Raw genomic sequence first — 56,742 nt, forward strand, 5'->3', positions numbered from 1 at the left:
GGCGGCAGGAAGGCAAACGGGCCCAAACTTGCCGGCGACGGCTCGCGCCGGCGAAGCTGGGTTCAGCTCAATGCCCAGCCCATGACCGAAGCCCCGACGAACAGGATGAGCACCCCAAAAAGTATGACGGGCCAAAGACCTTTCGGCATGGGCGAACTCCCTTTAGGCGTTTTCGATCGCCGCTTCGCTTGCGGCTTGCTTATACAATATAAGCGCGAAGCCGGCCATCGCCACAGAGGGCGGTTATCGCCCCGCATCGTTCAAATTACGGCACGACTCGATAGCGAGCCCTCTCGTCGGAAGCCGATCGACGTTTGCGCTGCGATATCTTGCTTGACAAATGAGTTTGCTGGGCGATATGCGCGGGTTGTACAAGATCCGTCCTCGTCTGAGACGTGATCAACCAACGAAAGAAACATGGGCAGTAGCAGCTTCGGCATCGCGTTCGCAGCATGGGTTGCGCAAGCGGCGTCGGTCGACATCGATAGCATCCGCGGTCACGGAGACCGCGTGAGAGGCGTCGCTCGAGCCTAGCGCTCCTGCCTGCCGCTCATGCTCCGGGCCGTGGAACGAAACGGCAAGGAGATGAGCGATGAACACGCTCACCAACATCCATGCGACTCGCCGGTGTTCACCCGGCGTTGCTCGCGTTTCCGCCCTAGCCGGGCTCGTCGCCGTGCGCAGCCGCGTTCGGCGCACGCTCATTTGCGCGTGGTCGGTGGATCCCGCCACCGGGCGCCTCGTCTGCACCTGGACGCGAGCTGCTCAAGGCGACCCGCTATGCCTGGAAGACGCCCAGCATCCTCCTCCCTTCGCCATTTCCCTCGCCGCCTGAGGAGACAGTCATGAACGACGGCCCGAGTAGGCCCACTGCCTGTCTTTTCGACGGAGCGGTGGGCGCAAGTCCCAAACACCTTTCAACCGATCCTGCGAAGCGGGGTGGAGCGCAGTAGAGGCCCAAAGCGCCTCTGGCGGCGGCTCACTCCTGCGGAAAGGAGATGAGCCATGACCATCCACCTCGATCCAGAAAAGGTCCGGCGCGGCGCCGTCCCGAGCACTTTTCGGGGCCGTCCCAGCGTCGGCGTTGTTCTCTACGTCCATCATGTCCCGGAACGGTTGAGGGTGCGCCTCTCGATATTGGCGCGCAACGAGCCGGCGGCAAAATTGCTCAACTCTGAATTGCTTGCGGTCGCTGGCGTGACGTCCGTGTCGATCAATTCATCGACTGGGAGCCTATTGGTCCACTACGACCGAGGCTGCTTCGAGCCCGAGGCATTTTGGATGGTTTTGCGGCGGCTCGGATACGCCGACCCGCCGCAGCCTGCGCCCTTCAAAGCCCCTAAAACAAGCCCGTCAGCTTCTCCGGAGCTGGCGAATGTTGTCACCGAGGCTCTCGTCAAAGCCATGCTCGAGCAATGGCTCGGACGGTCAGCGGCCGCGCTGATCGGCCTTCTCCTCTGAGTTCCGACCCCTTCGCTTCGCCTCGGCGAACAGCCTTCCTCAAATGACAGAAGACCTGGCCATGACCATCTCCAATCTAACAGAGGCCCCCCGCAGCGCCGTCCTCGACGAGGCCCACAGCGGGCATATCCGTGGCGCCCTGGGCACGATTCAACATGGCGACCATGGGCCGCGCACGACTTGGAAGCACCGGCTGCAGACCCTCCTTGCCATCATTGGCCCCGGTCTTATTGTTATGGTCGGCGACAATGATGCCGGCGCCTTTGGCACCTATACGCAGGCGGGACAAAACTACGGAACCACGCTGCTTTGGACGCTGCTGCTGCTGGTCCCGGTCCTCTACGTCAATCAGGAAATGGTCCTGCGCCTCGGAGCCGTCACCGGCGTCGGCCATGCGCGCTTGATCCTGGAACGGTTCGGCAAATTTTGGGGCGCTTTCAGCGTCATCGACCTCTTCTTGTTGAATGCGCTCACGATCGTCACCGAATTCATCGGCATCGCTTTGGCGCTTTCCTATCTCGGCGTCTCAAGGGAGCTCGGCGTCGCGCTATCGGCGGTCGTGATCATGCTGGCGGTCAGCACGGGCGACTTCCGCCGTTTCGAGCGCTTCGCTCTGGCGCTGTGCGCAGGCAGCCTGTTGCTGGTCCCTGTCTTCGTCATGATTCATCCGCCGCTGGGCCAGCTCGTTCGCGACATGGTGCTCGTGCGGCTTCCGGCGGACGCCAAGCTGAGCGAGGTCATGCTGCTGATCATCGCGATCGTCGGCACGACGATCGCGCCCTGGCAGCTCTTCTTTCAGCAGAGCTATGTCATCGACAAGAGGATCACGCCGCGCTTTATCAAATATCAGCGGGTCGACCTCTGGCTCGGCATCGTCATCGTCATTATCGGCGCGGCGGCGATGATGGCCTTTACATCGGCCGCATTTGCGGGCCGTCCGGAGTTCGGCAACTTCGTCGACGCCGGCGCTGTCGCGAAGGGTCTCGATCAATATGCGGGCCGCCTGCCGGGCGTGCTGTTCGCCTTAGCCTTGATCGATGCAAGCATCATCGGGGCCGCGGCGGTCTCGCTTTCGACCGCCTACGCCATTGGCGACGTGATGTCGCTGAAGCACTCCCTGCATCGCAAGCCCGCCGACGCCAAGGGCTTCTACGGCATCTATTTCGCTCTGATTGCGGTCTCAGCGGGTCTGGTCCTGACGCCCGGCGCGCCGCTCGGACTGTTGACCAACGCCGTGCAAACCCTCGCAGGCGTGCTTTTGCCGAGCGCTACGGTCTTCCTGCTGCTGCTGTGCAACGATAGGGCGGTGCTCGGTCCCTGGGTCAACTCGCGCAGCATGAACCTCTTCACTGGCGCTGTAATCGCCGTTCTTGTGATGTTGTCGATCATCCTAACGGCCTCGGTGCTCTTTCCGGAAGCAACGAATGAAACCGTGATTCTTTCGATCCTCGGGGGAGGGACGGCGGCGTCGCTCATAATCGCCCTCGCGAGCGGCGTGTTTCGCAAGAGTGGGGATGTCCAGACTAAGCGCCCCGTCAAGCCCCATACATTGGACTCCTGGCGGATGCCGCCGCTCGCTCAACTGCCGCCGACACCGCTTTCGCCCGCGAGCCGAGTCTGGATGGGCGTGTTGCGTCTCTATCTCGTCGTCGCGGGAGGCTTAGTCCTCATCAGAATCATCGGCCTCGCCATCTCGCGCTGACGGCGTGGCTCGGTCTTAAGTTCTCCCAGCTAACATTGGCGGCCTTCTTCGATGGCTCGAGTTCGAAAATATGTCGATCTAGGATAGAAGAAGGTACGGCCCAAGGCTCTCGAAGCCAGAGGAAATTCGTCATGCGTAGGCTTGCAATCATAGCGTCTATGTTTGCTTTGCACGCCGCCGTTGGCGTCGCGAAGGCCGAGGACGCCGCCTCGAGCAAGACGGCGGGGCCGCCGAAGGCCGAGGACGCACCCGCCACGCCGGCGCCGCGCGGGCGCGATTGGCGCGGACTTTATCTCGGCGGCTTATTGGGCGGCTCCATCCCGCTCGACCGCAGCGAAACTCTGCAGCCGGTGGGGGGGCTCATCGGGCCGTTCTATGATCTGCATCCGCCGTCGCAGGAGCGGGGCGGGATCGTGTTCGGCGGTCTGGCCGGCTATAATTTCCAGGCAGGCCATGTCGTGCTGGGCGCCGAGACCGAGCTCAACCTTCTCGAGGGGCGCCGCGGTCCGTCGGGAACCTTCCTCGCGCCGCCGGCCTATGCGGCGCTCGGCGTGGCGTATTATTCGCTCGCGCGGCCCTATTCGGACGGCAATTATTTCGCGAGCTTCCGCGGCCGCGTCGGCTACGCGATCGACAACGCCTTGCTCTACGCAACCTTCGGTGTCGCGACCGGCGGCTGGCGATCCGCCTCCGGCTTGATGCTGAACAATTTCGCGCCGGGAAATCTCTTCACGAGCGGCGAGACCGCCTCCTCGCGCATGAAATATGTCGCCGGCGGCGGCCTCGAATGGGGCCTCGACGACCATTGGTCGGCCCGCGTCGAATATTTGTTCCTCGACCAATCTTACGGAACGCAGCTTTTCGACAACGGCGCTTCTTACGACTTCGTGTCGAAGACGCGCACGCAGAGCCACATCTTCCGGCTAGGCCTCCTCTACAACCTCGGCGCCGACAATCTGCTGCCCAAAGCGGACAGGAAGAAGGAGGGAGCGGAAGGCGGCGGCGAGACGCAGGAAAGCAAGCAGACTGCCTGGCCGAACGTCGCCAGACCGACGGAAGGCGAAAGAACCTCCACGGCGAGCGACTCCGCGAGGATCAATCCGACGACGCCGCAGGACACGCCGCAGGAGGAACGTTACAGCTTTCATGCCCAATCGACTGAGCTCGCGCAGGGCTATCCCAAGCTCTTTGCGCTCTACAGCGGGCAAAACAGCTTGCCGCCGTCAGGGCAAGTCCGGGCGACCAATTCAACCACGGGCTATTTCGGCATGCGCCTGTGGGAGGGCGGGGAGGCCTATGTCAATCCTGAGATCGACCAGGGCTACGGGATCGCGAACACTGTGGGCGTCGCAGGCTATCCGAGCGCCGAGGCCTATAAGGTCGGCCACGCTCGGCCCTATCTTCGCTTGCCGCGTTATTTCGTGCGGCAAACCTTCGGGCTTGGCGGCGAAGGGGAGACCATCGATCCAGGACAGAATCTGCTCGGCGGCTCGGTCGACGCCAATCGGTTGACTTTCACCATCGGCAAATATTCGGTCGCCGACATCTTCGACGACAATCGCTACGCACATGACGGTCGCAACGGCTTCATAAACTGGTCGGTCATCGACATGGGCGCCTTCGACTATCCCGCCGACGCCTACGGCTATACGGAGGGCGTGTCAGCCGAGTGGAAGCAGAATTGGTGGACCGTGCGGACGGGGGCCTTTCAGCTCTCCAACGTTCCGAACAGCGAATACATCGAGCCCGTGCTCTTACGCCAATATGGGGTGGTCGGCGAAATCGAGGCGCGTCATGAGCTCTTCTTCGACCAGCCGGGCAAGGTGAAGCTTCTGGCCTTCGCCGACACTGGCTATATGGGAAAATATGACGATGCGGTTTATCTCGGCCTCATGACGAGCACGACGCCCGATGTGTCTATGAACCGCATCAGGCGCACCAAGGTCGGCGGCGGCATCAACATCGAGCAGCCCTATTCCAAGGACCTCGGTTTCTTCCTGCGCGCGAGCCTGCTCAATGGCCGCTACGAGAGTTACGAATTTTCCGATATCCAGCGCTCGCTCTCGGGAGGATTCGTGCTGAAGGGAGACTCGTGGCAGCGTCCTCGGGACGCGATCGGCGTCGCCGGGGTCGTCAACGGCCTTTCGGGGAGCCAAGTCAGATATTTTGCCGCCGGCGGCCTCGGCATCATGATCGGCGACGGCGCGCTCAACTATAACGGCGAGCACATTCTCGAGACTTATTACCGCTACAGCCTGGGCGATGGCGTCCATCTCACCGGCGACTATCAGCTCATCCAAAATCCCGCCTACAACAAGGATCGTGGGCCGGCCAACATCTTCGCCTTGCGGCTGCACGGGGAGTTTTGAGGGCGCGGCCTCGGGCGAAGCCGCCTCTCAGCATGTTCGCGGTCCTTTCATGGTATCTTGCGTTAATGGACGTCGAGGAAGCCATAAGCCGCCTGAGGGCGCATGAAGCCGAGTTGAAAAGGCTCGGCGTCGAGCATCTTTACTTGTTTGGCTCCACGGCGCGGGGGTCGGCGGGCGCGGATTCCGACGTCGATCTGTTTTTCGATCACCAAAAGGGCAAGCTCGGCCTGTACGAGCTTATGGACGTGAAAGAACGGGCGGCGGAGATCCTTGGCCGCAAGGCCGATGTGATGACGCGCGCGAGCCTGCATCCGGCGTTGAAACAGAGAATCGAAGAATCTGCTGTTCTGGTTTTTTGATGACGGCGCGGATCGTCTCGCCAAGGCCGGCGGATATCATCGAAGCGGCAGAGCACGTTCGCAGCGTGCTCGCAGGGGCGTCGCTCGCGGCCTTCGAGCAGGATTGGCAAAAGCGCTGGCTTGTCGAGCGCGGCATTGAAATGATCTCAGAGGCTAGCCGTCATCTGCCCGACGACGTGAAAGACCGGCGGTCAGAAATTCCGTGGCGCAAGGTTGCAGGTATCGGCAATGTGATCCGGCACGATTACGAGCGGGTCGCTCCCGACGTCCTATGGAAGTTGGCGCGGGACGATCTCCCGCTGCTCGAAAAGGTCTGTCGCGAGGAATTGGCCAAGGCTCTGGCGCGGGAAGGAATGACGCGAAACTGAGGGGCCACCCCCCGCTGGCGACCCCGAAACGTCGACATATAAAGACTTGCACATATCTTTATTGCATTGGGATGCGCCTTGCGCTATAGGCCGGGCGCGCTCCCAGCAGTGGGAGGGCTCGCCGATCCGGCCTCGCCAATTCCGAGGGAACACATGACCACGCATTTCCAATTCAACGACTACGCCGTCGCCGACATCGGCCTCGCCGAATGGGGCCGTAAGGAACTCGCCATCGCCGAGACGGAGATGCCCGGCCTGATGGCGACGCGGGCGGAATTTGGCGCGGCGAAGCCCTTGAAAGGCGCGCGCGTCGCGGGCTCCTTGCACATGACGATCCAGACCGCCGTGCTCATCGAGACGCTGAAGGCGCTCGGCGCGGACGTGCGCTGGGCCTCCTGCAACATTTATTCGACGCAGGATCACGCCGCGGCGGCGATCGCCGCCACCGGCACCCCGGTCTTCGCGATAAAGGGCGAGAGCCTCGTGGATTACTGGGACTACACGCACAAGATCTTCGAATGGGGCGACGGCGGCTGCCCGAACATGATTCTCGACGACGGCGGCGACGCGACGCTGCTCATTCACTTGGGCCTGCGCGCGGAGCAGGGAGATGTCGCCTTCCTCGACAAGGCGACGAATGAGGAAGAAGAGGTGCTCTTCGCCTCGATCAAGAAGCGGCTCAAGTCCAATCCCGGCTGGTATGGGCGCAACGCCACGGCGATCAAGGGCGTCACCGAGGAGACGACGACCGGCGTCCATCGCCTCTACACCATGCACAAGGAGGGCAAGCTCCTGTGGCCGGCGATCAACGTCAACGACTCGGTGACGAAGTCGAAGTTCGACAATCTTTACGGCTGCCGCGAGTCGCTCGTCGACGGCATCCGCCGCGCGACCGACGTCATGATGGCGGGCAAGGTCGCCTGCATCGCGGGCTTCGGCGACGTGGGCAAGGGCTCGGCCGCTTCGCTGCGCAACGCCGGCTGCCGCGTGCTCGTGACCGAGATCGACCCGATCTGCGCGCTGCAGGCCGCCATGGAAGGCTATGAGGTGACGACGATGGAGGACGCGGCGACGCGCGCCGACATCTTCTGCACGGCGACGGGCAATGTGGACGTCATCACGATCGACCACATGCGCGCGATGAAGGACCGCGCCATCGTCTGCAACATCGGCCATTTCGACTCGGAGATCCAGGTCGCGGGGCTGCGCAATCTCAAATGGCATAATGTGAAACCGCAGGTCGACGAGGTCGAGTTTTCGGACGGCAAGCGCGTCATTCTTCTCGCGGAAGGCCGTCTCGTGAATCTGGGCTGCGCGACGGGCCATCCCTCCTTCGTGATGTCGGCGTCCTTCACCAATCAGACGCTGGCGCAGATCGAGCTCTGGACGAAGCAGGGCCAGTATCCGACAGGCGTCTACACGCTGCCCAAGCACCTCGACGAAAAGGTCGCGGCGCTGCATCTCGACAAGATCGGCGTGAAGCTCACGAAGATGACGGACGCGCAGGCGGCCTATCTGAACCTGCCGGTCAGCGGCCCGTTCAAGTCGGACCACTATCGCTACTGAAACGTCGCGACCGACCCCGCTCGATGGAGCGGGGTCGGCGCCAGGCTAAACGTGAGCGTTGGAGCGAGAAAAGTTCTAGCGCGAGGACCACCAGTAATCATAGGTGCTTCGCGCGGGAGCGGTATGCAGGATTGTCCAGCCTGCGCCCGTCCAAACCCTTTCCTCGCAATTCGTGCAGCGGAAGGGGTCACCCATCTCCGGTCGGAAGCAAGGCGAGCACGCTTGCGCCAAAGCTGCAGTGCTCAGGCCCACGCTCGCGAGCAGCGTAGCCGCTACAATGATGATCTCCCTAGCGCGCTTTGACATGGTGGCGCCCTCCTTCGGGAGTGGCAACTAAGCTTGCCAGCCAAAATTAGAAGTCGACTTCGTGTTTTTAGTCTGTTAATCTTGAACTTAATAATCTCATTAAATTACGGTCGCCGCGATGGTCGGACGCATTTTGAGATTGGTTAATAATGCCGCAGCGCTCGCCTGCTGCATAGCGGCGCTCTCGGCAGCGGTCGCGATGGCGCAGCAAGTGGTTTCAGGTGATGCGCTCGTGCGGGCCTATCCGGATTATCTCAAAACCAGCGATGAGAAGCAGATCGTCTGGAACGACGGAACGAGAATGCCGTTGTCTGATGGCAAACCCGACAAGAGTTTCGACGAAAAGCTGAAGAACGCCTCTCTGCTCGATCAATTGAGCCTGCCCTATCCGATCGGCAAGCCGGACCATGTGCCCGGCGCGGATGAGGATCCTGGGCGTTTTCGCAATCAGGCGTTCTTTGACAAGATGTATGGCGACTGTGACAAGCACGAGACTCAAAAGCGACTCGTGAAGGTGCCCTGGTTCGGCGGCTTCGTGGAGGTCACGACGATCAACGGGGTCGCGGATAAATTGCGCGCCGTCGCCGCCGAAATAGACCGGCTGCCCGCGGCTCTGAAGCGTTACGCCTATCCGAGCGCCGGCGCCTTCGCCTGCCGCACGGTCAAGGACACCGGCAAGCGCAGCATGCACGCTTATGGCGCCGCGCTCGACATCAACACCAAATATTCCGACTACTGGCTGTGGGGCAAAGGCGCTTACCACAACCGCATTCCCTGGGAGATCGTCGAGATCTTCGAGCGCCACGGTTTCATTTGGGGCGGCAAATGGGGCCATTTCGACACCATGCACTTCGAATATCGGCCTGAGTATTTCGACGCGCGCCAATGAGGCGAAAGGTGGCGCGTTGGAACCTTACGTCGAGGGAAGCAAGCCGTTTGACAGAGGAGGAAAAAATGAAATCTTTAGCAAAATTCAGCGCGGCGCTCGCCGCTCTCCTGGGGGTGGTTGTCGTTTCCATCCCCGAGTCCGCCCTCGCGCAAGATGCTGCGGGGATGTCCTGCGGCGCCCTTTGGTACGCGCGCAACGCCATCTATGCGCGGCGCGGTTACTGCTTCAACACGGCGCGGGCCCGCGCCGTGTTCGGCGCCGGCTGCTTCCCGCCCTATGGCCATTTGAGCGGATGGGAAGCAAGCCGCGTGAACGAGCTCCAGATGTGGGAGCGCCGCAAGGGCTGCTGAGCCCCAGGGCTACAGCCCCAGGGCTACGCGCGGCGCGGCGCTTCCTGGAACCTTGCGCTCGCCGGGGAGAGTTCTCGCGCGAAGCCGGGGCGCCGGGAGGCTCGCGGTCCGTCGTGCTCTCGTTCAACGTCCGAAAAACATTGCCATCCGCGCCCCGATCAATTTCGCGAAGAGTTTCGGCGGGAAGCTTAGATAGCAGGGCGCGTCGTCGGGCATGGGCGACTGGGTCTGGCGACGCCGAACATTCGTGCGCATGTCGATGGGCGGAAGTTCGCCCTCGTAGCGATGGCGATAGCTCGAGACCCAGAACCCTGGGTCGAACTTGAGAAACATGCCTGAGTTGCAGCAACCCGCCACAACGCGTCGCGTCGGTGAGTTGGGTTTCAACCGACGGTCGACGAGAAGCTCTTCGCCGGACACGCAGCGAAAGCGATCGTCGCGGTAGATCAGATAAGGGGCGCCGCCGTCGTCATCGAGCACGCGCGGCGCCTCCGGCAGCGCTTCGATGCGTCGGCCGCCTTCCTGACAGTCGAGACAGTAGCAGACAGCGGAGAGAAGGGTCTCGCCGCTCCCTTCGCAGCGAACGCGTCCGCAGACGCATGAGGAAGTCCTGACCTTCAAGGGCGGCCCCGTCTGTTGTGTGGGATTTTGCTAGAGTAGCAGCTTGACGCCGATTGCGCTCGCGCTCTTGCGAAGGGAGGCGTCTTGGCTATTCTCTTGCAACGCCCAAGCACAGAGAGGGAGTAAAAGATGGAGTCGCCCGATCCACCCTTGGCCGTGGAGGCGGCCCTCGCCGCGCCGCGCGCGAAGAGATCGAATCTTCCTGAGCCCTTTTTCACCCGAATGGCGGGCCGCGAGCGACGTCCTCTCGGCGAGCTCTTCGGCCTCAAGAATTTTGGGGTCAATTTGACGAGCATCGCGCCGGGAGGAGAAACCTCGCTCTTGCATCGCCACGGGCGGCAGGACGAATTCGTCTTTATCCTGGAGGGAGAGCCGACGCTCGTCACCGAGCGCGGCGAGGTCCTGCTGCGCCCCGGCATGTGCGCCGGTTTTGCTGCGGGCGGCGCCGCGCATCATCTGGTCAATCGCAGCGAATCCGTCGTCGTTTATCTCGAGATCGGCGACCGCACCCCAGGAGATTGGGCGGAATATCCGAACGACGACCTCGCCGGCAGACTCGACGAAAGCGGGCAGTGGACCTTCAGCCACAAGGACGGACGGCCCTATTGACGCGGCTGGTGGGGCGCCCTTTCGCGCCCGCCTTAATCTCCCCGCGCAGGAATGGCGATGCGCGGCGGATTGCCGAGGCGCTTGTCGAGATAGTTGGAGACCTCGATGATCAGCGGGTCGATCTTGTTCTCGAAAAAGTGGTTCGCGCCCTTCACGACCGCATGCTCGATCGTGATGCCCTTCTGCGTCTTCAGCTTCTCGATCAAGCCGGTCACCTCCTTCAATGGCGCGACGCGATCGATGTCTCCATGGACGAAGAGGCCCGAAGAAGGGCAGGGGGCGAGGAAGGAGTAGTCGAAGCGGTTCGCGGGCGGAGCCACCGACACGAAGCCCTCGATCTCGGGGCGACGCATGAGGAGCTGCATGCCAATCCAGGAGCCAAAGGAAACCCCGGCGATCCAACAGGCGCGCGCTTCCGGATTGACGGCCTGCGCCCAGTCGAGCGCCGCGGCCGCGTCGGAGAGCTCGCCCGCGCCATGGTCGAACATCCCCTGGCTGCGCCCCACGCCGCGAAAATTGAAGCGAAGGACGGAAAAGCCGCGTTCCGCGAAGGCATAGTAGAGGTGATAGACGATCTGATTATTCATCGTTCCGCCGAACTGCGGATGCGGATGCAGCACGATCGCGATCGGCGCGCCGCGCGTCGCAGATTGGTGAAACCGGCCCTCGAGCCTGCCGCCCGGGCCGCTGAAGATTACTTCGGGCATTTTTTCCTCAGGGATGAAAAGTCCTTCGCCGCCGGCGCGAGCCGTGAGCTCGACCTCGACTTTGCGCGTTCCATCCTGGCAAAGCAGGCTGGCGCAGCGCGCGATGAGCGTTCTTAGCATCAGAGTCCTCGGCGATTGCAAGGATTTTCGTGCGCGGTCGGCGCATTTAGCCTCATCGAGCGCTACGAGGCGCCTTCCCTGGAAACGCAAGGTCTGCAATGTTGCTCGTGCGAGGCCGGCTCAACATTCGCCGTCGAAAGAAGCTGCGCCCTTCCTGATGCGGGAGAAGAAGCAAATGTCTGCTCGATATTCAGACCGATTGCGGTGGCCTTTCGCCTCCGCCTGCTTGGCGTTCCTTGTCGGCGCCGCCCCTTTCGCTGCGCATGCGCAAGCCGGGCAAGGCTGGGCGGCTTGCAGCGGCCAGGCTCCGGACGCCGCGATCGACGCCTGCTCGAAGCTCATCGCGAGCTTCGGTCCCAAAGAGACGGCCCACAACAAGGCGGCGGCCTTCTACAACCGCGCCAACGCCTATGTGGCGAAGGGCGACTATGAGCGCGCCTTCCCGGATTTCGCCAAGGCGTTGGAGCTCGAGCCGAAGTCGGCGAGCATGCTTTCCGCGCGCGCGGCGGCCTACCGCGGCCAGGGCGATTACAAGTCGGCCGTGAAGGATCTAGACGCCGCGATCAAGCGCGACCCCAAGAACGCCGACATCTTTATCAGCCGCGGCGCCGCGCGATACGGTCTGCACGACTTCGACGGCGCCATCGCCGACTTTGGCGAGGCCTTGAAGTTCAATCCGACTTACGGTCCCGCCTTCACCGCCCGCGCCAAAGTTTACATGCAGGAGCGCAAAGAGGAGAAGGCGCTGGCCGATTTCGCAGAGGCCGTAAAATACGACAAGACCGCGGCGCCTTATCTCTCGCGCGGCGACCTCTACCTCGAGATCAAGGACGCGGATCGCGCGATCGCCGACTTCACGGAAGGCCTGAAGCGCGAACCGAACTCTGTCGTGGCCTTCGTCGACCGCGGCTCCGCTTGGCGTAGCAAGGGCGAGCTCGACAAGGCGATCGCCGACTATGACGCGGCGCTCAAGATCGACCCGAAGCTCGTCCCGGCGCTCTACAACCGCGCGAGCATCTGGCGCATGAAAAAGGAATTTCCGCGCGCCAAGGAGGATTACGAGGCGATCCTGAAGTTGAGGCCCGATTTTCCAGAAGCCAAGAAGGGGCTGGAGGAAGTGGATCGCCTGATCTCCTGGCAGGCCAAGAACGCCGCGAAAGCGGCGGCGCCCACTGCAAAGCCCTAGATGTGGAGCACAACAGGCGGCGACCCGCCCTTAGGAGGGAGGGGCCGCCTTTTGTGGGAGACGCCGAAAAAGCTTGAGCTTGTCATGGAGGAGTCCTTCGGGCGCGACAAAGAGTTAGGCGCGAAGGCAGTCGTGACGGAGGAGTTTCGCGGAACGATGCGCCGGTGTTGACGCCGTTGCGGAAGACGCGCGCAGCGCGTGGCGGAGACCGCGCATCTCCGGTTCCCCGGTCCATTTTTTAGGTTTCCGCCTTTCTGGTTTCGCAGGCGAATTCATCTGGATCTTTACTGCTACGTGGATTGGTTCCAAGCGCTCGCGCATTGTCAGCAGTAAAAATATCCGATATGAGACAGATATGTCGCAAAAGGCCGGAATGAGTGCGCGTGTTCGGGCGTTCGTCGTCTTCGGCGCGATTTGCGCCGTGACGATCGGACTGCTCGCGCCAGCGTTTCTCCGGCCCGTGTTGCAGACGGCGAGCGGCTCCGCCGTGGAATGCCCCCACCATCTCCTCGCCAAAGGCGTGATGAGCGCGGCAGAAGACGGCGCAGCTTCGCACGCGCCACGCCCGTCTGGTTTCCCCGGTTGTCCCGATTGCTGTTTGGCCGCCGCCCATTTGGGGAAGGCGGTTCTGGCGTTCCGCAATTCTTATTTCTCGCGGCTTGAAGGGCGCGTCGCCTCGCGCATACGCTACGCCGATTACACGGCGAGCGCTGTCAAGCCCGTGGCGGCCGAGCCCGCCAATGGCGCGCGCGCCCCGCCCGCAGCCTAAGCCCCTTTCCCACTCTTCCCACACCCGCGCTCGCTCACGCGAGAGGGCTCGCGCCGCGCGGCCAATAAGCAAAAAGCCCGACGTCCGCTTGGAGCGGCGGCGCAAGGGCTATAGAGGGAACAACAAGCCATGGACTATTCATCGATAAACCCGCTTACGATGTTCTATGCCGCGGGACTCGTCGGCAAGTCGGTCATCCTCCTTCTTCTCGCCGCCTCGATCTACACCTGGGTGCTCATTCTGATCGGCGCCTATTCCATCGTGAAGATCGGCCGTTCGGCGCAGGAAGCGCGTTCGGGCGGCGACGTCGGCGTGTTGGCGCCGGTCGACGCTGTCGGCAAAGCGGCTGCGGCGCTCGTAGTGGAGGGCGAGTCGGCCAACGAGCGGCGCGAGAGAATCGCCGAGCAGATGAGCCGAGCCGCGCGCGAGATGCTGGCGCGAGAAGAAGGCGGCCTGCCCAATCTTGCGATCATCTCGTCGACGGCGCCCTTTATCGGCCTCTTCGGCACGGTCTGGGGGATCATGTCGAGCTTCGCGAGCATCGCGCAGGCGCAGGACACGAGCCTCGCGGTCGTCGCGCCGGGTATCGCGGAAGCGCTGGCGACGACCGCCTATGGACTCTTCGCGGCCATTCCCGCGGCGGTCGCCTATAACCGCATCGGCGCGAACTTCGGGCGCCTCGGCCAGCAGGTCGCCCATTGGATCGAGGACGTGGCGCTCTCGCATGTTTCGGATCGCCCCGTCCTGCCGCGTAAGAAGGAGGCCGCGTAATGGCTTTCTCCACGCGCTCCAACGCCAGCAAAGATCTTTATCAGCCGCTGGCTGAAATCAACGTTACGCCGCTCGTCGACGTGATGCTGGTGCTTCTGATCATTTTCATGATCACCGCGCCGCTGCTCGCCAAGGGCGTCAAGGTCAACCTGCCGCAGGCGAAAGCGGCCGTGCCGCTCAACCAAAAAGACCCGATCATGGTCACGGTGAGCAAGGACGGCAAGATCTCGCTCGGCGTCGACGAAGTGTCGCCGGAGGCGTTGATCGACGGCGTTCGCGCCATGATGGGCGAAGAAGTCAACCGCGTCGTGCACGTGCGCGGCGATACGGAAGCGGTTTACGGCCAGATCGTCGCGGTTATGGACAAGCTCGCGACGAATGGGATCACCCATATCGCGATCATGACCAATTCGCGTAAGGCGGGCGCTGGCGGCGCCTCGGCGCCGGTCTCCGTCCCCGCGGTCGCGCCTCCCGCGCCGGCCCCGGCTCCTGCGGGAGGCGGCAGATGACGGACCTCGCAGCGCTCCCATCCTTTGCGGATAGATCGTTTGAGAGCGGTTTTCCTGGCGTTCGGCCGAGTTGGCTGAAGCCGCTCTCGATCGCTGTCGTGCTCCTCGGCCATGTGGCGCTCGGCTTGCTGTTCATGAACTTCGCGCTCGAGAAGATCGTTCCGCTCGATTCGATGAGTGCGGACCTGATTCCCGAAGGCGACCAATTCGAATCGGTCGAGCAGGTCGAATTGGACGACGTGCCGCCGCCCGAGGCGCTCGAGCAGCCGGACTTCGCCATTCCGCCGCCGCTCGTCATGCATCCCGAGGCGCCGCCGCTGCCGGCGAAGAAGGATGTCGTCGAGCCTGAGAAGCAGGTCGTGGAGAAGCGTCAGGAGACTCCGCGAGCCGAGCACAAGCAGCAGGCGCAGGAGCGTCACCGGCTCGGCATAGAAGGCGGCCAGGCGGCTTCCGGCGGCATCTCGCGCGCCACCTATGCGGCTCAACTCTCGGCGGCAATCCGTCGCCATGTGCCGAGCTCGTCGAGGCTTGGCGCGGGCGCGGCGAACTGCAGCTTTCACGTAGGCCCTGGGGGCGGAATGGGGGGCATCGCTTGCTCGGGGTCCACCCCGGCGCATGCGGCGCTGCTGCGGACCGCCATCGCCTCGGTGCAAGCGCCGCCCCCGCCGGGTGGCGGGTTCTTCGCCTCGCAGTCCGTCAACTTCCATTAGGGCGCGATACGGATATGCGGAAACCGGTTTTTCGCATAAGTCGCGCTCTAAACCTTTAGAATCGATCGCGTTTTCTGGCTTTCAGGCGACTCCGCCCGAACGCAGCGTGATCTAGCGCGTTTCCCGCTCGAACGGAATCGTTGGGGCGATAAGGAATCACGCTAAATCAAAAGGTTGAAGCGAGTTCTCCCGCGCGGAGCTTCCGTGCGGGAGGAACATCAGCCGCGCGCCTGCGCCGCGCGCCGACAAGGATGGCGGTAAGGGGATGTCGAGCATGCGCATTTCATGGGGCGTTGTGATCGCGTTGTCGTTGGGGCCGGCTTGCGCGCAAGCGCAAACGGCGCAGCCAGCGTCGCCTTTAGCCGAGAAGCCCAAGGCCGTGGCTCCGGCGGCTCCTGCCGCGCCGAAGCCGGCCGAGACGACGGCGGCCGCGCCGCCGCAAGAGGAGATTCGCTCCGAAAGCAAGTTCCTCGCCGTGCTCTACGCCGAGATCGCGAAGCAAAGCGCTTCGGAGGAGGAGAAAGAGCTGGGCGAGGGGCAGGCGAGTGCAAGCTTCCATGTCGACGCGAATGGCAAGATCGACAAGGTGACGATCGACAATACGACGAGCGAGGCGCATTCGGCGGCGGTGAAGCGCATCCTCGCTCAGGTCAAGGTCCCGCGACCGCCGAACGGCGGCATGGATATCGGCCAGACCTTCAAATTCCACTAGGTCACGCCGCTTTCAAGCCGCCGACACGCAGACAGCGCGGGTGGCTAATCGGTTGGAAGATCGCGGGCAGGAGAAGTCATGAATCCGGCAGATTGGCGCGCTGCGTTTAAATCCACTTCGTTCGGCGCGCTCGCCCTCGCGGCGATGGCCGCGGCGGTTATCGTCTCCCATCCCGCCCGCGGCGAATCTCGCGCAACCGCCGTTCCGACGGCTGCGCCAGCCGCGAAAAGCGGAGAGGGCGGCCATGAGGGCCACATGATGGGCGCGCCTGCAGCCCCCGCCTGCCTGGACCCGCTGCCACGTTGCGCCTCGACCGCCGAGCCTGCCTTCTCCCGCGATGGAACGCTCTGGCTCGCCTTCCCCGTAGGCGACAAAATCTATGTCGCGTCCTCACGCGACAGCGGCGCGAGCTTCGCGCCGGCGGTCGTCGCGGCGACCGTGACGGGCGGCGTGATCGACGCCAATGGCGAGGCGCGCCCCAAGATTGCGGCGCTCCCCAATGGCGCGCTCCTCATCAGTTACACGGCGCGGCCAGAGAAGAGCTATGACGGCTCGATCTGGCTCGTTCGCTCGGTGGATGGCGGCAAGAGCTTCTCGGCGCCCGAGCCGCTCCTCGATTCCACCGGGCAGCGCTTCGACATTTTCCTCGTCTCGCCGAAGGGTCGCATCTACGCAGCCTGGCTCGACAAGCGCGACGCCGCTGCGGCGAAGCAGGCGGGCGAAGCCTTCGCAGGCAGCGGGATCGCCGTCGGCTGGTCCGACGATGGGGGCAAGAGCTTTGTGGGCAAGAAGATCCTGATGGATCATTCCTGCGAATGCTGTCGCGTGTCGGCGGCGTTTGACCCGGACGGCCAGCCCGTGTTCGCCTGGCGACACGTCTACGACGACAATCTGCGCGACCATTACGTCGCCAAGCTCTCCAAGGACGGCGCGACGCTTTCGGGCGGCCGCGTCAGCGAGGACGAGTGGGCGACGGGTTGCCCGCATCAAGGGCCGTCACTGGCGATCGACGCCGCTGGAACCTGGCATGTCACCTGGTTCACCAACGGCAAGGCGCGCAAGGGGCTGTTCTACGCATCGAGCGCCGACGGCGGAAAGAGCTTTTCGGCGCCCCAGAAACTCGGAGATGACGCGAAGGCGCCTTCGCGCGCGGCGATCCTCTTTTCGAAAGGCAAGCTCTACCGCGTCTGGAAAGAGTTCGACGGAACGACGACCGGCATTCTCCTGCAATCGTCCAAAGACTCGGGGAAGAGCTGGAGCGCGGCGCGGACAGTGGCGACGACGGCCGAGACCTCCGATCAGCCTCGGCTTATCGACGGTAAGACCGGCGTCTATCTCTCCTGGCTGACCAAGGTCGAGGGCTACCGGCTATTGCCGCTCGGGCGGGAAGACGCCGCTGAGGCGGCGCAACCCGCGCTGGCGAAGAAGTGAGCATGAAAGCCGGTCGCGCATCGCTTCTCGCCGGCTTTGTTGTGGCCCTCGGCTCTGTCATGGCCGCGCCGGAGCCCGCGTCGGCGCTCGACTTCCAGCCCTATGCGCGCGGCTCCTTCGCCGAGCTGCGCAAGGCGCATGCGGGCCGACCGCTCCTGGTGCATTTCTGGTCCGCGACCTGCGCGCCTTGCCTCGCGGAGCTTTCCGACTGGGCGCGGCTCGCGGCCGAGAAAAAAGGGATCGACATCATCTTCGTCAATGCGGACGGGGAGCACGACCGCGTGAAAGCCGGCGCGCGCTTGGAGAAGGCGGGACTCGCGGGTGCGGTCCAGTATGGCTTCGCCGATGATTTCCTTGACAGGCTTTTCTTCGAGGTCGATCCGATGTGGCGCGGCGAGCTTCCGTTCACGGCGATGATCGATGCGAGCGGCAAGATCATCACAGTGGCGGGGCTCCTGGACGATTCCACGATAGCGGCGTGGCTGAAATCGAATTGACGCGTTCGCGCGCGCTGCGAATGACTAATATGTGTCTTTGCGGCAACACTTGCTTGTGTCTTTGTTGCAACACCTTCCCGGAAAAATTTTCCCTTTGAAATTGGCATGTTGACCTTCGCCTACGCGTAAGTCACATGCTGTGATGTGAACACGAAGCCAACCAACATGCGGTCTCGAATGCGTGCGCTGGCGGCGTGCGTGGCGGCCTGCATGCTCCTGTTGCAAGGCTTCGCCTCTTCCTGCCAGGCTGCGCCCAGCTATTCGGGCGGCGCCGTCGCCTCAATGACAGCGCATCCGGAAGCGTCGCCCTGTCACGACGCCGGCGGCTCTCAGGCTCCGGCAAAAGTCTCGCATGATTGCTGCGCGCATTGCACGGCCGCTGGCCGTGACGCCGCAATGCAGCTGCTCGCCGCAGTTGTCGATTTCATCCTCGCGCCGACGCCGAGCGTCGTTGCTTTCGCCTTTTCTCGGCCCCTTGTCCGGAATCCTGTTCCCTTGGGACTGACGACGAGCTGGTCGTCGCGCGCGCCGCCTCGCGTCGGCTGACGAACGTCTGACCGTTCGACCCCGCGTCCCACGGCTCTCTTCCTAATCCGCTCACCGCAACGGCTCCGGCGCCGCGCGTTTCGCGCGCCGAAGGAGCGTTCGTATCGACGCGTCTTCATCGGCGCGGACGAAAGGATCGATTATGCATCGCCCCCGTCTCCTCACCAGCGTCTCCGTCTGCGCCCTCTTCGTTCTCGGCTCTAACGAGCTGCGCGCGCAGCAATCCTTGCCGTCGATCGACGTCGGCGCCGCGCGCGTGGTGCGCCCCCATAAGCCGCAACAGGCGCATCGCCCGAGTCTGGGGGCCACGCATAGCGCGCCCACCCACACGACCGCGCCGGTCGTCGCGACACACCCGGCGCCCGCGCCCGTCGCCGCCCCGGCGCCCGCGCCTGTCGCCGATGCGCTGGGTCATACCGACAAGCCCTTCAGCGGTTCCTACGTGCCCGCCAGCGTCGCCCATGTTGGAGACGTGGCCTCAGTGACCCAACGGCAGATCAGTGAGACCGTGAACGTCATGACGTCGTCGGAGACGATCCAAAATCTCCCGAGCACGCTCGTGCGCGAACGCTTCATCGGCGACCGCAATGCGACGATCCAGGGACGCATCAACAACCCTCAAGATAGCGCGCGCACGATGCTTTACGCAGACGGCGTGCTGCTCTCGAATTATCTCGGCAACAGCTACGCCTATCCGCCGCGCTGGAACATGGTGTCGCCTGTCGAGATCGAGCGCGTCGATGTGATGCAGGGTCCGTTCTCGGCGCTTTACGGCGGCAACTCGGAAAGCGGCGTCTACACGATCACGACGCGCATGCCGGAAACTTTCGAGTTTCACGCCGAAGGCAATTCTGCGCTGCAGTATTTCCACTGGTTCGAGGACAAGGAGACCGATCTTTCCGGGCACATGTCGGCAGCGCTCGGCGATCGCAAAGAGAATTTCTCGTACTGGGTGATCTACGACCGGCTCGACGCGCAGGGCCAGGCGCAGACCTTTTCTCAAAATCAATTCACAACCTCATGTGGAACGAAGTGCCTAAAAGCCTTCGGCGGCATGTTTGCCCCTTACGTGGGGGGCGGCACGGCCGCCAATGGGTTCCCGACCCCTGGCGGGACTCTGGGCAATATCGCCGGCAGCGCCGGCGCCGACCACAGCCAGCAACACTTCGGCAAGGTCAAGCTCGCCTATGACTTCACGCCAGCGGTGCGCGCGACCTGGCAGACCGGCTTCTGGTCCCTGGTCGACGATACTTTCGTCCAACCGTACATGTACACGACGAGTGGCGTGCCGCTTTACGGCCTCGGCAGCGGAATCAAGATCAATGACGGCCCCTATGGCTCTTACACGCTGGGCGCCCTGAACCCGACGCATTCCAACGCGTCGCACATGATGAACACGGCGGAATTCAAGAGCGACACGAAGGGCTTCTTCGATTTCGACCTCGTGGGCACGCAATATAATTTTCTGCGCGACTATACTAACACCTATTCGCAATATGGCTTCCTGCCGACCGCCGTTAACGCGGCAGGCAACGTCACCGCTTGGAACATCAACCCGACCGGCTCGAACGTCAATCAGGGCGGCAATTTTTGGCGCACCTTCGATGGGCGCTTCATCGCGCGCCCCGAGCAGGATCTGCTCGGCAAGCACATCCTTTCCTTCGGCCTAAGCGATTGGCTCTATTCGCTGAACAGCGTGCAGACCAACACCAATGTCGCGACGTCAAACTATTATTATGACATCCAAACCATCAACTACGGCAAGACGAACACGCGGAGCGCCTACATTCAGGACGAGTGGAAGTTCCATCCGGACTGGCGTCTCACCCTGGGCGCGCGCGGCGATTGGTGGACCGCCTTCGAAGGCGCAAATGACAGCCTGGGCAATGTCACCAAGTTGAACAGAACCACGCTTGCTCTCTACCCCAAGGCGTACAAGGGCGCCTTCTCGCCCAAGAGCGCGCTGGAGTGGCAGGTGACCCCCGAATTCCTGCTCCGAGGCTCGATCGATAGAGCTTATCGCTTCCCGACCGTCTCCGAGATGTTCCAGGCGATCTCGACTCCCAATACGGTCGTCTTCAACAATCCCAATCTGCAGCCTGAATCCATGACCTACTACGATCTCAGCGGCGAATATCATTGGCGCAACGCTTTCGACGGAGCCGCTGAAATGCTCACGCCGCGGGTCAGCTTTTTCAATGTGGACGCCTGGGATTACATGTACACCCAATCCAACACAGTCGGCGCCACCACATTTTCTCAGACCATCAATATCAACAAGGTTCACTTCCACGGCATAGAAGGGCTCTTGACCGCGAACGGCCTCGGTTGGCATGGGCTCAACGGCGAGTTCAGCGCGACCTTCACGGACACCAAAATGCTTTCGGATAAGCTGGCGCCGTGGTTTGACGGCAATCAGGTCCCTCGCATCCCTCGCATTCGCCTGCGGGGAACCATCAGCTACTCTCCGGACGACAAATTCTCCATCGGCGCCTCCATGCGCTTCGCGACGGGCGCTTTCGTCAGTCTCGCGAATACCGATTTCAGCCATGACTCCTATGGCAGCACGGACAGCTCCTATCTCGTCTTCGACGCGAAAGCGCAGTACAAAATCGCGCCAGGCTGGACCGCGACCGCCGGCGTCAACAATATCGGCAACAACAAAGCCCTGGTTAATCCCAATCCCTACCCCGAGCGCACTTTCTTTCTCGGGCTCAAATACGATATCGGCGGCCCGAGGCAGGACGTCGTCGGCGTGAGCGCTGCGGATCTGAGCGGCGGGGCCAGCGATCAGTCGTCCACGATCCATCGATAGAGCTTTCCGACTCGCGCGCCGCGTCGTCGGGCGAGAGCCGGTCACGCGGCGCGCGATGGGCCTGACGTTTTTTTGCGGCTCGCTCCCGAGTTCCGCCGTCAGCTTTCCCGCGCGGGGAGGCTTTGTCTCAGACGAAAGGGGGAGGATTGAGGCCTTTCGGCTTGCCACGCGGGGCAAATAGGCCGATAGGCGAGCGCTGGACTGATCCCTGGCGCCTGCGATCGCCTCTTCTCCGGAAAATTCGTCCGACATGCCCCGCACGCTGCTCTGCCTCGCCCGCCATGGCGAGACGAATTGGAATCTCGAGAGGCGCTTCCAGGGTCAGCTCGACATAGCCTTGAACTACAAGGGACGCATGCAAGCGGCGGCGCTCGACGCGGAGCTCGCCGAACGTTCCTTCGTTCGCGTCTATTCGAGCGATCTTATCCGCGCCATAGAGACGGCGAGCCCGCATGCGGCGCGGCGCGGTCTCGCCCTGACGCAAAGGCCGGAATTAAGGGAGAAGCACGACGGCCTCTGGCATGGCTTGAGCCATGAGGAGGTCGCGGCGCGCTATCCTGAGGACTATCGGCATTACCTGGATCGCCGCGCCGATTATGCCGCCCCAGGCGGCGAGACGCTCATGCGCTTCGCGGCGCGCGTGCGCGCCGGCTTGACCAAAATTGCCAGCGCCCATCCCGGCGAGACGCTGCTCGTCGTGGTGCATGCCGGCGTGCTCGACATCGCCTGGCGCGTGGCGATGGAGAAGCGCCTCGACGAGCCGCGCGTGCTCCCCGCGCTCAACGCCGCGCCGAACTGGTTCGTCTTCGAGAACGAAAAATGGTCGCTCCTCGATTGGGCGCAGGCCGACAAACGCAAGCCCATCGTCGCGCCCTACGAGACGATCGCGCTCGCGCGACGCGAGGCTTCGCGGGTGCTGCTCGTCAATCCGAAGGGCGAGACCTTGCTGATCAAATTCGCAAGCCGCATTCTGCCCGACGTCGCCGCGCGGGGCTATGAGCACTTTTGGGGACAGCCCGGCGGCGCGCGCGAAGCCGGGGAGAGTTTTGAAGCTTGCGCCGCGCGCGAGCTCTACGAGGAGACCGGGCTTTCGGGCGTCGATGTCGGCGCCGCCGTCGCGTCGCGCGAGTTCCCCTTGCTGCTGCCGGGCGGCTGGGTGCAGGGCGTCGAGCGCTATTTTCTCGTGCGCTGCCCGACCTTCGAGCCCCAATTGGGAGCGCTCACCGAGAGTGAAGCGTCCTATGTGCTGGGCTGGAAGTGGTGGAGCAAGGAAGAGATCGCCGCCTCGCGCGAGCTTATCTATCCCGAAGCCCTAGCGAATCTGCTCGACAATGTGGGCGTGGGGTAAGCCATTCCGGGCGTGTCAAACCCCAAAGTTAGAGCCCTGTCGTCGAGCTTGACTTTCATTTCCAAAGCGTCAGATTCCTCCTCCATGGGGAAGCGGTCTCCCCTTTAGGCGACATGCCCAAGCATCGCGTCCAACCCATTCCGTGGGGACGCTGGTGCATGTCTGATCTCCCTCATAATATCGACGATAATGTTGGGAGGCGGCCGCAGCCCCAAGCGCCGCTTTCTGCGCATCGTAGCGCGCCTGCACACGCCCTATCGCTGGCTGAAGCGCTTCGCGTTTGCCACCTATGTAGGTTGACTGAGGCGCTGGGCCCTCGGCGTCCTCAACTCCGGCTGACTCTTCATTTTCCCGGGGCGATCGCGACTGACGCCGTCGTCGCAGTCATTCTGAGCCTCGCTAACTGGTCTGCAGTCCGACTCGTCTTTCGACGCGCCGGTTCTCAGCAGCATCGATTGCCGGAACTTTGCGCACTTGGACGCCGCTACGCTTGCGATCTTCAGGCTCGGGCTCGGCATGCTACCAACATTGGCGGGTTCTTGCGTTGTAGCGACAGGTATTTTTCTCGCGGGTGCGCGCTTAGCCAATTATCTCCAAAAGTTGATAGACTTCTGTTGCTAGAATTTGCTCAAATAATTCTGACTTTCATGACTTTTTTTCGCTCGAATGATTCCATTCAGGTCGAGAAAGCGTGAGAAGAAAGGAAGAGATCATGAAGACAGCATTCCTCACCCTCGCTACAGCAGCGCGGCTTGTATCCGCGTCTGCCGCGATCGCGGAAACAGACTGGTCACAAGTCGATTCCGCGATCGGCAAAAAGTCCACGGTGACGGGAACCGTCCATAGATACGGCCTGCCGCGTAGCGATCTTCACGTCGTACTTGACGGCGTCAGCATCAAGCCGGGCCTCGCCCTTGGGGGCTGGATCGCGTTCGAGCCGAGGGGGCTTGAGGCTATGATGATGGGCGATCTCGTGCTGATCGAAGCCGAGGTCAATCCGGTGATGCGGGCGCTGCTGGCGAACGGCGTCGAGGTCAGCGCCGTCCATAACCATCTTCTGCGCGCCAGCCCCCCGACCTTCTACATGCACGTCGCCGCGCATGGCGATCCGGTGAAGCTGGCGAAAATTCTTCGGGAAGCCCTCGCGGAAACGAAAACGCCTTTCGAGAGTCCCTCTGCTTCTGTCGGCGAGCCGCCAAAAATTGCCTTCGATACGGCGCAAGTCGACGATGCGCTCGGCTTCCAAGGCAAGAACAACGGCGGCGTCTATCAATTCAGCATTCCGAAGGCCGATCAGGTGAAGGCTGACGGCGCCACGGTGTCCCCGGCCATGGGGATCGCCAATGTCATCAACTTCCAATCCACGAGCGATGGCAGGGCCGCAATAACGGGGGATTTCGTCGCCACGGCAAAAGAAGTGGAGCCGCTGCTGAAAGCGCTTCAGTCAAACGGGATCGAGGTCACGGCCGTGCACAACCACATGCTCGACGAGGAGCCTCGGCTTTACTTCGTTCATTTCTGGGCGACTGAGGACGCCGTGAGATTGGCGCGAGGGCTGCGCGCCGGGCTCGACGCCGTCCACGCCCTGGGAAAGGGCTGATCGCTGCGCCAGCCCCCGGTAGCCGCGCCCTCTCCCGCGAATCGGCGAGGGCAGGGGAGGGGTTCACGCCTCCTCGCCGCCCCACCCCACGCACATCAGCGCGAAGGCCCATTCGAGCGCCGTCTCTTCCAGGGACTCGAAGCGGCCCAGGGGAAACGGCGGTGCATAAGCGTTGAAAAGAATGTAAGGTTCCGTATTGGAATGGACGGCGGGTCGAGACCGCCTTTAGACGCAACGCGTGGAGGCGAGGTGCGGGCGTTTGCGTGATTGGCTACGACCCTCGGGAGCGGCTGGATGATGCGCATGAGCGCCACACACGGCGATGTCGCCTGGGGCTCGAATGAGGAGCGCTCGCCCCGGTTGAGAGGTTTCATCACCCCTTCGGGCGTCGAGCTTCATTTATGACCTCGATCCTTGCAAAATTGAATCGTCTCATGCCGATCTTCATGGCGGCGATCGGGATATTGGCGTTCGTACAGCTGCTCGGCTATCTTGGACAATGGCTATCCAAGTCTCCTCTGGCTAGCTGGGTTGATCGGCATGCTGAGGTGATAGAGTGGACTCTTGCCGTTGCAGCTGCAGTATCGGTTTCGCTTGCGCTTCTCGGGTGGCTGCGAGCGACGGGGCGAATGCCAAAAATTTTGACGCGTTGGACAGGGCTTATGGACGTTCTCGACAGGTTGACCAATCGTCGTGAGCTTGAACTGCGACTGCAGTCGAAGCCGCAGGCGGTCTTCATCGACGCCGATGCGCTTGCGCGGGCGCTGAAATCGCAGGTGGTTGGGCAGGATGCGATTTGCGACGACGTCGCCGCCCAAATCCGTAGACGGCTCGCCTTGCAGCAGCGCGGCAAGCCTGTGGGGGTGTTCCTCTTCGCAGGGCCGCCAGGCGCAGGAAAAACTTATTTAGGCAAAGTGCTTGCGGACGCGCTCGATCGCAAGTTGATCCATCTTGATATGACCCAATATTCTAGCGCCGGCTTAGCTGCGACCTCTTTGTTCGGTTCGCCAAAGGGCTACGTAGGCTCTGACTCCTACGGCAAATTGACTGGCGCATTGCGTGACACTCCGAATGCGGTGGTCTTGCTGGACGAATTCGAAAAGGCGCATTCGAACGTCCACAAGAATTTCTTGACCGCTTGGAATGACGGCTTTATCACCGAAGCGTCTAACGAAAACCATATAGGCACTACGGCGGCAATTTTTATTCTCACGACCAATGCTGCGGTTGATGCGCTGGCGATAATTAGCCGAGAGTTTGCAAAGTCTCCGGACGATATACGCCGCCACGCGGACGCTGCTTTGCGTTCCGCCGGCTTCGCGCCGGAAGTCCTGAGCCGGATTGATCGCATATTTGTATTCAATCCATTGGTGGATCTCGACATCGCCCGAGTGGCCGCCTTGGAGATCGAGCGTATGATCAAACAGTACGGCCTCGACGTGAGGGAAGGAGGCATCGACCCGCAGATACTTGTCGATCTCATGACGCGCCAGAAGAAGCTCGGCAATTGCGCATCGTCGCGCGACCTAGTTCGCGCAATCGAAGAATCCGTCGCCGACTCGCTGATTGAGGCCAAGCAGCGTGGCGTGCAAAGCATCAACCTGATCGACGCAGCCGGGCGCGTCGTGGCGCAGGCCGCGGACTGAGCGCGTGCCTTCACAGTTGCGGAGCGGCGCGCAACCAGCGCAATCAGCACAGCCGGAACCGTCGACGCAAACGCTCTGGTCGACGGCGCCCACTTGGCGGCGGCTGGTAATCGGGTCGGCCATGCTAACTTCGCTCGCGGCAAGCGCGCCCGCCTGGCTGCCCCACTCCGACATCCAGTCAGGGGCGTCCGCTGTCGGTTCCAAGAGTCAATCGGAACGAACGCAGCAAGACTGCGCTGCGCAACTGGCTCTCAGACAGATACCGGATGCTCCTCAGCATATCATGGCGCGCGTAATCAGCACCATTACCCCGGAGGCGGTTCTGGCGGCGACAGCGAGAGTTGAGGCCCGTCTTGGCGCAAAGGTGAACCCCGCTTATCTCGATTGGCCTCACGTAGATACGGTAACATCCTTGACGGGCATGGAAACAATCGCGGCGGTTCCTCCCGCCATGACCGTCAAGGTAGGCGATCTAATCGAACTAAATTCGCGTTACAGGGATCATAGTCTGCCTTGCCATTTCATTCCTTGGACGGTCAGTCGGGTGCTCGAACGCTAGGTCAATTGGTCGTCCCTGGGGACCCTGAAAACGCCACGCCGGAACGCCGTCGCGAACGGAGTCTCAGCGCGGGTTGATGATCAGGTTCGGGATATAATGGCATGGCAATGAGGAATCGAGGCGGCCACCTTCGTATTTGACCCGGTCGCCCGGATCGACCTTCATCCTCACGGGAACGAGCGCGACGACCTGATGTCCATTCTCTGCGCCGTCGATACGGATTAACGCTCTTCTATTGCCAAGAAAATTCGGGTTGATCGCCAGCTTCGTGCGCGCCTGAGTCGCCTGCAACAATTGGATGGCCTGCTCGGTGTTCAGGAATCCGACAACAACGCCGCTTCCCCCCTGCCAGTTAGGCATTGTCGCTCCGGCTCCGCACGCCGTCGTTTGCGGCTGCGGGGCGGCGGCCTCGCCCGTCGAGCCGTTCGAGAGTTTTCTGGCGCCATGTAGCAGCTTCTCAATCTCATCAGCGCTGAGCGGCCGCAGCTTGTCGTCTGTTTGCCCTTCCGCCAGGTCCACGACCGCTGGATCCACGCCCATCTCTTTGGCGTAATCGGTCAAAACCCGGCGCATCTTCCCGTCGTCATGTTGTTTCGAGGTCGTGTTTTCAGACTGCATCGGCAGGTACATGCGCATTAGGGCGACGACGCTCTCCTTCGGCACGATCCGCTGCACGGCGCCCATCAGCGCATAGACGCAGGCCGCGATACACTGACCGCCGATCGGCTGTGCGGCGCCCGCCTCCGTAGCTTTTGCGCGCCCCACGATCACGATCGCGTTGACGCGACGCAGCAACCTGCCAATCCGCATCGCCGCGGCGACGCTTCCGCCCGGCGAACTTAGAAGCACGACCAAACGCAGATTTCGCTGACCCAGCTGCGATCGCATGAAGGCCAGCAGGGATTGCGGCGACGTTTCAACAATGCCGCCGACAGCCGTGAACACTCTCGGGCACTCGGTTGTGCAGTTACCGCTCTGTAATTGCACAAGATCGAAAGTCATGTCAGGAACAGCCGCTTGAGTCGGCTCAGTTCGTCCGGCACAAGCAATGCCGAAGATCAGCGCTGCGGCTAACCGCCATTGAAGCATGCAGCCAGCGAAAGGAAGAAAACTTCGCTGTATCGAATTCCTCAGATGCTGAACGATGGTCGGCAACCTCTGTCCAGAGATCAAGGAGCGCGAGGACAGCACCGGATCGGCGCTCATTGCTGTTTCCGTCGGAGGCTCGGGATTATTGTGGGACTGGGCGGGTCGAGATGCAGAGGCAGCCTCACGACTCTCTGCAATAGTAACCCTCAGATTTCCAGAGATTCCATGCAATAGCGTAAGAGGCTAGGGTGGGGGCTCTCACGCCTCCTCGCCGCCCCACCCCACGCACATCAGCGCGAAGGCCCATTCGAGCGCCGTCTCTTCCAGGGACTCGAAGCGGCCCGAGGCGCCCGCATGTCCCGCGCCCATTTGCGTCTTGAGCAGCACGGGTCCGCCTCCCGTCATTGTCGCACGCAGCTTCTGGACCCACTTCAGCGGCTCCCAATAGGTCACGCGCGGGTCGGTCAGTCCGGCGAGCGCCAGGATTGGTGGATAGTTTTGCGCCGCGACATTGTCGTAGGGGGAATAGCTCGCGAGCCGCGCGAAGGCCGTAGCGTCCTCGATCGGATTGCCCCATTCGAGCCATTCCGGCGGCGTCAGCGGCAGATCCGCGCGCAGCATCGTGTTCAGCACGTCGACGAAGGGCACCTCGGCGATGACGCCGGCAAAGAGCTCCGGCGCCATGTTGACGACGGCGCCCATCAGCATGCCTCCGGCAGAGCCGCCTTGCGCGACGATCGCGCCCGCGCGCGTGAAGCCGGCGTCGATGAGCGCGCGCGCGCAGGCGATGAAGTCGGAAAAGCTGTTCGGCTTATGGTCGAGCTTGCCGTTCTCGTACCAATTCCAGCCGCGCTCCGTGCCGCCGCGAACATGCGCGAGCGCGTAGACGAATCCGCGATCGACAAGCGAAAGCACATCGGGATCGAATTCCGCGTCGAGCGAATGGCCGTAGGCCCCATAGCCATAAAGCAGCAGCGGCGCCCCTTCGCCCGGCTCGAAGCCCTTACGGTGTAGGAGCGTGATGGGCACGCTTTCGCCGTCGGGGGCCTTCGCCGAGATCCGTCTCGCGACATAATTCTCGGGGTCGTGACCGCTTGGAATCTCCTGACGTTTGATGAGGACGCGCTGACGCGTCGTCATGTCGTAATCGTAGGTCTCCTCGGGCGTCGTCGGCGAGGAATAGACAAATCGCAACGTCGTCGTGTCGAATTCGAGCCCGGGCTCGAGCGCGAGGGAATAGGCCTCCTCCTCGAAGGCGATGGCGTGCTCCGCGCCGCTCTCGATCTCGCGGATGACGAGGCGCGGCAGCGCGTTCTCCCGCTCGATCCAGACGAGATGGCGCGCATAGACGGTCATGGCGACGAGCATGCGCCCCTTGCGATGAGGAACGACGACGCGCCAATCCGCACGCGACGACGAGCCGAGCGGCGCTGAAAAAATCGCGAAATCCTCGGCGCCGTCGGCATTGGCGAGGATGAAGATCTGCTCGCCATGCGGCTCGACATCATAGCGCAGGCGGCTTTCGCGCGGCGCGACCCGGCGCGGCGGCGCGTTTTCGTCCGCAAGATCGATGAGATGGCATTCGCTCGCGTCGTGCCCGTGGATCGTGACGACGCCGAAACGTCCGCAGCGGCTTTCGGAAAGCGAGACGAACCAGGCGGGATCGCGCTCCTCGATGACGAGCCGATCCTCGCGCTGCCGCGCGCCAATCCTATGCATCTGGACCGCGTCCGTGCGGTGACTGTCATCGACGCGGACGTAGTAAAAGCTCGTCCCGCCGAGGCTCCAGACGATGGAGCCGTCCGTCTCGAGAACCACATCGGCGCGATCTTGCCCGTCGCTCAAGGCGCGCGTGCGGACGGCGTAAAGCTCCGAGCCCTTGTCGTCCACGCTCCAGGCAAGTGCGGCATGGTCGCGGGAATGCGCGGCGTCGCCGATCTCGAAAAAGTCGTGGTCTTTGGCGAGCGCTTCCGCGTCGAGCAAAATTTCCTCGTCGCCGCCGCCGCGCGGACGCCGGCAAATCAGCGGATGTTCCCCGCCTGCGCGATAGCGCTGGTAATAAGAGTAGGGGCCGTCGGGCGCGGGCGGATCGGCGTCGTCCTCCTTGATGCGACCGCGCATTTCCGCGAGGAGGGTTTTGCGCAGCGCTTTGGCGGGGACGAGCGCCTGGTCGCAATGCGCGTTCTCGGCTTTGAGCAGCTTGCCGATCTCGCCGGGCAGGGAGCTGGGATCGCGTAGCGCCTCGCGCCAATTCTTCGCCGCGAGCCAGGCGTAGTCATCCTCGATCATGCGGCCGTGGAAGCTTCGCCGCATTGGCTTTCGCTCGGCGCAGGGCGGGGTCGACTGCGCGAAGGACGAGGCAGAGTCGCGAGGGCCGCCAGCGGACATGAATTTCTCCTCAAGCATTTAGGCGCGCGCCGAAGCGCATGTGTCGGAGAAAACCCGGAGCGAGCTTTCGCAAAGGTGAGCGCCAAGAAGCGCTCAGAGCCTTCAATGAAGCGCTCAGAGCCTTCAATATAGAATATGACGCTCCCCAGAAAACCGCATCGCGCTCTAAGGGGTTCAGCCGTCCTCGCCGCCCGAGCGCATGCTGGAGCCGCGGCATCCGCCCGGACGCGTGAGACGCTTGACGGCTTCGAGCGCCGTGGGATTCAAGCCCTCTCCGCCGTCGGCGACATAGTCGATGATGCCGGCGCGCATGCGCGGGTCCCAGAACTTTCTCAAATGGTCCGCGGCGGAGGCGGCCCGGTCCCCTGACTTCTGCGCCGAGAAGAACTGCCCGATCTGATTGGCCATCTTCACCAGCGTCTCGACCGAATTATGCGCCATGCGGTTGCACCTGCTTCGCTATGGTGTCGTCTTCAGAAATGCGTCTGACGGCCCCGAGCGCAATGGGGTTCAATCCGTCTCCGCCCTTCGCGACATGATCGACGATTTTCAAGCGCATGCGGGACGGCCAAAATCGTTTGAGATGGTCGGCAGTGTCCGCGATCTGGTCGCCGGACTTTTGGGCGGAAAAGAACTGGCCGATCTGATTGGCCATTCTCACCAAAGTGTCGATCGAACTATGCGACATGGGCTGGAGCCGGCTCCACGATGCGTTCGGGGTGGGTAAAGACTTCGAAGTCTCGCCCTCGCATTACCGCGACGAGCGTCATGCCGCAAGCTTCAGCGGTCCGAACCGCGAGCGCCGTCGGCGCCGAGATCGCCGCGATGACCGGCGCGCCGATGCGCGCCGCCTTCTGGATGAGTTCGACAGACACGCGGCTTGTCATCAGCACGACGCCGTCCTTGCCCGACACGCGTCTTCGCAGGAGCGCGCCGACGAGCTTGTCGAGCGCATTGTGGCGCCCCACATCCTCGCGCAGCATCAAGAGATCATCGGAGGGGCGCCAGAAAGCGGCGCCATGCACGGCGCGCGTCTGCTGATTGAGCGTCTGGCTGTCCGACAGGCGCTCCATCGCTCGGACCATCTCCGTGGCCTGCACCTGAAAGCCTTCCCCGACCCTTGGCGGCTCTCGGATCGCCTGCTCCAGGCTTTCCACGCCGCAGAGCCCGCATCCCGTCGGCCCCGCCATAGAGCGTCGCCGCGCGGCGTATTGGCGTTGGCCTTCGCCGGGCAGCCAGCTGCGCAACTCGACGCCCAAATCGCTCGCGACGATTTCGACCTCCAGCGCCCCCGCCTCGGCGTCGATCAAGCCTTCCGTCAGCGCGAAGCCGGCGGCGAAATCCTCGAGGTCGGCGGGAGTCGCCATCATCACGGCATGGGTCGAGCCGCCATAGGTGAACGCGATCGGCGTCTCCTCGGGGAGCAGGCGAGACCCCGGCGTGAGCTCGTCGTGGCGGCGCGCGAGGCACGCCGCCATTGCAACGGGCGCAGGAACGCCTTCGCTCATTCCGCGGCTTCGATCCCCGTCTCGATGCGGCGGCTCGCCTCGGACAGGGCGGCGTATCGCTCCTGCCAGTCGGAAGGACCGTTCGTCGGTGACACCTGCACAGCGGTCACCTTGTATTCCGGGCAATTGGTCGCCCAGTCGGAATTGTCGGTGGTGATGACGTTGGCCTGGCTCTGCGGATGATGGAAGGTCGTGTAAACCACGCCGGGCGCCATGCGCGCGCTGATCTTGGCGCGCAGCGACGCCTCGCCGGCGCGGCTCTGCACGCGCACCCAGTCGCCGTCCTTGACCCCGCGTTCCTCAGCGTCATGCGGGCTGATCTCCAGAACGTCCTCGGGATGCCAGCTGCTGTTCTCCGTGCGGCGGGTCTGCGCGCCGACGTTGTATTGCGAGAGAATGCGCCCCGTCGTCAGCAGCAGCGGGAATCGCGGTCCGGTCTTTTCGTCCGTCGGCACATATTCGGTGATGACGAACTTGCCCTTGCCGCGCGCGAATTTGTCGATGTGCATGATCGGCACGCCATGCGGGTGCTCGTCATTGCAGGGCCATTGAACCGAGCCCTCCTCTTCGAGGCGTTTGAACGAGACTCGGCGGAAGCTCGGGGTCAGGCGCGCGATCTCGTCCATGATCTCGCTCGGGTGCTTGTAGTCCCAGTCGAGACCCATGGCCTTCGCGATGAGCTGGGTGATCTCCCAGTCGCCATAGCCATTCTTGGGGCTCATCACCTTGCGCACGAGCTGAATGCGGCGCTCCGCGTTGGTGAAGGTGCCGTCCTTCTCGAGGAAGGTCGCGCCCGGCAGGAACACATGGGCGTAGTTCGCCGTCTCGACCAGGAAGAGATCTTGCACGACGACGAGGTCCATGGCCGCAAGACCCGCGGACACATGCTTGGTGTTCGGGTCCGACTGCAGAATGTCCTCGCCCTGGACGTAGAGGCCCTTAAAGGTGCCGTCGATCGCCGCATCGAACATGTTGGGGATGCGCAGGCCCGGCTCCGCGTCGAGCTTCACTCCCCATTCTTGCTCGAAGGCTTCACGCGCGGCTTCGTTCGAGATGTGCTGATAGCCCGGCAGCTCGTGCGGGAAAGAGCCCATGTCGCAGGAGCCCTGCACATTGTTTTGGCCGCGCAGCGGGTTCACGCCGACGCCTCGCCGGCCGAGATTGCCCGTGGCCATCGCCAGATTGGCGATGCCCATGACGGTCGTCGACCCCTGGCTATGCTCGGTGACGCCGAGGCCGTAGTAGATCGCGGCGTTGCCGCCCGTGGCGTAAAGGCGCGCGGCGGCGCGCACGTCCGCAGCCGGCACGCCCGTGAATTTCTCGGTCGCCTCCGGGCTGTTGCGTTCCTCGGCGACGAAGGCCGCCCAGTCCAGATATTCGTCCTTGTTGCAGCGCTCGCGCACGAAAGTCTCGTTGACGAGTCCTTCGGTCACGATCACATGCGCGAGCGCGGTCACGATGGCGACGTTCGTTCCGGGCTTGATCGGCAGGTGGTAATCGGCTGCGATGTGCGGCGAGCGCACGAGATCGATCTTGCGAGGATCGATGACAATGAGCTTCGCGCCATCACGCAGCCTCGCCTTCATGCGCGAGCCGAAGACCGGATGTGCGTCGGTCGGATTGGCGCCGATGACGACGATGACGTCGGCGTCGTCGACCGAGTCGAAATCCTGCGTGCCGGCCGAGGTGCCGAAGGCCTGGTTGAGGCCATAGCCGGTCGGCGAATGGCAGACGCGCGCGCAAGTGTCGGTATTGTTGTTGCCAAAGCCCGCGCGGGCGAGCTTCTGGACGAGAAAGCTCTCCTCGTTCGTGCAGCGCGAGGAGGTGATGACGCCAACCGAATCCTTGCCGTATTTGGCTTGGACCTCCTTGAAGCGCCGCGCCGTGAAGGCGATCGCCTCCTCCCAGGAGACGATGCGCCAGGGCTCGGTGATCTGGTCGCGGATCATCGGCTCGAGCAGGCGATCCTTGTGATGCGCGTAGCCATAGGCGAAGCGGCCCTTGATGCAGCTATGGCCGTGGTTCGCCTTGCCGTCCTTCCACGGAACCATGCGCACGACTTCCTCGCCGCGCATTTCCGCCTTGAAGGCGCAGCCGACGCCGCAATAGGCGCAGGTCGTCACCGCCGAGTGCTCCGGCTGGCCGACCTCGACGACCGACTTCTCGATGAGCGTCGCGGTGGGGCAGGCCTGCACGCAGGCGCCACAGGAGACGCATTCGGATTCCATGAAGGCTTCCGACATGCCGGGGGAAACGCGGCTCTCGAATCCGCGGCCGGCGATCGTCAGCGCGAAGGTGCCCTGCACCTCCTCGCAAGCGCGCACGCAGCGATTGCAGACGATGCATTTCGACGGGTCGTAGCTGAAGTAGGGGTTTGACTCGTCCTTCGGCAGCCATTCGAAATTCGCTTCGCCGCTGTTGCGCGCGAAGACGTGATTGGCGCCGTCATAGCCGTAGCGGACTTCGCGCAGACCGACCGCGCCGGCCATGTCCTGCAGCTCGCAGTCGCCATTGGCTGCGCAGGTCAGGCAGTCGAGCGGGTGATCTGAAATATAGAGCTCCATGACGCCGCGCCGGACCGCCTTGAGGCGCGGCGTCTGCGTGTGAACCGTAATCCCGGGCGCGACCGGCGTCGTGCAGGAGGCCGGCAGGCCGCCGCGGCCTTCGATCTCGACGAGACAGAGGCGGCAGGAGCCGAAGGCCTTGATGCTGTCTGTAGCGCAAAGCTTGGGAATCTCATTGCCGACCTGCATCGCCGCGCGCATGATCGACGTGCCTTCCGGCACGGTGACCGACTGGCCGTCAATGGTCAAAGTCACCATATTCTGAGACTGCGAGGCCGGCGTGCCATAGTCGATTTCTTTAATGACGCTCATGGCGTTAGCTCCTCATTCCGCCGCGGCGGCAACGGACTTCCTGCGGAAGTCTTCGGGAAAATGGCGCAACGCGCTGAGCACGGGGTAGGGCGCGAAGCCCCCGAGAGCGCAGAGCGATCCAAACTTCATGGTGTTGCACAGATCCTCGAGCAGAGCGATCTCCGCCTCGACGTTGAAGCCCTCTCGGATCTTGTCGATCGTCTCGACGCCCCGCGTCGAGCCGATCCGGCAGGGTGTGCATTTTCCGCAGCTTTCGATCGCGCAAAACTCCATGCCGAAGCGGGCCATCTGCAACATATCGACCGTGTCGTCGAACACGACCAGGCCGCCATGGCCGATCAGCGCGTCGCGCTTGGCGAAATCCTCGTAGTCAAAGATGAGGTCGAAGTCCTTGACCGGGACATAGGCTCCGAGCGGACCGCCGCACTGAACGGCGCGCACGGGCCGGCCGGAATGAGTCCCGCCGCCGATCTCATTGACAATCTCGCCGAGCGTCAGGCCGAAGTCGACCTCGCAGAGCCCGCCATACTTGACGTTGCCGGCGATCTGCAGCGGCATGGTGCCGCGCGAGCGCCCGACTCCGCAATCGGCGTAGGCTTGCGCGCCCTCCTCGAAGATCATCGGGATCGTCGCGATCGAGAGCACATTATTGACGATCGTGGGCTTGGCGAAGAGGCCGGCGATGGCCGGGAAGGGGGGCTTGGCCCGCACGATGCCGCGCTTGCCCTCGAGGCTCTCCAGCAGCGACGTCTCCTCGCCGCAGACATAGGCGCCGGCGCCGATGCGCAGCTCTACGTCGAAAGCGAAATCCGAGCCCCGGACCCTCGGGCCGAGCCACCCGGCTTCGCGCAGGATCTCGATCGCGCGGCCGAAGACTACCGCGGTCTGCGGATACTCCGAGCGCAGATAGACATAACCTTTCGAGGCGTTGACGGCGTAGCCGGCGATGATCATGCCCTCGAGCAGCGCGAAGGGATCGCCCTCCATGATCATGCGGTCGGCGAAAGTGCCGCTGTCGCCTTCGTCCGCGTTGACGACGACATAGCGGCGATCCGCCGGCGTGTCGGCGACCGTCTTCCACTTGATCCCCGTCGGGAAGCCGGCGCCGCCGCGTCCGCGCAGACCGGATTTCGTCACCTCCGCGACCGCTTCGGCGGGCGACATGGCGAAGGCCTTCGCCAGACCCACGCCGCCGCCCAGCGACTCATAGTCGGACAGCGAGAGCGGATCGGTGATTCCGCAGCGCTTGAAGGTCACGCGATGCTGGCGCTTCCAGAAGGGGTGGTCCTCGACCTTGCCGATCGAGAGCTTGTGCTGAGCGCCGGTGAGAAAGCCCGACTCGAAGAGCGAGGCGACGTCTTTTGCCGCCACATTGCCGTAACCGATCCGACCCTGTGGGGTCTGGACCTCGACGAGCGGCTCCAGCCAGAGCAATCCGCGCGAGCCGTTGCGCACGATCTGGACGTCGAGGCCGCGCGCCGAGGCTTCCTTGGCGATCGCCGCGGCGACCTTGTCCGCGCCCATGGCCTTGGCGGCCATGTCGAGAGGAACGAAGACTTTCGTCATCACAGGCGCGCCTCCGCAACGATTGCGTCGAGCGTCTCGCCGTCGACGCGCCCGATCGGCTCGCCGTCAAAGAGCGCCGAAGGGCTATGGGCGCAGAGCCCCAGGCAGTAGACAGGCTCGATCGTCAGCGCGCCGTCCGGCGTCGTGTGATGCCAATCCGTCTTGATTCTTTCGAGGAAGTCTTGGGCGATCTTCTCCGACCCCATCGATTGGCACGATTCCGCACGGCAGATCTTCAGCACATGGCGGCCGGCCGGCTCTCGGCGAAAGTCGTGATAGAAGGTGACGACGCCGTGCATCTCCGCCCGCGACACGTTGAGCGCCTGCGCGATTTGAGGCACGGCCGCCTCTGGGACGCAGCCGAACTCTTCTTGCAATGCGTGCAGTATCGGCATGGCGGGGCCCTCCAAATGGAGATGCGCATCGATAATCTCCTGCGCGCGCGCGGAGTCCCAAGCAGCGACTTGCGACATTTCTTCCCTTTTTGACCGTGAGCCGAACGCCGGCGCGCGGCGCGGTTCTTCTATTTTGATTAGTTGAAAGATGAGATTGCCGTAATTTCAGGTTCCAATCAATGGCCGGGAACCATAGAACGATAGAAACAGCCTATGGTAGGTTCAAAGCCCCGCTTTCTGCGAACTTTCTGGCTTCGACGAGGAGAGCGGCGACGAGGGGCGGCGCCGGCTCGCGCTGCGGAGCGACGAGGCCGATCTCATGCACCGCCTCGGGCTCGACGATGGGGATCGAGCGGAGCGGGGGCGTCACGCCGAGGGTCTGCGCAATCTTCTCCGGCATGACGGTCGCCCAGCGGCCCGCCTTGACGTGATCGTAAAGCAGAATAATCGAATTCGATTCGAGCACGGTCTGCGGGGGCTTGCCGGCTTCTCGCATCAACTGGTCGACGATGCGGCGATTTTGCATGTCGGGCGTGAGAAGACATAGCGTCAGGCGCGCGACCTCGGCCCAGGTGACGCGCTCGCGATCGCCAAGCGGGTTTCCCGCGACGGTCAGCAGCCGATAGCGTTCTTTCCACAAGGGCACGCTGCGCACGCGCCCGAGCGGCTCATTGTCGAGATAGGTCAGGCCGCCGTCGATCTCGAGATTGTCGAGCATGGCCAGAATGTCGACCGAGGCCGCGCTGATGACCTTGACGCGGACGCCCGGGTGCTTGTCGAGGAACGGCGCGATGAGGGACGAGACGGCTCCGAGCGCGGTCGGTATGGCGGCGAGTCTGAGCTGGCCGGAGAGCCCGTCGCGCAACGATCGCGCCTCCTGTCGCATCGCGCGGGTGTCCGCGACGATGCGCTTCGCCCAGACCAGCACATGCTCCCCCTCGCGAGTGAGCCCGTGGTACCGCGAGGAGCGATTGACGAGCAGCACGCCGAGCGAGTCCTCGAGCTGCTTCACGCCCGCGGAAAGCGTGGGTTGAGTCACCCCGCAAACCTCCGCAGCGCGCGAGAAGCTCTGCTCTCCCGCGAGCGCGATGAAGAACTCCAGCTTGTCGATCACCCGAGACGTTTCCCCTTTACCGCATTGTAGGTTTAGCACGAGCGGCGGCGGGCGTCGGACGCTTTCAGGCGATCAGGCGAAAAGATTCACGATTCGACCCCCGAGGCGCCTTTCGAGATGATCGGCAACGCCCTAGGCGCCCGAATTGCGCCGGATTTGGCGAGTTTGGTAAACTCGTCATAAAGGGGCTCGGGCTCGCGACTTTCGAGACGCGGCGCGGATCGGGGAATTTGCGCATGAAACTTTCATCCGGGGGCGCGTTACGCCGAGTCGTCGCCTTGGTTTTGGGTCTGGGACTCGCTGGCCCGGCTATGGCCACGCCTTCGATCGTCATCGACGTTGCGACCGGGCAGGTGCTCGAGCAGGATCAGGCGACCGCAGTCTGGTTTCCCGCCTCGACCACGAAGCTCATGACCGCCTATGTCGCGCTCGACGCGGTGCGCAAAGGACGGATCACGCTCGACACGCCGCTCGTCGTTTCGGAGCGCGCGACCGAGCAGGCGCCGTCGAAAATGGGCTTTCGCGCCGGGCAGCAGGTGACCCTGCGCAATGCTCTCGTCATGCTCATGGTCAAGTCGGCCAATGACATAGCGGTCACGATCGCCGAAGGAGTCTCGGGCTCGATCGAAGCCTTCGCGGGCGAGATGAACCAAGCCTCGGCGGCGATTGGCATGAAGGAATCCTATTGGGTCAATCCGAACGGGCTGCCCGACGATCGCCAGGTCTCCTCGGCCCGCGACCTGGCGCTTCTGGGACGAGCGCTGCTGGTTGATTTTCCCGAATCCGCCGACCTCTACCACATCGGCGCTTTTCGCATCGGCCGGCGGATCATGCCGACGCACAACGGTCTGCTGAAGCAATATCCCGGCGCCGACGGCATGAAGACCGGCTTCACCTGTCCCGCCGGCTATAATCTGGTGGCCTCGGCGACGCGCGGCTCGAAGAAGCTCATCACGGTCGTGCTCGGCGCGCCAAGCGGCGCGGCCCGCACCTTGCGCACGGCGGCGCTGTTCGATCGCGCCTTCCAGGGAGCGCAGCCCCAAGGTCTCGCCTCCGAGCTGCCGGGTCCCGGCGTCGGGCCGGCGCCCGACCAGCGCGACAAGATCTGCGTGCGCCACGGCAAGGCGCATAAGCAATATGTGGCCGAATTCGAGGATGCGCCGATCCAAATGCTCGGCGACTCCGCGCAGAAGTCGGGGGAGGGGCATCTCAACGCGCAGCCCCTCGCTTTCGACCCGGTCCTCGTTCATACGGGTCCGATCGAGGGATATGCCGGACCGGTGGCCAAGCCTCGCGATCCGAAGCTCGCCGTGGGCGCGGATGAGCCCGGCGGACCTCAACTCGTTCCCGCGCCGCTTGCGGAGCCTGGCAAGCTGACCGTCTGGGGCGCCGGCGGAAGAGCCTTCGCGGCCGCGGCGGGGCAGGACGATGCGGAGGAGCCGCATGGAAAGTCCGGCAAGCATAAGGCGAAAGGGAAGGGCCATCATCACGACTCCGCCAAGGCGCAAGACAGCGCTGAAAGCGGCGACGATTCCGAGCCAGCAAAAGGTAAGCCGCGCAAGCATGGGCCCGGCAAGGCGAAGCATCATTCGTCGCGCTCGACCGCCGCGGCGGGCGGGAGCCGCGTTGCGGAGGCGAGATGAGCGCTTGGGCGCCCGCTGAGCCCCGCCGTCCCCCGCCGCCCCTTCCGCTAACGGTCCTCACCGGCTTTCTTGGGGCCGGCAAGACGACGCTGCTCAATCAACTGCTCGCATCGAGCGAATTTGCCGACACGCTGGTTCTGATCAACGAATTCGGCGAGATCGGGCTCGACCATCTCTTCGTCGAGAAGATCGACGGCGACATGATCGTGATGAGCTCGGGCTGCGTCTGCTGCACGATTCGGGGCGATCTCGTCGCGGCGCTCGAGGATGCGCTGCGCCAGCGCGACAACGGCCGAATTAGGCCTTTCACGCGCGTCGTGCTGGAGACGACAGGACTCGCCGATCCTGCGCCGATCCTGCATGCGATCATGCGCCATCCTTATCTCTTGCTGCGCTACCGGCTCGATGGGGTCGTGACGCTCGTTGACGCGGTGAACGGCGAAGCGACGCTCGACGCCCATGAGGAGGCGGTCAAGCAAGCCGCCGTCGCGGACCGAATTGTCATCACGAAGACCGATTTGCCTCGCGGTGCGGAAAATCTCGGCAAGCTCCGCGCAAGGCTTGCCGCGCTCAATCCGACGGCGCGCATCCTGATCGCCGCAGATGGCGAGGCGTCGGCTGCGGCCCTTCTCGATTGCGGCCTCTATGACGCCGAAGGAAAGACCCCGCGGCTCGATGCTTGGCTCAACGCTCGAAGCCTGCTCGCCGAAGATGAGCACGACCACGATCATGCTCACGACCACGAGCATGGTCACGATCACGGCCACGCCGACGTCAATCGCCATGACGCGCATATTCGCGCCTTCTGCATGACGAGCGACAAGGCGCTCGCCCCTCAAGCCTTCGACCTTTTTCTCGAGCTCTTGCGCCAGGCCCACGGCCCGCGGCTTCTGCGCGTCAAAGGGATCGTTGCGCTTTCCGACGACGCCAATTCTCCCGTCGTGATCCATGGCGTGCAGCACGTCTTCCATCCGCCGCACCGTCTCGCCGCTTGGCCCGACGCCGACCGCCGCACCCGGATCGTCTTCATCGTCAAAGATTTGGAGGAGCGCTTCGTCTCGGGCCTCTACGCGGCTTTCGCCGGCGCGCCGGCGGTGGACGCGCCCGATCCCGCGGCGCTCCTCGACAATCCGCTGGCGCCGCGTGAAGGCGGCTTGCTGGGGTAAGCCGAATGCTCCCCGGCTCCGCCTGAACGCAGCGCATCTTGCGCTCAAACGCCCGTCGGATGCGCGCCAATGCTTGTTCCATGCGGCGCTGGGATCACTCTTGTGGCGCTCGGCGCAGTGCGCTTTCCGCTCGGCTTCGACTCCTTCCAATGCGCGGGGCGCGTGGCCGACTTGTTCGCCGACGTCGGCCCTGCAGCCGCCGTGGCGGCGCCTTTTTGCGCAGGAGGGGACGCTAAAAACGCCGCGGCCGGCTTCGCCGGCGTCTCCATCGGCGTCGGAGCGGCGTTCGCCTTATCGGCCGTAGCCGCGGCGGCCGTGGTCGCCGTGGCGGGCGCGGCAGGTTCGGCGACCTGGGTCGGCGCGGGCAGACTGGCGTGGCAGACTTTGAAAAATTCCCCCCAGCTTTGGCCGTTGAGCGTATCGGCGACTTTGGCGGCTTCGTACCGGTCGCCGCATTCGTGCTGCCTTTCGAACATGAGCAGGGCTTGGTTGCCCGCGCCGGTCGTGACGCCCAAGGCGACGACGCCGACAGTGGCGGTGATCAGGCCTGCCGCCGCAATCGATAAACGGGTTCGCATCGACATGACTATGCCCTCGTAAAGCGGATCAAAAGGCTACGCTCCCGCGTTGCGCGCGGGAGCGTAGCGTCAGGCTTCATTGCTGCCAGGGACGCATGAAGCTCAGAACCGTTGCGCTGAGGCTCCCGCCGGTCAGGACCACCGTGGCCCCAAGCGTGAGCAGGGCGACAAGGTTCAGCGTCAGATCGGCCTGATGGCCGGCGATCGCGAGCGTTCCGAGCACGATGGCCGCCAAGCCTGCGAGCGCTTGAATACCGGCGGAGCCGGCGGCCATGTCGCTCGCGAGAATCTCGCGCCCCACCATTTGCGCCGCCTGAGTTTGCGTTGTCCCCAGTCCGCTTCTCGTCGAGGCGCGCCCGAGCACATAAAGGCGCCAGACCGAATTGCTCGTGAGCACGAGAGCCGTCCCGAATGCGATCGAAGCGGCCGGAGTGAGGATTGCGGACTCGATGCCGAGCAGGGCCAGGACGCCGAGGACGACGCCCGCTGCGCCGACCAGAAACAAGATAGAAAGGCTTGCGCCCCCAAACTGGTCGACCGACACGTCGCTCGCGTCGCTCTTGAGGCCTTGCGGAAAGTAGATCGCGGCGAATTCGGACAGCATCGTTCCGCCCTGAATCATCAGCGCCACGCCAAACACGATCGTCGCGATCGCCGCCAAGAACGCTCCGTGGACGCCGGCCAGTCCAATCACCGCGAGAACAATGGTCGCCACGCCGCCGATCGCGTCCGCAAGCCCCCCATAGGCGGCAGTTTCGCCATAGGCGGTTTCTTTCATCGTATACGCCATATCGTCACCTCTCGTAGGCCCGACCCGAGGCGCTCCAGGGACGAGCCATTGGCGCTTGCAGCGCAGTCCTCGCCGTGCGTGAATATGGCGGATTGGGCCCGGCTCGATATGAAGCAGGCGATTTCAGATGCGCGCATTTGGAGCGTCGCCAAGGAACTTGTTCAAGATGCCGAGCTATCAATTCGGCTAAACCCTTACGTAGTTATAACTGCATCTGCTCAATGCGACGGCGCTGCAGTAAGTAAATATAGAAATAATGATGCTAAGCTTGCTGATCGTGGGACCAATTGAGAAACTGTATCATTACCGCGTAATGCCGAGCTGGGCCCGGAGAGAGAAGAACTAGAACAACAGCGTCAGCGCAGCATTAAGAGACGCCAAGCGCACGGCCTGACGCGAAAAATCGATAGAGCGGATTTTCATGCGGAGCATGCTCTTTCATCCATATTTTCTGCAGCCTGATGCAGCGTGAGCTGAGGTGTTTGCTTCTCAACCGTTGCGATTTCACTGTGGTAATGGCGCCACAGCGCTTGGATTTTTTATGCCGCGCTCTCCGGAAGCCTGTTCAAGCTCTTGCGTTGGTGTAACAGTTTTTCTCTGCTCAAGCGCGGGTAGTCGGAGGCGACGTGTCTAGACCCTCTCAAGTTCCATGGTTGGCCTTGGTCGCGGGCTTGACCGCGGCTGTGGCTGCGGTGGGCGCCCGCGCACAGGAACTACAGGTCGACTTTCCGGCGTTCGGCGGCGAAGCGGGGGCGCAGTCGCATGGCGAGCTCGACCGTCTCGCCGAGGAAATTCGCCTCCATCCCACCGACTACGACAAGACTTACGCTTACATCCGGCTCGCTTCGCAGCTCGGCTATGACGAAGAAGCGATCAGCGCGCTTCAGCGCCTACTGATGTTCAACCCGGGTCTTGCCCGCGCCCGAAAGGAGCTTGGCTATCTCTACGCGAAGCTCGGCGCCGATCGCAGCGCCGAGTTGCAGCTACGCCGGGCGCTCGAGTCGCCCAATCTCGATTCCGCTCAAAAAGCGCAGATCGAGGCGCAATTGCCCGACGTCGAGAAAGCTTCCGAGGATAAGCGTCTCTACGGCAGCCTGCAGATCGGCATGCGCTCGCAATCGAACGCCAATTTTTTCCCCGCTGGAGGGCTGTTCGGCGTGGGCGGCGTGCAGACGAACGCGCTCGTCGGTCAGCGCGCCGACATCAACACCTTCGAGTTGCTCCAGGCTGGGCTCGACTGGGATTTTCTCGGTCACAACGGGCCGACGCTCGAGACGCGAGGCCTGATCTATGCGACGCAGCAGTTCAGCCTGTCGCAATATGACGTCGCGCTGTTCGCCGGCTCGATCGGGCCGCGTTTCGAGATCGCCCCGGGACTTTCGGTCAAGCCCTATGCGACGGGCGCGGCGTCCATTCTAGGCGACATCAACTATCTGAATGACGGAGGCGGCGGGATCACCTTCCGCAAGAATTTCGGCCGGGACCTCGTGCTGGAGCCCGGCTTCGAATACCGCAGCCTCTACGTCTATGATGGTGGTCCCTGGCCTTGGGGCTGGGCGTCGCATTCTGTCGCGACGCTCGCGACTGGCGACGTCTACACGGGCTCGCTGAACGCCTTTTATCGCTTCAGCGACCTGGTGAAATTCGAGGGAAGAGGCGCCTATTCACGGGCGAGCGCGATCCTTTCGTCTCAGTCCTCCGATACGATAGACATCGAGGCCATGCTGCGCTTCGAATTCGATCCGCCCGCGCGCGAGCTGCCGCGCCGCTGGACGATCGCCCCCTATGCGCGCTTCATGCAGATGGCGTTCGATTCTCCGAATTTTTTGGTTGATCCCTTGCATGCCCGCCGCGACGACCTGTGGACCTACGGCGTCGCGCTCGACCTGCCCGCCGGCGCCCAGTGGGGCTTCTCCGGCCACGTAGAGTTTTTGCGCAACGACTCGAACATCTCGAATTTCAGGACGCACAACCTATCCGTGGTGTTCGGTCCCGTGGCGAAGTTCTAGAGAAGGGGCGACGAAGATGAAGATCCTGCTGCCGCTTCTCGTCGCCGCGTCGACGGCCTTCGCCGGAGCGGCGATGGCCGAGGCCGTCGGCAATGTCGGGGCGGTCAATCAGTCCGCCGAGGGCGGCGGTCAGAAGCTTTTCGTCGGCGGGGGGGTCGAGCAGGGCGAGCGCATCACGACAAACGCCATAGGGTCGGCGCAGATCGTTTTTCGCGACAAGTCGACGATGACGGTCGGCCACGGCAGCTCGCTCACCATCAACAAGTTCGTCTACAACGGGCAACAGGGCGTCGGCGCGCAGTCCGCGAAGCTGACCAAAGGCGCCTTGCGCTTCGTCGGCGGCGCAGTCAGCCATTCCGAGGGCGCGAGGATCGAGACGCCGTCCGCCGACATGGCGGTTCGTGGCGGCATGGCCTATGTGTGCCTCAATTGTCAAAACACGATCTTTGCAGCGCTGACGGGCGAGGTGATCGTGAGCAACCGCAAGTCGACCGTCACGGTTCCTCCGGGCGAGATGGTGACGATCCTGCCGGACGGGACAATCTCGCAGCCGACCCCTATCCCGATGGACCTCCTCGAATCGCTCGACTCCCGTTTTGCGAGCGGCGCCGGGCAGGACGGCGGCGCTCGAATCCCGCCGACCGAGATTGGCGCCAATCAGCAGCTCGGCGACAGGCGCCTGCCGGACTGGACCCCTTGGCAAGGGTTAGGTTACGTTGGCGCCTTCTGGGGCGGCAACGCCATCGTGCAGGGTCAGGCGGAGGCCAACAATCAGGGTTCGGCCAATACGGTGCGTGTGCTCACGACGCCTGTAAGGCGGCCGCGACGGCCCCCGGGTTAGATCACGCTACCTTCAGGCGGAGTCGCCTGAACACACAGAAAACTGATCGATTCTTGAAATTTAGAGCGCGATTGGTGCGAAGAAGCTGTTTCCACTTTTTCGCGTCGCGCTCTAGCGGGCCTCGCCCTCGCGCCCGTTGGCGCGGCGGGGCTTCCCAGGTCGTCTGGCGTTGGGGAAGCGACTGGAGCATCTCGAGGTTCTGGACGCACGGGCTGTCCGTCGCATTCCGCCCTGTGGCGAAGTTGTAGAGAGGGGAGGGCGAAGAAAGTGAAAATCCTCCTGCCGCTGCTCCTCGCCATGTCGACGGCCTTCGCCGGGGCGGCGTTGGCCGAGTCCGTCGGCAATGTCGGGGCGGTTAACCAATCCGCGGAGGGTAACGGCCAAAAGCTTTCGGTCGGCGCAGGCGTGGAGCAGGGCGAGCGGATCACGACAGACGCCAAAGGGTCGACACAGATCGTTTTTCGCGACAAGTCGACGATGACGGTCGGGCACGGCAGCTCGCTCACCATCACCAAATTCGTCTACGACGGGAACGAGGGCGTCGCCGCGCAGTCCGCGAAGCTGACCAAGGGCGCCATGCGCTTCGTCGGCGGCGCGGTCAGCCACTCCGCGGGCGCGAAGGTCGAGACGCCCTTTGGCACCTTATCGGTTCGCGGCGGCATGGCCTATGTATGCCTCAACTGCCAAAACACGGTCTTTGCGGCGCTGACGGGCGTGGTGACGCTGAGCCATGGCGCCTCGACGGTCACGATTTCTCCTGGCGAAATGGTGACGGTCCTGGCGGACGGGACATTCTCCTCGCCCACCCCCATTCCCCTGGATCTCCTCGAGACCTTGGATTCACGATTTGCGAGCAGCGAGGGGCAGAGCGGCGGCGCTCCGGATCCGCCGCAGGAGGAGGGCGCCAATCAACAGCTTAGCGGCGCCCGCATGCCGGATTCGACCCCTTGGCAAGGGCTGGGCTACGTCGGCGCGTTCTGGGGCGGCAATGCGGTGGTGCAGGGGCAGGCGCAGGCCAATAATCAGAGCTCGGCGGGCACGGCGCATGTGCTGACGACGCCGCGGCCGCGGCCGCCCGCGGCGCATCGGGCTTGCAGCGGGAACAACTGCTTCCCTCAGTAAAGACCTGGAGGTTTTGCGCGCGAAACAGGGGGTGTGGCGTTTTCCCCAGCTCCCTCCGATCCCCTGTCGCCTTCCGGCTTCTTCGACGGTATAAGCCGCCATGACCGACGAGGCCGCCCCCGAAAAGACGAGCCGTCTGAAGACGCTCGCGCCGCTGCGACGATTGCTCCCCTATGCGTTGCGCTATTGGCTGCGCATCCTGCTGGCTCTGATCGCGCTCAGCGTCGCCGCTGGCGCCACGCTGGCGTTGCCGCTCGCCGTGCGGGCGATGATCGACCAGGGCTTTTCCAAAGATAACGCCGGCTCGGTCAATGCGAGCTTCGGCGCGCTCATCGGCGTCGTCGGCGCGCTGGCGCTCGCTTCCGGCTCCCGATACTATCTCGTCATAACGCTCGGGGAGCGAGTGGTCGCGGATCTCCGCTCCGATCTCTTCCAGCATCTGACGCGCCTCGATGCGCGCTTCTACGAGACCGCCAAGACCGGGGAGCTCCTCTCGCGGCTCACCAGCGACACGACGCAGCTTAAATCCGCCTTCGGCGCGTCGGCCTCGATCGCCCTGCGCAATTTCTTCCTTTTTCTCGGCGCGATCGTCATGATGGTCGTGACGAGCTTCAAGCTTTCCCTCGTCGCGCTTGCGGCCATACCGGTGATCGTGCTGCCGCTCATCGCCTCCGGACGCGCGGTGAAGGGCCGCTCGCGCCTGGCGCAGGACGCGCTCGCCGAGGCGTCGGCCTATGCCGGCGAAAACCTCGCGGCGGTGCGCACGATGCAGGCCTGCGGCGCGGAGCCGCAAATCGTCGAGCGCTTTCACCGCGCAGCGGAGGCAGCCTACACGACCGCGCGCGACGCGACGCAACTGCGCGCCCTGGTCACGGCTGGCGCGATCTTTCTCGTCTCCTGCAGCGTCGTGGCCGTGCTCTGGCTCGGCGCGCATGACGTGCTCGCAGGCAAGATGAGCTCGGGCGTGCTGTCGCAATTCGTGCTCTACGCCGTGCTCGGCGCGAGCTCGCTGGGCGAGCTGTCGCAGGTCTGGAGTGAGGCGGCGGCGGCGGCGGGCGCAGCCGGGCGCATCGGCGAGATCCTAAGGGTGCGGCCGACAATCGCCGCGCCGCCCAAGCCCAAAGCGCTCAAGGAGCCGGTGCGCGGGCGCATCGCCTTCGAGAAGGTGAGCTTCTCCTATCCGAGCGCAAACGGCGTCAAAGCGATCGACGAGCTGTATCTGACGATCGAGCCGGGAGAGCGCGTTGCGGTGGTCGGTCCCTCGGGAGCGGGCAAGTCGACGCTCTTCCAGCTGCTGACGCGCTTCTACGACGTCGATTCCGGCGCGGTCTCGCTCGACGGGATCGATGTCCGCGAGCTCGATCCGCGGGCGCTGCGCAGATCAATCGCGCTCGCGCCGCAAGACCCCGTGATCTTCGGGACGAGCGTCGCGGAAAACATCGCCTATGGCCGCTACGGGGCGCCGCGGCGCGAGATCGAGGCGGCCGCCCGCCGCGCCCAGGCGCATGACTTCATCGCGGCCCTGCCCAACGGTTACGACACACAGCTCGGCGAGCGCGGGGTGACTCTTTCGGGCGGTCAGCGACAGCGCCTCGCGATCGCCCGCGCGATCCTCGCCGACGCGCCTGTGCTTCTTCTGGACGAAGCGACCTCGGCGCTCGACGCCGAAAATGAAAAGCTCGTGCAAGCCGCGCTCGAGGACGTGATGGCGGGGAGGACGAGCCTCGTCATCGCGCACCGGCTGGCGACCGTGCTCGAAGCCGACCGAATTGTCGTGCTCGAGGGCGGGCGTATCGTCGAGGAGGGCGTCCACGAGACCCTCGTCGAAAACGGCGGGCTCTATGCGCGGCTCGCGCGACTGCAATTTAATGTCTAGCGGCGCGTTCCCCTCGAACGGAATCGCTCGCGCGGAAACCTCCGCCGCCGCCGGGAGAAGTCAAGCAAGAATCCGGAGTTCATGTGATGTGCGCCAAATTCGTTGAGGCCGTGAGCGAGGCCCTCACTTTCGACGACGTGCTGCTGCAGCCGGGCCATTCTCGCGTCCAGCCTTCCGGCGTCGACGTGAGCACGCGGCTCACGCGCGACATCGAGCTGCATTTGCCGATCATCTCGGCGGCGATGGACACGGTGACCGAGGCGCGTCTCGCCATCGCCATGGCGCAGGCCGGCGGCATTGGCGTGATCCACCAGAACCTCACGCCCGCCGATCAGGCGGGCGAGGTGCGCAAGGTCAAGCGCTATGAAAGCGGCATGGTCGTCGACCCGATCACGATTCATCCCGACGAGACGCTCGCCGACGCGCTGGCGTTGATGGCCAGGAACGGCATCTCGGGCATTCCGGTCGTCGAGCGTCCCAACGGCGCGAAAAAGGGCAGGCTCGTCGGCATATTGACGAACCGCGACGTGCGCTTCGCCCAGGATCGCAGCCAGCCCGTCGCCGAGCTGATGACCAAGAGCCTCATCACCGTGCGCGAAGGCGTCTCGCGCGACGAGGCCCAGCGCCTGCTGCACCAGCACCGCATCGAAAAGCTTCTCGTCGTCGACGAGGATTACTCCTGCGTTGGCCTCGTCACCGTGAAGGACATCGAAAAGGCGACGCAGCATCCCTATGCTTGCAAGGACGCGGAGGGCCGGCTGCGCGTCGCGGCGGCGACGACGGTCGGCGATCATGGCTTCGAGCGCGCGCTGCAGCTCATCGACGCCGGAGTCGATTGCCTCGTCATCGACACGGCGCATGGCCATTCGCAAGCTGTGCTCGACCAGGTCGCGCGCGTGAAGAAGACGAGCAACAAGATCTCGATCGTCGCCGGCAATGTCGCGACCGCGGAAGCCGTGAAGGCGCTGATCGACGCCGGCGCCGACGCGGTCAAGGTCGGCATCGGCCCCGGCTCGATTTGCACGACGCGCATCGTCGCGGGCGTCGGCGTGCCGCAGCTCACGGCGGTGCTGAACGCGGCGGCGGAGGCGCAAAAGCAGAATGTGCCGGTCATCGCCGACGGCGGCGTGAAATATTCCGGCGATCTCGCCAAGGCCATCGCCGCGGGCGCCAATGTCGTGATGATCGGCTCGCTGCTTGCGGGCACGGAGGAGTCGCCCGGCGAGGTGTTTCTCTATCAGGGCCGCTCGTTCAAATCCTATCGCGGCATGGGTTCGGTCGGCGCGATGGTCGCGGGCTCGGCGACGCGCTATTTCCAGGGTGACGTGCAGGAGCAGCAAAAGCTCGTGCCGGAAGGCGTGGAGGGCCAGGTGCCCTATCGCGGCCCGGCGGCGCCAATCCTCTATCAGCTCGCAGGCGGTCTGCGCTCGGCGATGGGCTATGTCGGCGCTGCGACAATCCCCGAGTTCCAGCAGCGCGCGCGCTTCGTGCGCATCACCAATGCGGGCTTGCGCGAAAGCCATGTGCATGACGTGACGATCACGCGCGAGAGCCCGAATTATCCGACGGGGGGGTAGGGGAGCTTGCGAGCGTTCTGCGGGCGCATATGATGCGATAGACGCGAAGGGGACTGAAATGAAACCTTATATCGTCATCGTTCACAAGGAGGTGGGCAGCGCCTATGGCATGACGTTCCCCGACGCGCCAGGCTGTTTTTCCGCGGCTGATGAAGCCGATGACCTCTTCGCCATGGCGCGTGAGGCGCTTGAGCTTTGGGCGGAGGGAATGCGCGATGAGGGAATAGCTGTAACGGAGCCTCGCGACTTCGAGACATTGCGAGCCGATCCGGAGTGGGGCAAGACTTTCGAGGACGCAGCCTTCGTGATTGCGGTGGCTCCGCCTTGGCAGGAACGATTCAAAGCCGCCGAGTGATCAATTGAATTCCCAGCCGGCGCTCTTGTAAATTTCCCGAGCCGTCTTAATCGGAATATCTTTTTTGGGATGAGGGACGGTCACGCGTCCGGGTTTTGCGGAATGCTTGAATTGATGGTGTGAACCCTTCACTCGCACAAGTTCCCACCCCTCCTTTTTGAGGCGCTGGAGTATGAGGCGGGTGTCGGTGAGCATGGGTCGGGCTTCCTGATTCGGATCAGGAGATTTTAAAGGCAGGTCAGGCCCGTCAATTGCTCCAGAGCTGCATTCTACGGAGCGATCAATGAAACTCCATTTTTTTCAATGATAAACACTCGCGCGCCGCAAGGTTTCATGTCTTAGCGTATGGATTTTCCCTCTTGCAATTGACAATGTAATACTGCGCCCATACGGCCTACCCCCGAACCAGATTCGCCACGATAATGACCGAAAAAAGCGGGAAGTCGGGCGCGGAGAAAGCGACGCAAGCCCAGGCCGAAGCGCGGGCCAAGGCGCTGCGCGCCAATCTCAAGCGACGCAAGGAGGCGGCGCGGGCGGACGAGTCGTCCGACCCGCCGCAGCGGGGAACGCAAACGCATGGACAAGATCAAGATCGTCGGCGGTCATAAGCTGAAGGGAACCATTCCGATCTCCGGCGCCAAGAACGCCGCGCTGCCGCTGATGATCGCCTCGCTGCTCACGCGCGAGACGCTGACGCTCGAGAACATGCCGCTTTTGGCCGATGTGACCCAGCTTGAGCGCATTCTCACCAACCACGGCGTCGACTACGCCATCGCAGGAAAACGCGCCGGCGCTTCGCCCGACACGGGCCGCACCGTTCATCTCACCGCGCGCGAGATCGTCGACACCACCGCGCCCTATGAGATGGTCTCGCGCATGCGCGCGAGCTTCTGGGTGCTCGCGCCGCTGCTGGCGCGCATAGGAGAAGCGCGCGTCTCATTGCCGGGCGGCTGCGCGATCGGCACGCGCCCCGTCGATCTGCTGCTCATGGCGATGGAGAAGCTCGGCGCGGAGATCGCGATCGAGAACGGCTATGTCGTGGCCCAGGCCAAGAAGGGACTCGTCGGCGCCGAGATCAATTTCGAGAAGGTAACCGTCGGCGGGACCCATATGGCGCTGATGGCGGCTTCGCTCGCCAAGGGAACGACCGTGCTGCGCAACGCCGCGCGTGAGCCGGAGATCGTCGATCTCGCCGAGTGCTTGAACGCGATGGGCGCGCGCATCAAGGGCGCTGGGCAATCGACGATCGAGATCCAAGGCGTTTCGTCGCTGCACGGCGGCTGGCACGCCGTTCTGCCCGATCGCATCGAGGCCGGCACCTATGCGATGGCCGTCGCAATGACCGGCGGCGATGTTGTCCTCAGCGGCGCGCGCGCCGACCTGCTTCAGGCGGCGATCGACGCGGTGAGGCTGGCCGGCGCGGAGGTTTCGGAGAGCGAGGACGGTCTGCGCGTGGTCCGCAATGGCTCGGGGCTTGCCCCGGTCGATGTGCGCACCGCGCCTTTCCCGGAATTTCCGACCGATCTTCAGGCGCAGTTCATGGCGCTGATGACCAGAGCCAATGGCGTCTCGCGCATCACCGAGACGATTTTCGAGAACCGCTTCATGCATGTGCAGGAGCTGGCTAGGCTCGGCGCGCGCATCCGCCTCGAGGGCGACAGCGCCATCGTCACCGGCGCTGAAGAGCTGCAAGGAGCGCAGGTCATGGCGACGGATCTGCGCGCCTCGGTCTCGCTCGTCATCGCCGGACTCGCGGCCAAGGGCGAGACGACGATCAACCGCGTTTACCATCTCGACCGCGGCTTCGAGCGGCTGGAGAAGAAGCTGTCTGGCTGCGGCGCCGAAGTGGAGCGGGTCGCGGGACGGGATTAGGCGACTCGCCGGTCGTTCATGCGAGCCGGAGGCTCGTGGTCCGAGCGCCTGGACTCCGAGCCTTCGGCTCGCATTCGCATCACACAAACCCCGGATCGATCTTGTCGCGCGCGCCGAGCCATGGCGGCGTCGGCAGATTGAGCCCCCGCAAGAACTCGGGATTATAGAGCTTCGAGGCGTAGCGGGCGCCGCCGTCGCAAAGCACGGTGACGATCGTCTTGCCCGGCCCGAGCTCGCGCGCGAGGCGGATCGCCCCGGCGACATTGATCCCCGACGAGCCGCCGAGCATCAGACCTTCGTTTTCGGCGAGATCGAAGACGATCGGCAGCGCCTCGTCGTCTGGGATCTGGCAGGCGAAGTCGATCGGCGCGTCCACGAGATTGCCGGTGATGCGGCCCTGGCCGATCCCCTCGGTGATGGAGGTTCCCGAGGCCTTCAGCTCCCCCGTCGTGTAATAGGAATAGAGCGCCGCCCCCATCGGATCGGCGATGCCGATTTTGATCGCGGGCTTGCGCGCCTTGAGGGCGATGCCCACTCCGGCGAGCGTGCCGCCTGTGCCGCAGGCGCATATGAAGCCGTCGACCGCGCCGCCAAGCTCGTCCCAGATCTCCGGCCCAGTCGTCTCGATATGCGCCTCGCGATTCGCGACATTGTCGAACTGATTGGCCCAGATCGCCCCTTCCGGACGCTCCTTGGCGAGACGCTCGGCGAGACGCCCCGAAAGCTTCACGTAATTATTGGGATTGGCGTAGGGGACGGCCGGGACTTCGACGAGTTCCGCACCCTGCAGGCGCAGCATGTCCTTTTTCTCCTGCGACTGCGTCTCAGGGATCACGATCACCGTCTTGTAGCCCAGGGCGTTGGCGACGAGCGCGAGGCCGATCCCGGTATTGCCCGCCGTGCCCTCGACGATGACGCCGCCGGGCTTGAGCGCGCCTCGCGCGACGGCGTCCTTAACAATGTAGAGCGCCGCGCGATCCTTGACCGAGCCGCCCGGGTTCATGAACTCGGCCTTGCCCAATATGCGGCAGCCCGTGGCTTTCGAGGCCGCGCGCAGTTCGATGAGCGGCGACTTGCCGATGGCGTCGATGACGGTGGGGGCGATGGTCATGAGGCGGAGCGTCCTGGGGCTGTGGGCTCGCACAAGCAATGGTCGGGCCGGAGCCGCTATGGCCTGCGTGGCGCCGGGTTGCAAGTCCGAAACGGGCCGTATCGAGCGCCAGGCTCGACATGACGAATGCGGAAGGTCTGCGGTGAGCCGTTCTGCGGACGAGGGGAGTTTCGTGAGAAAGACACGGTTGGGGGTGTAACTTTTGCTTAGCGGTAGTGGGTCGCAGCTCGGTGTCGAGTCCGGACGCCGGACGATTGCGCTGAGCAGGAGTCGATCGCATGCCGATACTGGCGATGACGCGCTTTCGGCTGAAGTCGATCTGGCTGTTGCCCCAGTTTATGCGGGCGAGTGAGCTTGCGGTCGCGCAATTGCGGATTGCGCCGGGCTTCTTGGGCGCCAAACTGCTGGCCGAGCCGAATTTGGCGATGTGGACGGCCTCGTTGTGGCGGTCGGAGGAGTCCATGCGAGCCTATTACCTAACCGGAGCCCACAGGAAGCTTATGCCGGAGCTTGCAGATGTGGCCTGCGAGGCGATTGCGGGACACGTCGAACGCGAGTCCTGCGAGCTGCCCTCATGGCGTATTATACACGCGGAGCTGTGCAGGGCGGGGCGGTTCAGCGAAGCGCTGAGCGAGCCAAACAAGCGTCATAGCGACCGCGAGGTTACGCCTCCAAAGTTTACGTTTTTTACGCGCCCCGTGACTCCCGCAGGATCGGACAGCGGCTGAGAGCGGCCGGCGAGGCGGGGAGCTTCTGTCGCGTCAACCCTCCGCTCTTTCAAACCGAAAAACCGCCCTGTGCCTTGCGCTCGCGCCCGGCGCGAGACTTCGCATCGACGGCTTTTCCCTGAGCTCGCCCGAGAACCCTTCCGGATCGGCGTGGCCCGTCCAGGGCTCGAGGCAGAGATAGGGGGCGCCGGGCCGCATCCAGAAGCCGATATGCGGAAAATCGGGGAATTCGCAGAGGATCCGCGCGCCCTCGCCATTGTCGAAGGCGACGCGGCGGCTTTTCGTGTCGAGGAACACCATCGCGTCTCTCGCAAAGAGTTCCGGCGCGAGCGGCAAAACGCGGTCCTCCAGCGGAACGCGCTTCTTCTCGAAACTGATGAGTCCGCCCGCGGCGATGACCGGCAGCGCCGGGTCTTCGGGAGCGTCGAACACGAGCGCATGCTGCGCCTTCGAGCCCGCAAGCGGCCAGCGGAAGGCGGGGTGCAAGCCGCAGGCGTAGGGCAGGGGCTTTGCGCCCGTGTTTTGGACGATGAGCGTATTTTCCAGCGCTCCGGGCAGGAGTCGAAACTCGACGCCGAAGCGGAACTCGAATGGATAAAGCGCGCGCGTTTCCTCGTCGGCGGCAAGCTCCAGGCGCAGGAAATCCTCGCGGCGTTCGGCGACGGTAAAGTCCTTCTCCCAGGCGAAGCCGTGCAAGGACAAGGGATAGCTCATGCCCTCGACGCGAATGCAACCCTCGCGGGTGGCGCCCACGATGGGAAAAAGCACCGGAGCCGTGCGGTCCCAGAAGCGTCCGTCGATCTCCCAGATGAGGTCGACGCCGCCGGAACGCCAGGCGCAGAGCTCGGCGCCGAAACTCGCGATGGCCGCGCTGTCGCCGGCGGCGTTGGAGAGGAGGATCGTTTCACTCACGGGGAAGGCTTTCTTGGGGGCAGGGGAAAAAGCAAGGGTGTCGTTAAGCGGGTTTGGTTGTGTCGCCCCCTCCCCACCCCTCCCCCGTTTTCACGCTACCAGATTCACATAACTTGGCTTGCCGTGATTGCGTTGACGCCCTGCTTTGCGGCTTGGAACTGGAGCCAACCCTGGAGCATGACGACGGGGCCTGGTTTTCCGTAGTATCCGGTCCAGCCTCCCAGGCGTGCGCAGACCCAGGCGGCGTAGGCGAGAGAGCCTTTGGGGTGGGGGTTCTTTTGTCTTTGCGTTTTGCCTTCGAGCGTGGCGCAAAGGGCTTCGAGGAGGGGGATGTCGGCTTCCTCGAAAGCGTCGCTGACTGGGCGCAATCGGCCTTTTGCGCCGCCGCCGTCGCGGGCGTGGACGAGTTGCTGGACGGTGACGGCGGCGATCAGCGCGGCCATCACCAGGTTGCAGCGGGGAACGTCGTCCTCGATGCGCAGGCCTTCAATGTCGAAGCCCTGCGTCTTCATCGTGCGGAACAATTGCTCGATCGCCCAGCGGCGGCGGTAAAGCTCCCCGACTTGCAGAGCTTCGCGCAAATCGGCGACGGGATAGGTGGTTATGAGCCGCCAATGGATGGTCTCGCCGGAAGGCGGATCGACCTCTCGCAGATCGACGAGATGCAGGCTCAAGCTTTCCGGCAAGCCTTCGTCGACGCTGTTTTTGGGCCGCTTCAGCTCGATGCGGGAAAAGCGCGCCGCCAAGGTCGTCTGGCGCGCGGGGCGGCCGGGTTTGGCCGGCAAATCCAGCCGGGTTCGTCCCGCCTCGGGCAGAGCGTCGGCTGTGGCGAACAGACGCCCGCCGTCCTCGAGGCTGCGATCCTGCGCCGCACGCACGATCATATGCGCCTGCGCAGGACGCTGCGCGAAGGCGGCGTAAATATCGCTCTCGCGATCCGCGACGATCGTGATCTCGCGCGCGCTCCGGCAGGCCCGCGCGGCGTCGTCCGCCCCCTCCAGCCAGCGCTGGCTCTCCTTCGCCACGGTCGGCAGGGCCCGCCTTTGCCCCTTGCGGCCTTCCTCGCGCTTGAGGAACCGCGCATGCGCCAGGCCCAGCAGCGTCCCGTCGTCCGCGTCCACCGCCGCGCAAACATGCAGATAAAGCCCGCCGCCGCCGGAAGACTTGACCACCGTGGTGTCCTGGATCGCCAGCACGTGGCGATCCGCGCAACGCAGACCGAGACGCTCCGCCGCATGCGCAGCCATCTCGCCGGGGCTCACATTCCGATTGCGAAGGAAGCGGGTCAGGCGAATTTCTCCCGCCCGATCCCCGCCCAACCGTCGCACCCGTAGTCCCCGACCGACCGCCGACACCAGACGGGCGTGCAAAAACGCCCCCCTTTTTCCAGGCGACGGTCGCCAAACCGCCCCAGCGAAACCTCCGACATCCCCAACCTCCCAAATCACGCGGGAGAAGGAATCAGAGTTCCGCGTCCGCCGCAAACCACGATGTGTGAATGCCGTAGCGTTTTCACGGGAGAGGGAGTTCGGTTGCGCGCATCTTAGACTTTTCGCGCAACGCCGGCCGCTCCCTCTCCCGCGCGAGCGGGGGAGGGTGAGGGAGGGGGCGTTACTTCATCGGTTCGTGTCTGCTTTGCACGCATCGGCGCTCTTGTCCCCCAGCGCGCTCTTCAAGCTCGCGACCGTCTTGTCCCGCTCTCCCAAGGGCGCGAGGCAGAAGCGCTCCTCGATGAGCTTGGCGATCGCCGTCGTGTCATGCGCGACGTGATCGACGCCCGAGCGCGCGAGCTTCCTCGCGATCAGCATCACGGGAATGCGCGTGCCGGGGCCCCATTCGTCATGCGCGCCATTGGCGTTATCGCCATGAGGAGGAGGCGGGACATGGTCCCAGGCGCCGCCGTGCTCGTCATAGGCGATGATGATCAGCGTGTCGTTGCCGTTCGTCCCGTCCACCACCGCCTTCACGAGCTTGACGAGATGGCTGTCGCCCTTGTCCTCGCTCGCATAGCCCGGATGCTCATTCTCCGAGCCCAGAGGCTTCACGAAGCTCACGGCTGGCAGACGGCCTTCCCGAGCCGCGTCGAAAAACTCCTCCTCGTCGCGCAGATGATTCTTGCGGCCGTCCGTTCCCGGCCCGTATTTTTCAAAATAGTCGAAGGCCTGATGATGATATTGAAAGGACTTGTCGGGGCAGCGCAGCACGCCGTCAATCACTGTCTCGAGCGCGTGCGGGTCCGCGCCCTGCGCATTGGCGCAGTGGGGTCCCGCGCCATTGGTCCAGCCGCGCCCGTCGCGCTTGCCTTCGACATTGTCCCAGCCCCCCGCGTACCAAGCCCAGTCGATCCGCCTTTCGGTCAAGCGATCGCCGATCGTCGCATGCGTCAAGGGCTGAAGACGCGGGATGCTGGGCTCGTCTGGACGCCAGGGCCAGTTCTGCGGGCTGATCGTGCCGACGACCCAATCGCCGCAGATGAAGCCCTTGGGCGCTCCGACGAGGCCCGACGGCATGCGCGCATCGCCTTCGCAATAGGCCGTGAGCGGCCGGTCGCGCATCAGCGCTTGCTGCGCCTCATAGACCTCCTTGGGCGGCTTCGTCGCGAGGCCGTTGGCGTCGATCGAGCTATGTAGATCCTGACCCGCGCCAAGGCTTGGCGGATTTGTGAAAACGGGCGTGCGCGCGGCGATCAGCCACTGGTGA

Annotated in this window: 52 protein-coding genes (1 of these 52 only partly in view); 33 read left to right on the forward strand and 19 right to left on the reverse strand. The window is 63.7% G+C overall.

What is annotated here, in order from left to right; genetic code table 11:
• The first annotated feature begins 592 nt into the window (after positions 1 to 592).
• From QMG80_RS12655 to ahcY, 7 genes are all read left to right on the forward strand, one after another.
• The gene (locus tag QMG80_RS12655) at positions 593 to 835 is read left to right on the forward strand and encodes a hypothetical protein (protein WP_085773130.1); all 243 of its coding nucleotides are present in this window, start codon (positions 593 to 595) and stop codon (positions 833 to 835) included.
• Between the two features lie 170 nt (positions 836 to 1,005).
• A complete protein-coding gene (locus QMG80_RS12660) occupies positions 1,006 to 1,461 on the forward strand; it encodes an HMA2 domain-containing protein (RefSeq protein ID WP_085773131.1) in 456 nt (151 codons plus the stop codon).
• Positions 1,462 to 1,522: 61 nt separating this feature from the next.
• Positions 1,523 to 3,163, forward strand: a complete 1,641-nt coding sequence (locus tag QMG80_RS12665; RefSeq protein WP_199768999.1) for an NRAMP family divalent metal transporter — start codon at positions 1,523 to 1,525, stop codon at positions 3,161 to 3,163.
• Between the two features lie 131 nt (positions 3,164 to 3,294).
• Positions 3,295 to 5,532 (forward strand): carbohydrate porin, encoded by a 2,238-nt coding sequence (locus QMG80_RS12670; protein WP_085773133.1) that lies wholly within the window; start codon positions 3,295 to 3,297, stop codon positions 5,530 to 5,532.
• A gap of 32 nt (positions 5,533 to 5,564) precedes the next feature.
• On the forward strand, positions 5,565 to 5,891 hold the full coding sequence (locus QMG80_RS12675) for a nucleotidyltransferase family protein (RefSeq protein WP_245299993.1): 327 nt from the start codon (positions 5,565 to 5,567) through the stop codon (positions 5,889 to 5,891).
• On the forward strand, positions 5,891 to 6,259 hold the full coding sequence (locus QMG80_RS12680) for a HepT-like ribonuclease domain-containing protein (protein WP_085773135.1): 369 nt from the start codon (positions 5,891 to 5,893) through the stop codon (positions 6,257 to 6,259). The genes QMG80_RS12675 and QMG80_RS12680 overlap by 1 nt, the downstream gene beginning before the upstream one ends.
• A gap of 153 nt (positions 6,260 to 6,412) precedes the next feature.
• The gene (gene ahcY / locus QMG80_RS12685) at positions 6,413 to 7,825 is read left to right on the forward strand and encodes an adenosylhomocysteinase (RefSeq protein WP_085773136.1); all 1,413 of its coding nucleotides are present in this window, start codon (positions 6,413 to 6,415) and stop codon (positions 7,823 to 7,825) included.
• 75 nt (positions 7,826 to 7,900) lie between these two features.
• Here the strand turns inward: ahcY and QMG80_RS12690 are convergent, their stop codons facing one another.
• The gene (locus QMG80_RS12690; protein ID WP_158658882.1) at positions 7,901 to 8,131 is read right to left on the reverse strand and encodes a hypothetical protein; all 231 of its coding nucleotides are present in this window, start codon (positions 8,129 to 8,131) and stop codon (positions 7,901 to 7,903) included.
• Positions 8,132 to 8,342: 211 nt separating this feature from the next.
• Between QMG80_RS12690 and QMG80_RS12695 the strand changes: the two genes are divergently transcribed.
• Positions 8,343 to 9,020, forward strand: coding sequence for a M15 family metallopeptidase (locus tag QMG80_RS12695; RefSeq protein ID WP_281926137.1), 678 nt, complete (start codon positions 8,343 to 8,345; stop codon positions 9,018 to 9,020).
• Between the two features lie 65 nt (positions 9,021 to 9,085).
• Positions 9,086 to 9,370, forward strand: coding sequence for a YARHG domain-containing protein (locus QMG80_RS12700; protein ID WP_085773138.1), 285 nt, complete (start codon positions 9,086 to 9,088; stop codon positions 9,368 to 9,370).
• 123 nt (positions 9,371 to 9,493) lie between these two features.
• Here the strand turns inward: QMG80_RS12700 and QMG80_RS12705 are convergent, their stop codons facing one another.
• Positions 9,494 to 9,991, reverse strand: coding sequence for a GFA family protein (locus tag QMG80_RS12705; protein ID WP_085773139.1), 498 nt, complete (start codon positions 9,989 to 9,991; stop codon positions 9,494 to 9,496).
• 129 nt (positions 9,992 to 10,120) lie between these two features.
• Here QMG80_RS12705 and QMG80_RS12710 point away from each other — a divergent pair, with 129 nt between their 5' ends.
• A complete protein-coding gene (locus tag QMG80_RS12710) occupies positions 10,121 to 10,600 on the forward strand; it encodes a cupin domain-containing protein (RefSeq protein WP_085773140.1) in 480 nt (159 codons plus the stop codon).
• Between the two features lie 32 nt (positions 10,601 to 10,632).
• On the opposite strand, the gene QMG80_RS12715 is transcribed toward QMG80_RS12710, so the two are convergent.
• Positions 10,633 to 11,307, reverse strand: a complete 675-nt coding sequence (locus tag QMG80_RS12715) for an alpha/beta hydrolase (RefSeq protein WP_085773141.1) — start codon at positions 11,305 to 11,307, stop codon at positions 10,633 to 10,635.
• Between the two features lie 295 nt (positions 11,308 to 11,602).
• Here QMG80_RS12715 and QMG80_RS12720 point away from each other — a divergent pair, with 295 nt between their 5' ends.
• The 13 genes from QMG80_RS12720 to QMG80_RS12780 all read left to right on the forward strand — a co-directional run bounded on the left by QMG80_RS12720 (position 11,603) and on the right by QMG80_RS12780 (position 25,967).
• Positions 11,603 to 12,613, forward strand: coding sequence for a tetratricopeptide repeat protein (locus tag QMG80_RS12720; protein WP_158658883.1), 1,011 nt, complete (start codon positions 11,603 to 11,605; stop codon positions 12,611 to 12,613).
• A 373-nt stretch (positions 12,614 to 12,986) separates the two neighbouring features.
• On the forward strand, positions 12,987 to 13,382 hold the full coding sequence (locus tag QMG80_RS12725; protein ID WP_158658884.1) for a hypothetical protein: 396 nt from the start codon (positions 12,987 to 12,989) through the stop codon (positions 13,380 to 13,382).
• A gap of 129 nt (positions 13,383 to 13,511) precedes the next feature.
• Entirely contained in the window at positions 13,512 to 14,153 is a 642-nt protein-coding gene (locus QMG80_RS12730; RefSeq protein ID WP_085773144.1) for a MotA/TolQ/ExbB proton channel family protein, read from the forward strand.
• The gene (locus QMG80_RS12735; RefSeq protein ID WP_085773145.1) at positions 14,153 to 14,662 is read left to right on the forward strand and encodes an ExbD/TolR family protein; all 510 of its coding nucleotides are present in this window, start codon (positions 14,153 to 14,155) and stop codon (positions 14,660 to 14,662) included. Before QMG80_RS12730 ends, QMG80_RS12735 begins: the two co-directional genes overlap by 1 nt.
• Positions 14,659 to 15,372, forward strand: a complete 714-nt coding sequence (locus QMG80_RS12740) for a hypothetical protein (protein WP_085773146.1) — start codon at positions 14,659 to 14,661, stop codon at positions 15,370 to 15,372. The genes QMG80_RS12735 and QMG80_RS12740 overlap by 4 nt, the downstream gene beginning before the upstream one ends.
• A 274-nt stretch (positions 15,373 to 15,646) precedes the next feature.
• Positions 15,647 to 16,084, forward strand: coding sequence for a TonB C-terminal domain-containing protein (locus tag QMG80_RS12745; protein WP_245299994.1), 438 nt, complete (start codon positions 15,647 to 15,649; stop codon positions 16,082 to 16,084).
• Between the two features lie 78 nt (positions 16,085 to 16,162).
• Positions 16,163 to 17,515 carry a sialidase family protein gene (locus QMG80_RS12750; RefSeq protein WP_085773148.1) on the forward strand — a complete coding sequence of 451 codons (1,353 nt, stop codon included), beginning with the start codon at positions 16,163 to 16,165 and terminating at the stop codon, positions 17,513 to 17,515.
• A 2-nt stretch (positions 17,516 to 17,517) separates the two neighbouring features.
• Complete coding sequence (locus tag QMG80_RS12755) at positions 17,518 to 18,012, forward strand: TlpA family protein disulfide reductase (RefSeq protein WP_085773149.1); 495 nt, start codon at positions 17,518 to 17,520, stop codon at positions 18,010 to 18,012.
• A gap of 210 nt (positions 18,013 to 18,222) precedes the next feature.
• Positions 18,223 to 18,558, forward strand: coding sequence for a hypothetical protein (locus QMG80_RS12760; protein ID WP_158658885.1), 336 nt, complete (start codon positions 18,223 to 18,225; stop codon positions 18,556 to 18,558).
• A gap of 142 nt (positions 18,559 to 18,700) precedes the next feature.
• Positions 18,701 to 21,373 (forward strand): TonB-dependent receptor, encoded by a 2,673-nt coding sequence (locus QMG80_RS12765; protein WP_085773151.1) that lies wholly within the window; start codon positions 18,701 to 18,703, stop codon positions 21,371 to 21,373.
• Between the two features lie 250 nt (positions 21,374 to 21,623).
• Positions 21,624 to 22,721, forward strand: a complete 1,098-nt coding sequence (locus tag QMG80_RS12770; RefSeq protein WP_085773152.1) for a histidine phosphatase family protein — start codon at positions 21,624 to 21,626, stop codon at positions 22,719 to 22,721.
• A 712-nt stretch (positions 22,722 to 23,433) separates the two neighbouring features.
• Entirely contained in the window at positions 23,434 to 24,321 is an 888-nt protein-coding gene (locus tag QMG80_RS12775) for a DUF1259 domain-containing protein (protein WP_085773154.1), read from the forward strand.
• A 401-nt stretch (positions 24,322 to 24,722) separates the two neighbouring features.
• The gene (locus tag QMG80_RS12780) at positions 24,723 to 25,967 is read left to right on the forward strand and encodes an AAA family ATPase (protein ID WP_085773155.1); all 1,245 of its coding nucleotides are present in this window, start codon (positions 24,723 to 24,725) and stop codon (positions 25,965 to 25,967) included.
• A gap of 622 nt (positions 25,968 to 26,589) precedes the next feature.
• On the opposite strand, the gene QMG80_RS12785 is transcribed toward QMG80_RS12780, so the two are convergent.
• The 9 genes from QMG80_RS12785 to QMG80_RS12825 form a co-directional block, all read right to left on the reverse strand.
• The gene (locus tag QMG80_RS12785) at positions 26,590 to 27,732 is read right to left on the reverse strand and encodes a COG3904 family protein (protein WP_085773156.1); all 1,143 of its coding nucleotides are present in this window, start codon (positions 27,730 to 27,732) and stop codon (positions 26,590 to 26,592) included.
• A gap of 141 nt (positions 27,733 to 27,873) precedes the next feature.
• Entirely contained in the window at positions 27,874 to 30,003 is a 2,130-nt protein-coding gene (locus QMG80_RS12790) for a S9 family peptidase (RefSeq protein ID WP_085773157.1), read from the reverse strand.
• A 174-nt stretch (positions 30,004 to 30,177) separates the two neighbouring features.
• Positions 30,178 to 30,444 (reverse strand): formate dehydrogenase subunit delta, encoded by a 267-nt coding sequence (locus QMG80_RS12795; protein ID WP_085773158.1) that lies wholly within the window; start codon positions 30,442 to 30,444, stop codon positions 30,178 to 30,180.
• Complete coding sequence (locus QMG80_RS12800) at positions 30,434 to 30,691, reverse strand: formate dehydrogenase subunit delta (RefSeq protein WP_085773159.1); 258 nt, start codon at positions 30,689 to 30,691, stop codon at positions 30,434 to 30,436. The genes QMG80_RS12795 and QMG80_RS12800 overlap by 11 nt, the downstream gene beginning before the upstream one ends.
• The gene (gene fdhD, locus QMG80_RS12805) at positions 30,681 to 31,511 is read right to left on the reverse strand and encodes a formate dehydrogenase accessory sulfurtransferase FdhD (protein ID WP_085773160.1); all 831 of its coding nucleotides are present in this window, start codon (positions 31,509 to 31,511) and stop codon (positions 30,681 to 30,683) included. The genes QMG80_RS12800 and fdhD overlap by 11 nt, the downstream gene beginning before the upstream one ends.
• Entirely contained in the window at positions 31,508 to 34,387 is a 2,880-nt protein-coding gene (fdhF, locus tag QMG80_RS12810; RefSeq protein ID WP_085773161.1) for a formate dehydrogenase subunit alpha, read from the reverse strand. Before fdhF ends, fdhD begins: the two co-directional genes overlap by 4 nt.
• A gap of 12 nt (positions 34,388 to 34,399) precedes the next feature.
• Positions 34,400 to 35,953 (reverse strand): formate dehydrogenase beta subunit, encoded by a 1,554-nt coding sequence (locus tag QMG80_RS12815; RefSeq protein WP_085773162.1) that lies wholly within the window; start codon positions 35,951 to 35,953, stop codon positions 34,400 to 34,402.
• A complete protein-coding gene (locus QMG80_RS12820; RefSeq protein ID WP_085773163.1) occupies positions 35,953 to 36,426 on the reverse strand; it encodes a formate dehydrogenase subunit gamma in 474 nt (157 codons plus the stop codon). Before QMG80_RS12820 ends, QMG80_RS12815 begins: the two co-directional genes overlap by 1 nt.
• 133 nt (positions 36,427 to 36,559) lie before the next feature.
• Positions 36,560 to 37,462, reverse strand: coding sequence for a LysR family transcriptional regulator (locus QMG80_RS12825; protein WP_085773164.1), 903 nt, complete (start codon positions 37,460 to 37,462; stop codon positions 36,560 to 36,562).
• Between the two features lie 236 nt (positions 37,463 to 37,698).
• Between QMG80_RS12825 and QMG80_RS12830 the strand changes: the two genes are divergently transcribed.
• A complete protein-coding gene (locus QMG80_RS12830) occupies positions 37,699 to 39,105 on the forward strand; it encodes a D-alanyl-D-alanine carboxypeptidase family protein (RefSeq protein WP_085773165.1) in 1,407 nt (468 codons plus the stop codon).
• Positions 39,102 to 40,271, forward strand: coding sequence for a CobW family GTP-binding protein (locus tag QMG80_RS12835; protein WP_085773166.1), 1,170 nt, complete (start codon positions 39,102 to 39,104; stop codon positions 40,269 to 40,271). Before QMG80_RS12830 ends, QMG80_RS12835 begins: the two co-directional genes overlap by 4 nt.
• 44 nt (positions 40,272 to 40,315) lie before the next feature.
• Here the strand turns inward: QMG80_RS12835 and QMG80_RS12840 are convergent, their stop codons facing one another.
• Positions 40,316 to 40,855, reverse strand: a complete 540-nt coding sequence (locus QMG80_RS12840; RefSeq protein ID WP_085773167.1) for a hypothetical protein — start codon at positions 40,853 to 40,855, stop codon at positions 40,316 to 40,318.
• Positions 40,856 to 40,925: 70 nt separating this feature from the next.
• Positions 40,926 to 41,639 carry a hypothetical protein gene (locus QMG80_RS12845; protein ID WP_085773168.1) on the reverse strand — a complete coding sequence of 238 codons (714 nt, stop codon included), beginning with the start codon at positions 41,637 to 41,639 and terminating at the stop codon, positions 40,926 to 40,928.
• A 626-nt stretch (positions 41,640 to 42,265) separates the two neighbouring features.
• On the opposite strand from QMG80_RS12845, the gene QMG80_RS12850 reads away from it, so the two are divergent.
• The 6 genes from QMG80_RS12850 (at position 42,266) to QMG80_RS12875 (ending at position 49,419) form a co-directional block, all read left to right on the forward strand.
• A complete protein-coding gene (locus tag QMG80_RS12850) occupies positions 42,266 to 43,648 on the forward strand; it encodes a tetratricopeptide repeat protein (RefSeq protein ID WP_245299996.1) in 1,383 nt (460 codons plus the stop codon).
• 16 nt (positions 43,649 to 43,664) lie between these two features.
• The gene (locus tag QMG80_RS12855) at positions 43,665 to 44,489 is read left to right on the forward strand and encodes a FecR family protein (protein WP_085773169.1); all 825 of its coding nucleotides are present in this window, start codon (positions 43,665 to 43,667) and stop codon (positions 44,487 to 44,489) included.
• Between the two features lie 267 nt (positions 44,490 to 44,756).
• Entirely contained in the window at positions 44,757 to 45,611 is an 855-nt protein-coding gene (locus tag QMG80_RS12860; protein WP_085773170.1) for a FecR family protein, read from the forward strand.
• A 100-nt stretch (positions 45,612 to 45,711) separates the two neighbouring features.
• Positions 45,712 to 47,487 (forward strand): ABC transporter transmembrane domain-containing protein, encoded by a 1,776-nt coding sequence (locus tag QMG80_RS12865; RefSeq protein WP_085773171.1) that lies wholly within the window; start codon positions 45,712 to 45,714, stop codon positions 47,485 to 47,487.
• An 86-nt stretch (positions 47,488 to 47,573) separates the two neighbouring features.
• Positions 47,574 to 49,064 (forward strand): IMP dehydrogenase, encoded by a 1,491-nt coding sequence (gene guaB / locus QMG80_RS12870; protein ID WP_085773172.1) that lies wholly within the window; start codon positions 47,574 to 47,576, stop codon positions 49,062 to 49,064.
• A 58-nt stretch (positions 49,065 to 49,122) separates the two neighbouring features.
• Positions 49,123 to 49,419: a type II toxin-antitoxin system HicB family antitoxin gene (locus QMG80_RS12875; RefSeq protein WP_085773173.1), complete on the forward strand. Its 297-nt coding sequence runs from the start codon at positions 49,123 to 49,125 to the stop codon at positions 49,417 to 49,419.
• Here QMG80_RS12875 and QMG80_RS12880 read toward each other — a convergent pair whose 3' ends face one another.
• The gene (locus tag QMG80_RS12880; RefSeq protein WP_085773174.1) at positions 49,420 to 49,614 is read right to left on the reverse strand and encodes a type II toxin-antitoxin system HicA family toxin; all 195 of its coding nucleotides are present in this window, start codon (positions 49,612 to 49,614) and stop codon (positions 49,420 to 49,422) included.
• Positions 49,615 to 49,995: 381 nt separating this feature from the next.
• On the opposite strand from QMG80_RS12880, the gene murA reads away from it, so the two are divergent.
• Positions 49,996 to 51,291, forward strand: coding sequence for a UDP-N-acetylglucosamine 1-carboxyvinyltransferase (gene murA / locus QMG80_RS12885; protein ID WP_085773176.1), 1,296 nt, complete (start codon positions 49,996 to 49,998; stop codon positions 51,289 to 51,291).
• 79 nt (positions 51,292 to 51,370) lie between these two features.
• On the opposite strand, the gene QMG80_RS12890 is transcribed toward murA, so the two are convergent.
• On the reverse strand, positions 51,371 to 52,402 hold the full coding sequence (locus QMG80_RS12890) for a cysteine synthase A (protein WP_085773177.1): 1,032 nt from the start codon (positions 52,400 to 52,402) through the stop codon (positions 51,371 to 51,373).
• Between the two features lie 278 nt (positions 52,403 to 52,680).
• On the opposite strand from QMG80_RS12890, the gene QMG80_RS12895 reads away from it, so the two are divergent.
• Entirely contained in the window at positions 52,681 to 53,130 is a 450-nt protein-coding gene (locus QMG80_RS12895) for a hypothetical protein (protein ID WP_085773178.1), read from the forward strand.
• A gap of 33 nt (positions 53,131 to 53,163) precedes the next feature.
• Here QMG80_RS12895 and QMG80_RS12900 read toward each other — a convergent pair whose 3' ends face one another.
• The 3 genes from QMG80_RS12900 to QMG80_RS12910 form a co-directional block, all read right to left on the reverse strand.
• Entirely contained in the window at positions 53,164 to 54,042 is an 879-nt protein-coding gene (locus QMG80_RS12900; RefSeq protein ID WP_085773179.1) for an aldose 1-epimerase family protein, read from the reverse strand.
• A 104-nt stretch (positions 54,043 to 54,146) separates the two neighbouring features.
• A complete protein-coding gene (locus QMG80_RS12905) occupies positions 54,147 to 55,412 on the reverse strand; it encodes an IS4 family transposase (protein WP_245299997.1) in 1,266 nt (421 codons plus the stop codon).
• Between the two features lie 246 nt (positions 55,413 to 55,658).
• Positions 55,659 to 56,742: the 3' portion of an alkaline phosphatase family protein gene (locus tag QMG80_RS12910; protein ID WP_085773180.1), read on the reverse strand. The gene runs 662 nt beyond the window's last position; 1,084 of the gene's 1,746 nt are visible here — the last part of the coding sequence; the start codon falls outside the window, past its right edge — the gene reads right to left on this strand; the stop codon is at positions 55,659 to 55,661.

Origin of the sequence: Methylocystis bryophila (genome assembly GCF_027925445.1) — a bacterium.
Lineage (GTDB): Bacteria > Pseudomonadota > Alphaproteobacteria > Rhizobiales > Beijerinckiaceae > Methylocystis > Methylocystis bryophila.

Excerpts from the sequence above, each read along its gene's own strand:
- QMG80_RS12655 (WP_085773130.1), top strand. The coding sequence starts at position 593 with ATGAACACGCTCACCAACATCCATGCGACTCGCCGGTGTTCACCCGGC.
- QMG80_RS12660 (WP_085773131.1), top strand. The coding sequence starts at position 1,006 with ATGACCATCCACCTCGATCCAGAAAAGGTCCGGCGCGGCGCCGTCCCG.
- QMG80_RS12665 (WP_199768999.1), top strand. The coding sequence starts at position 1,523 with ATGACCATCTCCAATCTAACAGAGGCCCCCCGCAGCGCCGTCCTCGAC.
- QMG80_RS12670 (WP_085773133.1), top strand. The coding sequence starts at position 3,295 with ATGCGTAGGCTTGCAATCATAGCGTCTATGTTTGCTTTGCACGCCGCC.
- QMG80_RS12675 (WP_245299993.1), top strand. The coding sequence starts at position 5,565 with ATGTTCGCGGTCCTTTCATGGTATCTTGCGTTAATGGACGTCGAGGAA.
- QMG80_RS12680 (WP_085773135.1), top strand. The coding sequence starts at position 5,891 with ATGACGGCGCGGATCGTCTCGCCAAGGCCGGCGGATATCATCGAAGCG.
- ahcY (WP_085773136.1), top strand. The coding sequence starts at position 6,413 with ATGACCACGCATTTCCAATTCAACGACTACGCCGTCGCCGACATCGGC.
- QMG80_RS12690 (WP_158658882.1), bottom strand. The coding sequence starts at position 8,131 with ATGTCAAAGCGCGCTAGGGAGATCATCATTGTAGCGGCTACGCTGCTC.
- QMG80_RS12700 (WP_085773138.1), top strand. The coding sequence starts at position 9,086 with ATGAAATCTTTAGCAAAATTCAGCGCGGCGCTCGCCGCTCTCCTGGGG.
- QMG80_RS12710 (WP_085773140.1), top strand. The coding sequence starts at position 10,121 with ATGGAGTCGCCCGATCCACCCTTGGCCGTGGAGGCGGCCCTCGCCGCG.
- QMG80_RS12715 (WP_085773141.1), bottom strand. The coding sequence starts at position 11,307 with ATGCCCGAAGTAATCTTCAGCGGCCCGGGCGGCAGGCTCGAGGGCCGG.
- QMG80_RS12720 (WP_158658883.1), top strand. The coding sequence starts at position 11,603 with ATGTCTGCTCGATATTCAGACCGATTGCGGTGGCCTTTCGCCTCCGCC.
- QMG80_RS12725 (WP_158658884.1), top strand. The coding sequence starts at position 12,987 with ATGAGTGCGCGTGTTCGGGCGTTCGTCGTCTTCGGCGCGATTTGCGCC.
- QMG80_RS12730 (WP_085773144.1), top strand. The coding sequence starts at position 13,512 with ATGGACTATTCATCGATAAACCCGCTTACGATGTTCTATGCCGCGGGA.
- QMG80_RS12735 (WP_085773145.1), top strand. The coding sequence starts at position 14,153 with ATGGCTTTCTCCACGCGCTCCAACGCCAGCAAAGATCTTTATCAGCCG.
- QMG80_RS12740 (WP_085773146.1), top strand. The coding sequence starts at position 14,659 with ATGACGGACCTCGCAGCGCTCCCATCCTTTGCGGATAGATCGTTTGAG.
- QMG80_RS12745 (WP_245299994.1), top strand. The coding sequence starts at position 15,647 with ATGCGCATTTCATGGGGCGTTGTGATCGCGTTGTCGTTGGGGCCGGCT.
- QMG80_RS12750 (WP_085773148.1), top strand. The coding sequence starts at position 16,163 with ATGAATCCGGCAGATTGGCGCGCTGCGTTTAAATCCACTTCGTTCGGC.
- QMG80_RS12755 (WP_085773149.1), top strand. The coding sequence starts at position 17,518 with ATGAAAGCCGGTCGCGCATCGCTTCTCGCCGGCTTTGTTGTGGCCCTC.
- QMG80_RS12760 (WP_158658885.1), top strand. The coding sequence starts at position 18,223 with ATGCTCCTGTTGCAAGGCTTCGCCTCTTCCTGCCAGGCTGCGCCCAGC.
- QMG80_RS12765 (WP_085773151.1), top strand. The coding sequence starts at position 18,701 with ATGCATCGCCCCCGTCTCCTCACCAGCGTCTCCGTCTGCGCCCTCTTC.
- QMG80_RS12770 (WP_085773152.1), top strand. The coding sequence starts at position 21,624 with ATGCCCCGCACGCTGCTCTGCCTCGCCCGCCATGGCGAGACGAATTGG.
- QMG80_RS12775 (WP_085773154.1), top strand. The coding sequence starts at position 23,434 with ATGAAGACAGCATTCCTCACCCTCGCTACAGCAGCGCGGCTTGTATCC.
- QMG80_RS12780 (WP_085773155.1), top strand. The coding sequence starts at position 24,723 with ATGACCTCGATCCTTGCAAAATTGAATCGTCTCATGCCGATCTTCATG.
- QMG80_RS12785 (WP_085773156.1), bottom strand. The coding sequence starts at position 27,732 with ATGAGCGCCGATCCGGTGCTGTCCTCGCGCTCCTTGATCTCTGGACAG.
- QMG80_RS12790 (WP_085773157.1), bottom strand. The coding sequence starts at position 30,003 with ATGTCCGCTGGCGGCCCTCGCGACTCTGCCTCGTCCTTCGCGCAGTCG.
- QMG80_RS12795 (WP_085773158.1), bottom strand. The coding sequence starts at position 30,444 with ATGGCGCATAATTCGGTCGAGACGCTGGTGAAGATGGCCAATCAGATC.
- QMG80_RS12800 (WP_085773159.1), bottom strand. The coding sequence starts at position 30,691 with ATGTCGCATAGTTCGATCGACACTTTGGTGAGAATGGCCAATCAGATC.
- fdhD (WP_085773160.1), bottom strand. The coding sequence starts at position 31,511 with ATGAGCGAAGGCGTTCCTGCGCCCGTTGCAATGGCGGCGTGCCTCGCG.
- fdhF (WP_085773161.1), bottom strand. The coding sequence starts at position 34,387 with ATGAGCGTCATTAAAGAAATCGACTATGGCACGCCGGCCTCGCAGTCT.
- QMG80_RS12815 (WP_085773162.1), bottom strand. The coding sequence starts at position 35,953 with ATGACGAAAGTCTTCGTTCCTCTCGACATGGCCGCCAAGGCCATGGGC.
- QMG80_RS12820 (WP_085773163.1), bottom strand. The coding sequence starts at position 36,426 with ATGTCGCAAGTCGCTGCTTGGGACTCCGCGCGCGCGCAGGAGATTATC.
- QMG80_RS12830 (WP_085773165.1), top strand. The coding sequence starts at position 37,699 with ATGAAACTTTCATCCGGGGGCGCGTTACGCCGAGTCGTCGCCTTGGTT.
- QMG80_RS12835 (WP_085773166.1), top strand. The coding sequence starts at position 39,102 with ATGAGCGCTTGGGCGCCCGCTGAGCCCCGCCGTCCCCCGCCGCCCCTT.
- QMG80_RS12840 (WP_085773167.1), bottom strand. The coding sequence starts at position 40,855 with ATGTCGATGCGAACCCGTTTATCGATTGCGGCGGCAGGCCTGATCACC.
- QMG80_RS12845 (WP_085773168.1), bottom strand. The coding sequence starts at position 41,639 with ATGGCGTATACGATGAAAGAAACCGCCTATGGCGAAACTGCCGCCTAT.
- QMG80_RS12855 (WP_085773169.1), top strand. The coding sequence starts at position 43,665 with ATGAAGATCCTGCTGCCGCTTCTCGTCGCCGCGTCGACGGCCTTCGCC.
- QMG80_RS12865 (WP_085773171.1), top strand. The coding sequence starts at position 45,712 with ATGACCGACGAGGCCGCCCCCGAAAAGACGAGCCGTCTGAAGACGCTC.
- guaB (WP_085773172.1), top strand. The coding sequence starts at position 47,574 with ATGTGCGCCAAATTCGTTGAGGCCGTGAGCGAGGCCCTCACTTTCGAC.
- QMG80_RS12875 (WP_085773173.1), top strand. The coding sequence starts at position 49,123 with ATGAAACCTTATATCGTCATCGTTCACAAGGAGGTGGGCAGCGCCTAT.
- QMG80_RS12880 (WP_085773174.1), bottom strand. The coding sequence starts at position 49,614 with ATGCTCACCGACACCCGCCTCATACTCCAGCGCCTCAAAAAGGAGGGG.
- murA (WP_085773176.1), top strand. The coding sequence starts at position 49,996 with ATGGACAAGATCAAGATCGTCGGCGGTCATAAGCTGAAGGGAACCATT.
- QMG80_RS12890 (WP_085773177.1), bottom strand. The coding sequence starts at position 52,402 with ATGACCATCGCCCCCACCGTCATCGACGCCATCGGCAAGTCGCCGCTC.
- QMG80_RS12895 (WP_085773178.1), top strand. The coding sequence starts at position 52,681 with ATGCCGATACTGGCGATGACGCGCTTTCGGCTGAAGTCGATCTGGCTG.